The sequence below is a fragment of the Marinomonas transparens genome, from assembly GCF_016463975.1.
GTDB classification, from domain to species: Bacteria; Pseudomonadota; Gammaproteobacteria; order Pseudomonadales; family Marinomonadaceae; genus Marinomonas; species Marinomonas transparens.
Genome location: NZ_JAEMNX010000005.1, coordinates 115,344 through 173,014, shown reverse-complemented (window position 1 = coordinate 173,014; position 57,671 = coordinate 115,344). Strand labels below are relative to the sequence as shown.

Sequence of the window (57,671 nt, the reverse complement as noted above, 5' to 3'; positions counted from 1 at the left end):
AAGACACGATATTGACCTCTGAGGTTTATAAAGGAAGCCGCTTCGAGTGCTTGTTTGATACGGGAGTAGTCGTTAATAGCTTAAAAAAACGGATTCATGACCATCTATTCTAGGGGGTCTATCTAATGAACAAATTTCCAGTATTTTGGATACAGTATTCATTTTTTGATAAATGAGATAAACTTATTGCCTTTATTAAAGGATCAAGCTTTAGCCATCAAATATCACGTACGAGGGAATGGGGGATAGAAAGAGGTTTGTTTTGCTTTCTAATGGCATATTAAGGTGATTCTCCTTAATTAAAGTATGACTCAGGATTACGGTCTAAAAGAGAGAGAACAAACCTTTAGGTTTAGATGCCCTTACCCTTGCGAATTCTTAACAGGTAAGTCTGTGTCGCTTATTACAGCGACCTAGGTTGTTCTGCCTCCTTCATAGTATCGCCTTTGTGTCTGTCATAAATCTGTCATAAGCTTTTTCAAAGTTTATTTGTATAAATTTTATTAATGAGACTAATTCATGATGTTTAGTAGCAAGGTCAAAATTGCCAACCTTGAAACAGAAATACATACTCTTAAAAGTAGCGTTTCTAGTGTTAATGAAATACTAGAGGCTCAAAAAAAGCACCTTGCTTATATCCGCTTCGATACAGGCGGTAAGGTTGTGGATGTTAATGATAATTTCCTAAATGTGATGGGCTACACAAGAGAGCAGGCAATAGGCGCGAGCCATTCTTCTTTTTGTGATAAGTCTTATGCAAACAGCTCTGAATATCGAAAATTCTGGGAAAACTTAAATAAGGGTATTTTTCAAAAAGATACCTTTGCACGTAACAGCAGTTCTGGAAAAAGAGTTTGGTTAGAAGCAAGCTATATTCCTGTTCAGGACGAAACAGGGAAAGTTAAGAGCGTTATAAAACTAGCCAATGATGTCACCAGCGCTTTTGATGGATTACAGGAAAAAGACGCGTTACTTAACTCTCTTGATAAGTATCTAGCGGTGATCAAGTTTGATTCGAAAGGTACTGTATTAGAGGCTAACAATAACTTTCTTCAAGTCATGGGATACCAAGAGAGTGAAGTACTTGGTATGCACCATAAAAGCTTTTGCTTCGACAAGTTTTATCAAGAAACCCCAAGCTTTTGGCAAAAGTTGGCATCTGGAGAAAGCTTTCAAGGACGCTATGTTCGTAAAGCTAAAAACGGCGCTGAAATTTGGCTTGATGCAACCTATAGCCCAGTTTTTGACATTAATGGGAAAGTCGACAAAGTGGTTAAGTTTGCAATGGATGTGACGGATCAGGTTGATGCGTTTAACAAAATCAAATTCTCTGCAGCAGGTACGTCAGAAGAGGCCACACTTATTACGAATCAAACCGTTACGACATTAGCAGCAGTCACGGCGACGTCGAAACAAGCGTCTAATGAGATCGATTTAGCTAGTGAAATTACTAAAGATCTTGGCCAGCAGGCGGGAAAAATTAATTCAATCGTGCAAGCGATTCAAGGTGTAGCAGATCAAACTAATTTACTGGCTTTAAACGCAGCGATAGAAGCGGCTCGGGCTGGTGAAGCTGGTCGTGGTTTTGCTGTGGTTGCGGATGAAGTGAGAACACTTGCTCAGGAAACATCCAATCAATCTCAAGAAATTTCTAATGTAGTGAGTAAAAATTCATCATTGATTGAAATGCTGACTCAAAAAATGGCAACGTCAAGTGAGCTGGCTTTATCAAGCTCGACCAAAATTGAAACGGTTTCCAGTGGCTTGGCAGAAGTCGAAAAAGGCGTTCAAGAGTTAGCGACCTTGATTAATCAGATTTCTTAACCCTGATGTAAGCGGATTTGAATGTTTATTTGGTCTCTTTCTAAATTTAAGAAAGAGGTCAAGGAATGACGCTAAACCACCTTTTTTAAGGTGGTTTTTTTATATTTATAGAAAATTGGTTTTTTATAATTATCTTTTTGATGAATTTTGTCATTAATCTTGGCATGTTTTGCTATTGAGCCAATTTGACTTATGAACGACTCTTCCTAATATAAAGTGAGATCTAGCAAATAGATCTTGAAAAGACAAAACAAGAAGAGGTTATGAGTTATGCCTGAGTATAAAGCGCCACTGCGTGATATTAAATTTGTTACGGAAGAACTTTTAGATATCTACGGGCATTACGCAAAGCTTCCGGGAACAGAAGACGCCACACCGGATATGGTGTCTGCCATAATGGAAGAGGGGTCTAAATTCGCAGAACGCGTGTTGTCGCCTTTAAACCGTACTGGCGATCAACAAGGTTGTCAGTTTAAAGATGGTGTGGTCACCACTCCGGACGGTTTTAAAGAAGCTTATCAACAATATGTTGAGGGTGGTTGGCCGTCCCTCTCTCATCCGGAAGAGATGGGTGGGCAAGGTCTTCCCGAGTCTCTTGGCATGATGGTCACCGAGATGATTGCTACTTCCAATTGGTCGTGGGGCATGTACCCAGGCTTAAGCCATGGGGCGATGAATACCATCGAAATGCATGGCACAGATGAGCAAAAACAAACCTATCTTACTAAGTTGGTATCTGGGGAATGGACTGGCACCATGTGTCTGACCGAACCCCATTGTGGTACAGATCTTGGCATGTTAAAAACCAAAGCCGAACCTCAGGCTGATGGTAGTTATGCTGTGACTGGTACTAAGATCTTTATTTCTGCTGGTGAGCATGACATGGCGGATAATATTGTCCATATAGTGCTTGCACGTCTACCAGATGCCCCAGCGGGCACGAAAGGAATTTCTCTTTTTATCATTCCAAAATTCAACGTTAACGACACTGGCGAAATAGCCGACCGTAACCAAGTTTCTTGTGGTTCTATTGAGCATAAAATGGGGATTCACGGTAATGCCACCTGTGTGATGAATTTTGATGGGGCTAAAGGCTTTTTGATTGGCCCACCGAACCGTGGTTTAAATTGCATGTTTACCTTCATGAATACCGCTCGTATTGGGACTGCAATGCAAGGTTTAGCCCATGCGGAGTGGGCATTACAAAACTCGGTGGCCTATGCGAAAGATCGCCTGCAAATGCGTTCTTTGTCTGGCCCTAAAGCACCAGAGAAGGCCGCAGACCCTATTATTGTTCATCCTGATGTGCGCCGCATGTTACTTACTCAAAAAGCCTTTGCTGAAGGCGGCCGAGCATTGATTCATTATTGTTCTATGTTGGTGGATACCACTAAGAAGGGCACTAAAGAAGAGAAGGAAGAAGCGGACGAATTGATGTCTTTGCTGACGCCTATCGCGAAAGCCTTTTTAACCGAAACAGGCTTTGAAGCGGCCAATCAGGGGTTACAGGTATTTGGTGGTCACGGCTTTATTGCTGAGTGGGGCATGGAGCAAAACGTTCGAGATTGCCGTATTTCCATGTTATACGAAGGCACCACGGGCATTCAGGCGCTAGACTTATTAGGTCGTAAAGTTCTCATGACTCAGGGAGCGACCTTACGCCGCTTTACCAAAATAGTTCATAAGTTTTGTAAAGAGCATAAGGGAGATAAGCGAGTTAAGTCTTACATTTCTGCATTAGACAAATTGAACGGTGAGTGGGGAGATGTGACGATGAAAATCGGCATGAAAGCCATGCGCAACAAAGAGGAAGTGGGGGCCGCATCTGTTGACTACTTGATGTTCTCCGGTTATGTGGTGCTTGCTTACTTCTGGGCTCGTATGGCTATTGTTGCTCAAAATAGACTCGACGAAGGCACAGACGAAGTGGGCTTTTATACTGCTAAACTGCAAACGGCGACGTTTTATTATGAGCGGCTATTACCACGAACTAAAACACATGCCGAAGCCATGCTATCTGGGGCTGATAACCTATTATCAATGGACGAGGATAACTTTCTATTCCTGAACGCTTAAGAGTTGAATGCTTAAGAGCTAAACGCTTAAATAACTCAATACGCGAGTGATAAAGTCAGGCTGACTTATTTATAACAGGCCTGACTACAATGTATAAGAGCCAATCAAAAAAGGGTAAGATTATGAGTGAAGCAAAAGCCGTATTTGAAGCTATGTTAGGGCGCTTCGACGCAGATGAAGCTGATGACATGGAAGCCGTGTTTCAATTTGACTTAGAAGACGATAGTAGCTATCACTTAGTTATCGATGATGGACAATGCAATATGGGGGAAGGCGAACATGATGACCCTACCGTTACTCTTGAGATGGACCTGCAAATACTAAAAGAAGTCTTGAGTGGAGAATTAGACGGTATGGCCGCTTTTATGCAAGGCAAAATTCGTGCTGACGGCGATATCATGCTCGCGACTAAATTGACACAGATCTTCCCTAAATAAAGAGAGGCTGTTTTCAATTAGATAAAGTGTTACCCAATGGCAGATGATGCGATTGGGTTTTTGCTTCTCCTAAATAAAAAAAACAAATGGAGCTTTTATAACGATGCCTAATGCGCTTAATTATTCGTTAGCACCTGGTTGCTATATTCCAGAATCACTCAACCCGCAGGGTTATTGTTCTGTAACTGAAGTGTTGCAGGAAAGCTGTAAAAAATATGCCGATTTACCTGCCTTTACTAGTGTTGGGCGAACCATTACCTACCGCGAACTGGATGAAAAGTCTGATCAGTTTGCCGCTTATCTGCAAAACCATACTGATCTAAAGCCCGGAGATCGTATAGCGATACAGTTACCCAATGTTATTCAATATCCTGTTGTTTTATTTGGTGCTATGAAAGCGGGCATGGTGGTAGTCAATACCAACCCTTTATATACGCCAAAAGAGCTTCAGCATCAGTTCAATGATTCCGGCGCAAAAGCTTTGGTTGTGTTTGCCAATATGGCACATAACGTCGAAAAAATACTGGCTAATACTTCTATCAAACACCTCATCATCACGGAAATTGCAGATTTTCATTCACCCGTTAAACGGTTATTAGTGAATTCTGTGGTGAAATATGTCAAAAAATTAGTGCCTGATTATCATCTTCCAAATGCTTTAACGCTCAATGAAGCGTTGGCAAAAGGGGTAGGTGAAACGGTATCTGAGGTGGATGTTAATCCTGAGAGTGTTGCTGTGTTGCAATACACAGGCGGAACCACTGGTGTTGCCAAAGGGGCTATGCTGACCCATGCAAATTTAATTTCTAATATGAATCAATTAGGTTCCCGTCTTACTTGTATTATTGATGAAGGAGTAGAGGTCTATATCGCTCCTTTACCGCTTTATCATATTTATGCTTTTTTAATACATGGCCTGACCTTATTAGGTCGTGGTAGCCATACTGTATTAATCCCTAACCCTAGAGATCTACCAGGTTTTGTAAAAGAGCTGAAAAAATGGAAATTTAGTGGTTTTGTCGGTTTGAATACCCTGTTTGTTGGTTTATGCAATCGCGAAGATTTTCGTCAATTGGATTTTTCTCATCTAAAACTGACTTGCTCTGGTGGTATGCCTCTTACCCATGCTGCAGCAGAGGAATGGGAGCGGGTCACTGGTTGTAAGGTGGTGGAAGGTTACGGCTTGACCGAAACCTCTCCCGTTGTTTCTTTTAACCCTATTGGCAAAGAGCAAATAGGGACCATAGGGGTTCCTGTTGCTGAAACCGATATTAAAATCCAAGATGATGAAGGGAACGCGCTGCCGCAAGGCGAATCTGGCATGTTGTGTGTTCGTGGCCCTCAGGTGATGAAAGGCTATTGGCAACGGGAAGAAGCAACACGTGAAATCATGACAGAGGATGGCTTTTTGATCACTGGTGACATTGCAGTGCAACATCTAGATGGTTATCTGCAAATTGTTGATCGTGCTAAAGACATGATTATCGTATCAGGCTTTAATGTTTACCCAACAGAAGTCGAAGATTGTCTATCCTCTCATCCCGCTATTTTGGAGTCTGCTGCCATTGGTGTTGCAGACGATAAAACAGGTGAATCAGTAAAAGCCTTTGTGGTATTAAAGGCGGATGTTGAAGCCCTTGATAGAGATGAGTTGCGGCGCTTTTGTAAAGAAAACTTGGCGGCTTATAAAGTGCCTAAGTACATTGAGATACGCAAGGACTTACCAAAAACAAATGTTGGTAAAGTCCTGCGTCGAGCGTTACGAGATTAATTGACTTAACCCTCACTTTCATTGGTCTTTATTGGCTTTTTAAGCCGTAATGGGAGAGCGATAATGGCGCAGGTCAAACGTAAATTGATGCATCGACGTCAAATTGAGTCCTATGGATTTTTGCGTGAAGATGGCTTGTGGGAAATTGAAGCCAGTATGCGAGACCTTAAGGCGTACCATGTAAACCGTGATTTTGATAATAGCTTGGTTCCTGAGGGTAGTCCCTTCCATGATATGCGTATTACATTGGCTCTAGATGACACTTTTTTGGTTAAAGAAGTGTCTGTGTCTATGGATGCATTTCCTTTTCCTAATTGCGGTGGCGTTGCTCCAAGCTTTGAGGAACTAAAAGGCACGCGTATTGGCCCCGGTTGGAATAGCCTAGTGAGGAAAACTTTTGGTGGGAAACTGGGTTGTACCCATGTGTTAGAACTTTTTCCTGTAGTGGCAACGACAGCGTTTCAAACCATGTGGCAACCGTTAGGAGAAAAGTATCCGACACAAGTTCCTAAGGCATTAAAAAATCTCGTTAATAGTTGTCATGGTTGGTCTGATGATAGCCCAATGGTACGTAAATTAGTTGATGAGCAGGTACTTCGTCTACCGCACGAGGAGAGCCAGTAGTGAGTGATTATGTTACTGAATACATTGAATCTGGTGTACTGGTCTTGTGCTTAAAACGCGCAGAGAAAAAAAACGCCATCACTTTAGATATGTATCAGGCCTTAACAGAGGCTTTGCACCGTGCTGCACTGAATAGTGAAGTAAAAGTGACCTTGCTTTATGGTGCTGGAGGCGATTTCTCTTCCGGTAATGATATTAAAGAATTTGTGCAGATTGCCCAAGCGCCAGAAAAAATGGAAGCTATTATGGCTTTTTTGCAAGTCTTGAGTGGGTATAAAAAACCACTGATAGCGGGAGTGGAGGGGCGAGCTGTTGGGGTTGGGGCAACCATGTTGTTGCATTGTGATCTAGTTTTAGCCTCCCGTGAAGCACGTTTACAGTTTCCCTTTGTTCAGCTGGGTTTAGTGCCTGAAGCGGCATCAAGTCACTTGTTACCACAACTAGTGGGTTATCAAAAAGCCTTTGAAATACTTGTTCTTGGGGAGTTTGTTAGCGCCCAAGAAGCGAATGAAATAGGCTTAGTAAATCATTTGTGTGAAGAAGGAGAAGCCTACGAAATGGCTTTTTCTTATGCCAAAAAAGTCGCTTCTTTACCCGTTGAAGCGGTGGCCTTGAGTAAAGATTTACTTAAATATAGAGCCCAAGACGATGTACAGATGGCACTTATGCGTGAAGGTCGTATTTTTAAAGATCGCCTGCGTTCGACTGAGGCTCATCAGGCTTTTGCGTCTTTTTTATCCCGTAAGAAATAAATTTATCTCATGGTTTTTTTCGTACCACCTATTATTAAGAAGGTGTTTTTTTGTGCGTTGAAGAAAATATGTTTTGTATGTAAACAGTTTTATTTATAAACTATATTTTGTGTGTGTTGTTATTCACTTTAGTTTTGCTTCTACTGGATGCATTTTCGGCCGTTGTAAAACACTGGGTGATTGCTTTTGTTAGTTAACTGGCGTTTTTTTGTTATTGATGTAAAACGCTGGAGAACTAGTATTAGTGACATGTAATTTTTCATTCATTAACAGAGATTAGTCGTTATCATTAGATTAATAATGCTAGTCAGTTTAAGAACAATATTGAGGGACTTATGAAAATCCTAGTATCTGTCAAGCGAGTCATTGACTACAACGTCAAAGTTCGTGTTAAAGCCGATAATACAGAGGTTGACCTGAGCAATGTCAAAATGTCGATGAACCCTTTCTGCGAAATTGCAGTAGAAGAAGCCATTCGTTTGAAAGAGAAAGGCGTTGCATCAGAAGTGGTTGTGGTCTCTGTCGGTTCTAAAACATGCCAAGAAACATTACGTACGGCACTGGCGCTAGGGGCTGACCGAGCGATTCAAGTAGAAACAGAAGACGGTTTAGATTCTTTATCCGTTGCTAAGTTGCTTGCTAAGGTCGCGCAAGAAGAAGCCGCCGATATCATTATTATGGGGAAACAGGCGATTGATTCAGATAACAATCAAACAGGCCAAATGGTAGCGGCTTTGTTGGATTATCCTCAGGCCACTTTTGCGTCCGAAATTCTTGTTGAAAACGGTGAAGCACAGGTTATGCGTGAAATTGACGGTGGTTTGCAGACTCTTGCGATTACATTACCTGCTGTTATTACGACAGATTTACGCCTGAATGAGCCACGTTTTGCTTCTTTACCTAATATCATGAAAGCGAAAAGAAAGCCGTTGGAGGTGAAAACGCCTGCAGATCTTGGTGTTGAAGTAGGTTCTAACGTCAGTGTGATTTCAGTCACACCGCCGCCCGAACGTGCTGGTGGAATTAAAGTAGGCTCTGTAGCTGAGTTAGTCGACAAACTTAAAAATGAAGCGAAGGTGGTGTCATGAGCGTTTTAGTCATTGCAGAACATGATAATAAGTCGTTAAAACCTGCGACCTTAAATACGGTTACAGCCGCCACTCAAATTGATGCAGATGTTCATATACTGATTGCTGGGCACGAGTGCCAAGCGGTGGCTGAACAAGCTAGCCAAGTGGCTGGTGTGACTAAGGTGATGGTGGCTGATAATGCCGTTTATGAACATCAGCTTGCAGAAAATGTTTCAAAACTAATTGTAGAAGTAGCAGAAGGCTATGAACATATTTTAGCGCCTGCGACGACAACGGGTAAGAATACTTTACCGCGTGTTGCCGCTTTATTGAATGTGGCACAACTGTCTGATGTTATTAAGGTTGAATCGGCAGATACTTTTGTTCGTCCTATTTACGCGGGTAATGCTATTGCCACAGTGAAGACGACGGACTCAGTAAAAGTATTGACGGTTCGCGCAACGGGATTTGATGCGGCAGCAAGTGAGGGTGGTAGTGCAGAACGCCAAGCGCTTTCTCAAGTAATCGCTTCTGATCGCAGCCGCTTTGTTAAAGAGCAATTGGCAGAATCTGATCGTCCAGAATTGACCGCGGCTAACGTTATTATTTCTGGTGGTCGTGGAATGGGCAACGGCGATAACTTTAAGTTGCTTGAAGGTGTTGCTGACAAGTTAGGGGCAGCGATTGGCGCTTCGCGTGCGGCGGTTGATGCTGGCTTCGTGCCGAACGATTTACAGGTCGGACAAACGGGCAAAACAGTCGCGCCAGATTTGTACATCGCCGTGGGGATTTCAGGGGCGATTCAACATTTGGCCGGCATGAAGGATTCAAAAGTCATTGTGGCTATCAATAAAGACGAAGACGCACCGATTTTTCAAGTGGCCGACTACGGTTTGGTGGCAGATTTGTTTGAGGCTGTTCCTGAATTGGAAAATAGTCTTTAAGACTTTACCTGAAGAAAATAAACAAAATTGAAACCTTTGCACGGTGCTGTCGTGTAGAGATTTCAAATTTAATACTGGTTTGCGGTGGTTTTGATACCACTGCAATCATAAGAACAACAATTGGAGACCAGCATGATATTCGAAGGACAAGCCGTTAAGGTTGCAGTCGATGAGGCAAGGGTGGCAACCGTCATTCTTGATTTGGCCGGTGAATCGGTCAATAAATTCAATAGCCTTACGCTGGCTGAGTTAGGTCAAGCCGTAGATGTACTGAAACACACGGATGATTTGCAAGGGGTTATGTTTACCAGTGCTAAAGATGTCTTTGTTGTCGGCGCAGATATTACGGAATTCATTTCTTGGTTCAAAATGACGGACGAAGAACTCACCGATAAGCTTCGTGATGTTCATCATCTGTTTACGGATATTTCCAATCTGTCTTGTCCAACGGTTGCGGCTATTAACGGCATCGCTTTGGGCGGCGGAATGGAATTAAGCCTGGCCTGCGATTATCGAGTGATGGCAGACACTGCCAAGATTGGTTTGCCAGAAACGCAATTAGGTATTTATCCAGGTTGGGGTGGTACGGTGCGTTTACCTCGTCTGATCGGTGCGGATAATGCCTGTGAATGGATCTGTGGTGGTGCCCAGAAACGCAGCGAAGACGCGATGAAAGACGGTGCCGTCGATGCCGTTGTTTCCGCTGATAAGGTTAACGAGTCCGCTCGTCACCTTATTCAACAGGTAATAGATGGCAAGCTTGACTACCATGCTCGTCGTGATGAATTGCGTGCGCCAATGGTCTTCTCTCCGATTGAGAAAATGATGGTGTTCGAATCCGTTCGTGGTGTGGTGGGTGCGAAAGCAGGCAAGCATTATCCAGCGCCGATGGCAGCGATTAAAACCATGGAAAAAGGCATTAGCCAAACTATGGAAAAAGCCATTGAAACGGAGATCAAGGGTTTCATCAAATTAGCAAAAGGCCCAGTAGCGAAATCTTTGGTAACACTTTTCCTTAGCGATCAAGTTATCAAGAAAACCGCTTCTAAGTACGCGAAAGGTGCTACGCCTGTTAAGCAGGCGGCGGTATTGGGCGCAGGAATTATGGGGGGGGGAGTTGCATATCAATCGGCTTCTAAAGGTACGCCGATTATTATGAAAGACATTCGCCCTGAAGCTTTAGAGCTTGGCTTGAGTGAAGCGAATAAGCTCTTTAATGGTCAAGTGGAGCGCGGGCGCTTAACCACGGCGAAAGCCTTTAAAGCGATGAATGCTATTGTCCCTGCTTTGAGTTATGGCGAATTTGAACATGTTGATCTAGTGGTTGAAGCTGTTGTTGAAAATGTCAAAGTTAAGAAATCGGTTTTGGCGGAAACAGAAACAAAAATAGCCGATGACGCTATTTTAACCTCTAATACCTCGACCATTTCTATTACTGAATTGGCGAAGGATCTAAAACGTCCAGAAAACTTCTGTGGTATGCACTTCTTTAACCCCGTACATCGTATGCCTTTGGTTGAAGTGATTCGTGGCGAAAAAACCAGTGATGCAGCCATTGCGAAAACCGTTGCCTATGCACAAGCCATGGGTAAAACGCCAATTGTTGTGAATGACTGTCCGGGTTTCCTAGTAAACCGAGTCTTGTTCCCTTACTTTGCTGGTTTCTCTTTGATGATGGAAGAAGGCGCAGACTTCCAACAGGTTGATAAAGTCATGGAGCGCTTTGGCTGGCCAATGGGGCCCGCTTACTTGCTTGATGTGGTGGGGGTTGATACAGCTTTTCATGCGGATCAAGTAATGGCACAAGGTTACCCTGACCGAATGAAGCACGAAGGTAAGAACGCGGTAGATCGTTTGTTCGAACTAGAGCGTTTTGGTCAGAAGAATGGTCAAGGTTTTTATACCTATGAGCCGGATCGTAAAGGTAAGCCAAAGAAAATCTTCAACGAAGAAATCAATGCTTTGTTGGCTCCAGTGGTCACATCTAAAACGGCACTGACCGAAGAAGATATTATCGCGCGCATGATGATTCCACTTTGCATCGAAACGGTACGTTGCTTAGAGGAAAACATTGTTGCGTCAGCAGCAGAAGCGGACATGGGATTGATCTATGGTATTGGCTTCCCTCCGTACCTGGGTGGTGCTTTGCATTACCTAGACCAAATGGGACTGCAGGTATTTTGTGACCTTGCAGATAAATACAGTCACCTAGGTAAGTTGTATGAGCCAACCGCGAAAATGCGTGACATGGCAAACAACAACACAACTTATTACGGCGCATAATTTCCCATAGGCTAGAGGAGAATTTCCATGAAACTGAATCCAAATGATGTCGTGATTATCGACGCCGTTCGCTCACCAATGGGTAAAACGAAAAATGGTGTATTTCGCAATGTTCGAGCGGAAAACCTTTCGGCAGGGCTAGTGAAAGCTCTGTTTAAACGTAATCCTAATGTTGATCCCAATGACGTGGAAGACCTAATTTGGGGTTGTGTAAACCAAACCCTAGAGCAAGGTTTTAACATGGCTCGTGCTGTTTCGTTGCTGGGCGGCCTACCAATTACCTGTGCGGCGCAAACTGTGAACCGTTTATGTGGCTCTTCCATGTCGGCACTCCATACCGCTGCTCAAGCCATTATGACGGGTCAAGGTGAGGTGTTTGTTGTCGGTGGCGTTGAGCATATGGGTCATGTCGGTATGATGCATGGCGTTGATGTGAACCCTGGACTATCAAAGCATATGGCGAAAGCGTCTATGATGATGGGGGTAACCGCTGAAATGCTGGGTAAAATGCATGGCGTGAGTCGTGAGGCTCAGGATCAATTTGCTGTGCGTTCCCACCGTCTTGCCCATGAAGCCACTTTGCAAGGTCGCTTTAACAACGAGATTGTTTCCCTTGAAGGCCATGATGCCGAAGGCAATAAGATTCTAGTTGAAGTGGATGAAGTCATTCGCCCAGAAACATCGATGGAATCCCTTGCCGGACTGAAACCTGTCTTCATGCCTAAAGTCGGTACGGTAACAGCAGGCACGTCATCCGCGTTGTCTGATGGTGCATCAGCGATGTTAATGATGTCAGCGAAAAAAGCCGAAGAGCTTGGTTTAACACCAATCGCTAAGGTGCGCAGTATGGGGGTAGCGGGTTGTGATCCTGCGATTATGGGGTATGGCCCAGTACCAGCGACAAAGAAAACCTTGAAGCGTGCCGGTTTAACCATTGACGATATTGATGTCGTTGAGTTGAACGAAGCTTTTGCTGCGCAATCCATTCCTGTACTAAAAGATCTTGGTTTACTGGATCTTGTGGATGATAAGGTGAATTTAAACGGCGGTGCGATAGCACTTGGTCATCCTTTAGGTTGTTCTGGCACTCGTATTTCGACTACCTTGTTGAATGTGATGCGTGAGAAGGACGCAACATTAGGCCTTGCTACCATGTGTATTGGTATGGGGCAAGGTATCGCAACGGTGTTTGAACGCGTCTAGCGAGAATTACTGGTAACCTTAAGCCCCGTCTTTTGAGCGGGGCTTTTTTATGCCATGATCAAGCTTAAATTAGGTGAGGATGTGTATTTTGATCAATGACGTGGAACACGCTCCAATCATTAGGCTTATCACTACGGAACAAGCATTACCGATTCGTCATAGGGTGTTATGGCCAGATAAGTCGATTGATGATTGTCGTGTTGAAGACGATAGCAGCGGTGAGCATTTTGGTGCCTTTATTGGAGATGATCTAGTCTGTGTGGCGTCGATATTCCAAGATGAAGAAGGCGTTAGGCTGAGAAAGTTTGCTACTTTGCCAGAATACCAAGGAAAAGGCATAGGTAGTCTTATGTTGGCGCATATCATTGATAAGCTGAACCGAAGTGCAGTGATTTATTTTTGGTGTGACGCTAGAGAAAGTGCACAAGCTTTCTATGGAAAGTTTGGCATGGCAATACAAGGTGAACGATTTTATAAAGCTGATATAGCGTATCGAAAAATGTCGCTCGCTTTAAAAAAGACGGTTTAATTCGACTATAAAATAAATGTTAGGAGGCACTAGGTGATCCAAGCAATCTTTGTCGCGAAAAAATCTAAATTGTCTCAGGTGGGAATTGACGCTGTCAAAGTCGATGCGGGCAAGGGCATAGTGGGCGATAGATATTATGGGAAAAAAGGCGATGATGGCCCAAATATTACTTTTGTAGAGAGTGAAGAGATTGTCGCTTTTAATGCTAACTTTGGCCAAAGCATCGCGCTGGCTGATACTCGTAGAAACATAGTCACACAAGGTGTGCGACTTAACCAATTGGTTGGCAAAGAATTTACCATTGGCGATGTGCGCTTTTACGGCGTTGATTTGTGTGAACCTTGTGCTTCACTTGGTCGGTCATTGGCGAATGGCTCGTTAACGCCACCACAGGTTGTTAAAGCTTGGCTTCACCGTGGTGGCTTAAGAGCCAATGTCCTGAGTACGGGTATAGTGCGAGAAGGTATGCCATTTAAGGTCTTATAGCATTCCTGCGACCCTCGGCAACCAAAGAACCAAATTTGGTGAAAAAGTAAACACCACTAATAAGCCAATGAGGATGGCGAGGAAGATCCATACCTCTTTAATCATTTCTCCCACAGGAATACCGTTAAGCGCCTTAATAATATAAAGCAAAATGCCGTATGGCGGTGTGATAAGCCCTATCATCATATTAAAGACTAAGACGATACCTAGATGGTTTAGGTCGATACCGAGTAGCATGGCACTAGGAATAAACAGGGGTGTGACGACCAACATAATGGTAGACACATCCAAGAAGCAGCCCATGATCAAATACAGTATGTTGAGTACAATTAAGAATTCAGCTGGGCTGAGGTTCCATGAACTGAATATTTCAAATACGCCTTGGGGAAGCTGCTCAACGGTAATCACATAGTTAAAAATAAAGGCACCACAGAGTACCAGTGTCACCACTGCGGTGGTTTTGACCGTCTCAACGACCACATTCCAAAAATCTCTAAGGCCCAAAACGCGATAGGCAAAGGTTGCTAATAATAAGGCGTAAAAAGCTGAGACAGCTGCCGCTTCTGTTGGCGTAAAGACTCCGGAATAAATCCCACCAAGTAAAATAACCGGCATTAACAGTGCGGGAAGTGCTCGCAAAAATGCCATGGGTAAAGCGCGCCAAGGAATCGCGTTTTCAATGGGAAAGCCTCTGACTTTTGCCATAATAAAGACAGCGATACCAAGAGAAATACAAACCATTAATGCCGGTATTACACCCGCTAAAAATAATGCGCCCACCGATGTGGAGGAAATAAGCGCGTAAAATACCATAGGGATTGATGGCGGGAAGATAGGACCGACTACCGCAGACGTTGCCGTTAAAGCACCAGCAAAGCCTCTTGGATAGCGTCCATCTTTGGTCATCATGTCGGTTATGATTTTGCCGACACCTGCGGCATCTGAAATCGCTGAGCCAGACATGCCAGAGAAAATGAGCGAGGTTAAAATGTTGACTTGCGCAAGGCCGCCGGGCACTCGACCGACCAAAGCCAGTGAAAAGGTTAATAGGCGGTCTGAGACCTTGCCCGCATTCATAATGTTGGCAGCGAAGATGAACAGGGGCACAGCCAGCGCAACAAAATTTCCGAAAGTGCCATTTAATACGTTTTCTGCGGCAAGGCCAATATCATTGCCAGACATCATTAAGTAAAAAACGCTGGATACGATCATGGCGATGCCAAGTGGTACACCGGTAATAGTGATAGCAATGAGCAGGATGAACATGATGAGCAGTGCGTAGTCCGCAAAAAATTCCATGGTATCTTGTTCCTATTAGGTATTACTGAACTTAGGAGTGCTTGTGTCTAGGCACTATATTAAATATTGCTGCGCCAGTCAGAGCCAAATAATTTCCATAGTCGAATACTGGATTTAATCGTAAAGCCAACTAAAAACAGTAAATAACAGCTATAAATCCAATGCATGGGAAGCCTAAGAACAGGGCTTTTTTTACGGGTAAGGAAATCTAGATACTCAATGGTGGCTGGTATCAAAATGATGAAGGCAAGGATGATGGTAAACATGGAAATGATAGCAAAAATACGTTTGGTCTTTTTGGGGACGACGCTATAAACCACTTCTAGGGTAACGTGATTTTTAATGGGTACCATGAAGGCTGCGGCCCAGAAAACGGCCCAAATGAAGACAATCATGATGACTTCTTCTGTCCAGCGAATAGGGTCGTTAAGCGCATAGCGATAGAAAATTTGTACTAAAAAACCGACGAAGGCGATTAAGAAGAAGAGTGCCCCGATTGAATCGGCAACCTTAGATAACAGGTTGCCGATTTTAGTCAGGTCTCTCCTACGAATAGGAGTCGTCATTAATGATTACTCCTGAGCCAATTTATTTACTTCTTCTAATAAACCTTCAGCCCAGTCTTCGGAGCGGTCAGAATTCAAGTAATAAGCTTGAACGTGTTGGCGGAAAGCATCAACGTCTGGTGTGGAGACGGTTAACCCAGCATCTTGAAATACGGAAATCAAACGCGCTTCTTCCGATTTTCGATTAGTATTATTCCAATTACATGCAGTAATCGCGGCTTTTCGCATGGCGCTTTTTTCGTCTTGGTTAAGTTTGTCCCAAGTTTCATTATTGACGACAATGTTGATGGCGTCGACTAGGTGGTTGGTCATAACAATTTGCTTGGTTACTTCATAGAACTTAGCGGCTTCAATAGTCGGAAGTGGGTTATCTTGAGCATCGATAGCACCCGTTTGTAGGCCTAAGTATACTTCACCAAATGGCATTGGCGTTGCTGATGCACCTAGAGCGTCACCTAAGAATAACCATGAGTCTGATCCCGGCATACGTAGCTTAATGCCTTTCAAATCGGCTGGCGTTTTAACATCACGGACTTTTCTTAAGTTTAACTCTCTAGTGCCTAGATAACAGGCATCTAAAATTTGCACATCCATTTCTGCAGCGACATCTGCTCTAAACTTCTGACCCACTTTTGAGGCAAGGAAAGCACGGTAATGGGCTGGGTTTTTAAATAAGTAACCTGAGGTCAGTACGCCGTATTTGGGAATGGCGTCGGCAATGAGTTGATAGGATAAATAAGACATTTCAACGTTGCCGCGTTGCAAAGCATCTAAGTCTGCCCCTGACTTGAAGAGAGAGCCTGAATCATAAAGTTGGATATCGAAACGGCCTGGGACCGAGGTATTTAAAGCCTCTTTAAATACCTTCATTGCCTTGGTATGAAGGTCTGAAGGGACAGAAGCTGTGGTAAATTTCAGTTCGATTTGATCGGCAGCAAATGCTGGAACGGCAAGTGTAGCGCAGCAAGCCATGGCGGCAACGATTCTTTTGATTTTCATGCTTTTCTCCATTGTCATTGATTTTTATTTTTTTAGAGATGGCGACTTAGATTGCGATATTTTCACTCTCTTAGCTAGTTAAAACTTTACAGGGGAATATTTCAAATGTATAGACTTGTTGTATCACTTGTATGACTATAGATTGTATTAGATGGAAGGTCATATATTGGAGGTTTAAAAAATGCGTAAAAATACAGATCTAAAAGGGATCGTTGGCGCTTCAGTAACACCGATTAATTCGAGTTATGAAATTGATCTTGAGCGGCTTAAAAATCATTGCGAAAAGTTGTTATCTCAAGGCTGTGACTTTATATCGGTATTTGGGACAACGGGTGAGGGCGCTTCTTTTTCTGCACAACAAAAAATCCATGCCTTAAGAGAAATGTCGGCTCAGGGTATGGATATGTCTCGGCAAATCCCCGGTATTATCGCGTCTTCAATAGACGATGCGGCCGCACTCTATAAGGTAGCAGATGAATTGGGTTGCCGCGCAGCCCTGATTATTCCGCCTTATTATTACCCGCCTTCAGGTGATAAGGGCGTCGGGGATTTCTATGAAGCGGTTGTGGCTGCTGCGGGTTCTCCAGATCTTGATGTGATTTTATATAACTTCCCTGTTTTTAGTGGCGTGGCGTTTACTCCGGCTTTGGTTAAAGAAGTGGTCTCTCGTCTTGGTCATCGTGTGGTAGGCATTAAAGATTCGACAGGCGATCTTGCTGGCGGTTTGGAATTGGTTTCCAGCTTCCCAGACTTATCGATATTTACTGGCGATGACCGTGTTCTTACTCGTCTGGTCAGTGCGGGGGGGGCTGGTATGATTGGTGGTTTGCCGAACCTTTTTCCCGCTGACAGTGTTACTTTATATAGAGGTGATGTTGATCCTGCATTTGAGTCCCGTGCCGCCAAACGAATTGAATTGGTCGATGGTCTTGGTGGTTTGATTGCCTTAAAAGCTATGCTGGCTGAAACATACAATTTACCGAGCTTTTCTCAGACAATGCCACCCTTGTTAGGGCTTTCGAATGATGTCAGAGCACAGTTAAAAGTAGAGTTAGAACTCTAAAATGATGATTTAAATTTTAATGGTTGAGATAACAATGAATCAAAAAGAGCTAGATTTTCCGGCTAAATCTAATGATGGTCGAGTACGTTTACTTGCCTATGAGCAATTCCAAGAGGCATTGTTGGATGGTCGACTTAGACCTGGACAAATGGTCAGTCAGCGAGAATTAGTGAAAATGCTTAGCTTGTCTATTGGCGCATTAAGAGAGTTGTTGCCGCGCTTACAATCTGAAAACCTGATTACTGTATTGCCTCAAAAAGGCATCATGATTCCAGCAATTGATTTGCAAATGATCCGAGATGCTTTTCAAATGCGCGCGGCGTTAGAAAGAGAAGCCGTGCTATATGCGCTAAAAAATATGCCCGATGAAACATTACTTGAACAAAAAGCACTGCATATTGAAATGATCGAAGCTGTGAAAGTGGGGGCTACTGAAGAGTTACTGCATCGTGGGCAAGAAATTGATAGCGGTTTTCATTCCTTGCTAATGCAGGCAACGCGCAATGAACTCTTAATGAGTGCTTACGACATTAATAATATTCGCATACGGCTTATTAAATTGGATCGTATTCGATTGAATTCTCTGACCTTGCCAGCGGCGTTTGGTGATCATCTTAAGGTAATTGATGCGCTATTAGCCCGTGACCGAAATGCCGCCATGGAAGCCATGGACAGTCATATTGGTAATGCTAGGGAGCGAGCGTTGGAATTGTAATATGTTTATCGACCGTCCCTCTTCTCAATCTTCTTCTGTTCAAGGCGGCAGTCTTCAAGCCTGCCGTTTACGTTGTGAGCATTTAAGGTTACCGCGCGGACTTAACCAGCTGTTACCCGAACTGTCGTGGAGTCTAAAGGGTCAGGGAGAGATGAGTGCTTGGCGTATCATTGCCGGTGAGTCCAAACAGGAAATAGAGCAGGGCGTTGGTCGTCTTTGGGACAGTGGCATGGTTGATGGTGCTTTATGCTCTATCCCATGGAATGGCAAAGTGCTGGTTCGCGATTCCCTCATCTGGTGGGCAGTTCAAGTGTGGGATGATAAGGGGAAAACATCTGGACATTCTGAGCCTGCGCAGTTCTTTACAGGCTTAGGGACAAGTGATTGGCAAGCCCAATGGATTGCCCGTTATTTTGTACTTCCTGCGGGTCGCGAAATACCACAAGACAATCATTACGATAACCGGTTTCAAGCACGCCCCGCTGATTATCTGCGTCGAAATTTCGATTTGGATGAGACGCCTGTTAGGGCTTTTATTTATGTTACTGCGCTTGGTCTTTATGAACTGTACATTAACGGTTCACGGGTCAGTGATGAAGTGATGGCGCCTGGCTGGACGGATTATCACCTTAGGGTTGAATATCAGAGTTATGATGTTAACCCGTTGTTAAATACCTCGCAAAATACCATTGGAGTTGTGCTCGGAGAAGGTTGGTACTCTGGTCGAATTGGTCACAATCAACGTCGAGCGGGCAACCATTATGGTGGTCGTCCGGGGTTTATGTGCCAATTGCATCTTGAGTTTTCTGATGGCCGCATTGAGTTACTTATTAGTGATGATCAATGGCAAACCAAACAGGGGCCAATCTGTTATTCCGATTTTTTAGTGGGAGAAATGTACGACGCCCGTTTGGAAATGTTCGGTTGGTCTGAGCCACAATTTGAGCCACATAATTGGCAACCGGTAGAAGTTTATCAACCGGAGCCAAAGGCGCCATTACTAGAAGCAAGCCGAGTTGATCCGGCAAGAGAAGTGGCTTGTCTTGAACATCATTCGGTGAAAGTTACGGCCTCTGGCGAGTGTGTTTATGATTTCGGTCAAAACCTAGCAGGCTATGTGGAATTGCAAGTGGCAGCTCCCGCAGGAACAAGAATTCTACTTCGCCATGCCGAACGTCTAAATGAGCAAGGCGAACTGTATACAGAAAATCTACGTTATGCGGTGTCGGAAGATATCTATATTTGCAAGGGGGAGGGTTTAGAAACCTTTAAGCCTCATTTTACTTTTCATGGTTTTCAATACCTTGGTGTTAGTGTATCAGCACCTGTAACGGACCTTAAATTGACAGCCATTGCGATTCAAACCGATTTGCCTATCACTGGAAAAATAAAAACGGGCAATGCCATGGTAAACCAGTTGCTGTCCAATATATTTTGGAGCCAGCGGGGTAACTTTTTATCCGTGCCAACGGATTGCCCACAGCGTGATGAGCGCTATGGTTGGTCTGCTGATGCGCAGGTTTTTTGGCGTACGGCGGGCTATTTTATGGACGTTTCCGCCTTTCTTAGGAAATGGATGGAAGACCTAATCGATGGGCAATCTGAAGAAGGTGTTTTCCCTGACGTTGCGCCGACTAAACCGTTAAACCCTTATCGCTTAACGGCGCAGCCTGGAGCGCCTGCATGGGGGGATGCACCAATAATTTTAGCTTGGCATAACTACTTACGTTATGAGGATAAAGCCTTGTTAAGTCGCTGTTGGCTGCCTTTTGTTAAGTGGATGGGGGTTGTTGAGTCGGCCAATCCAGATGGTATTCGGGTTAACGAGGTGCATAACAATTATGGTGATTGGTTAGCGGTTGGAGAGGAAACGGATCGCGCCTTGATCAATACGGCTTATTGGATTCATCTTGCCGATATTATGGCTGATATTGCTAGGGTTCTAAAGAAAGACGCTTTGCCATGGTTGTTGTTGGCGAAGAGGATAAGAATCGCCTTCTTAAAGCGCTTTTTACTGGAAGATGGCTCCTTATCTGGCAATACTCAAACGGCCTATTTATTAGCACTCGATTTTAAACTATTGCCTAACAAAATGACGGTGATGTTGGCAGATAAACTATCCCGTTTGCTCAGGGAGTCGGAAGGGCATTTGCAGACAGGCTTTCTTGGCGTTCGTCATCTAGCGCCTGTGATTAGTGAGTATATATCTCCAGAAAAGGCTGTCGATTTATTACTAAAGGATACCTATCCGTCTTGGGGGTTCTCTATTAAACAGGGGGCAACCACGATCTGGGAGCGCTGGGATGGTTGGACACCTGAAAAAGGCTTTCAAAGCAAAGCGATGAACTCTTTTAACCATTATGCCTATGGTGCTATTGGAGAATGGATATGGTCTCGACTGGCTGGCATCGATTGGGACGAGGCCGCTCCGGGTTACCGAAAAATACAGATGAGGCCCATTTTTGATCCGCGAATTGGCTTGGTGGATGCCGAATATGAGGCGACCACTGGTTTAATTAAAAGCCATTGGCAGATGGGGGAGCCTGATGAGGTAGTCTGGGACGTCACACTACCTTCTGGGGTAAGTGCGTCTGTGGTCTTATCTGGTCAATGGCGCTTTCAAGGAGACAATGAATTTGTACTCGCCTCTGGTTCTCATTCGATGACGATAAAACGCCATAAGCAAACATAATTGGCTGATGTGTTTCACTCTATTTTGGGAGTCGCTGGTGGCGCTTTCGTTGTCTTAAGTTGTTTGAATGCCACATACCGTATTACGCCCATTATGTTTTGCGTCATACAATGCTTGGTCTGCAATAGAAATAAGTTGCTCTGGATTATTATTGGAGTTTGGTATTTGAGTGGCGATTCCTATGCTTAAAGTTACTAGACCCAGTGACGATTTTTCATGAGGAATTGCTTTTTCTAGTATAGATGCTTTTAGGCTATTCGCGAGTTTGTAGGTTTCTTGTTGATTAAATTCTGGTAGTAGTACGATAAACTCTTCGCCACCATAACGAGCAATCATACCGGCTGTCGTATCTATGTGTGACTTAAGAATTTGACTGACTTGATATAAGCATTTATCTCCTTCTTGATGTCCATAAAAGTCGTTGTAGGCTTTAAAGTAGTCCAAGTCGATCATGATAATACTGAGATGGTGTTGCGATGTTTTAGCGGCTTCCCAGTCATCTCTTAATCGGTTAAAAAAGTGACGGCGGTTAGCTATCTTAGTTAGGTCGTCGGTTTGACTGATCAGTTGTAATGATTCATTCAATTCGAGCAATTTCTCATTGGCTTCTTCTGCCTCTTTTTGAGCTTTTAATGACTCTGATTTTGCTTTTGTTGTTGAATCAACAAAAATAGAAAAGGCTTTAGCAATGACTGAGATTTCATCTTTTCCTGATTGGGGAATCTTAACTGGATTACCGTTGATGTGTTGGATCATAACTTTACTGAGAACATTTAGTCTGCGAATTAAATAATGTTGTATGAACCAGAAGGAAAGAATGGTTAGAGCTAAAAAAGCTAAACTAAATATAAAAATTTTAACGACGACAGAATTAATCAGTTTACTGTGTTTGTTAGAAGCTTCATTTGTGGCATTTTTTACAGATAAGTAAAACTCAAAGCAAGCACTACTTAAGCGCTGTGCAGAAAGACGTGTTTGACGTGCTGCCCCAAGAATAGAGAGGCGTTGTTTGATCTTTTTGTTTTTTGTAACAAGAGTCAGCTCTGAGAGGCTTTTTATTTTTTCAAAGAGTAAGTCTTGATTCTTGTTCTTGTTGTTTACAGCCGACATCTCATTAATGTTGGATTGTGTAGACGTCATTAGTCTGTTTAGTTGACCTGGACTTTCTGAATATAAAGCTAAAACGGTTGTGTTAGCGGTATCTATTAATAACTTGTAAAGAATGATGTTTGATTCTGATATATTTTCTTTGAAGGTATTGTTTTCTTGAAAATCAATGAGCTCTTTCTTGATTTCATTGATCTCTCTATTCAGTTTTTTTGCTTCGAAAATTTGATCATCTAGAAATTCCAGTGAATGGAAATATTGAGTGCTAAGCCTATCTATATCTTGTAGGCGCTGCTTTTCTTGTTCCGAATTAGCTAAGAGCTTATTGCGAATTGTATTGAAGAATTGCTTGAAGCTTTCACTTAAGTGCTGAGGGTCTACATTACTGTACTGTTGGCTAATTATTTTTTCTAATGTTTTTGCTGTCAGGAGCTCAGTATTTCTTGATAGCTCGGCAGCATACATGGCGCGTTCAAACTGGACATGTGAAAGTACCTTAAACTCTTTTGCCTGCTGCCATAAAGTATAAATACTGTAACTACTGGTTAGTAAATAGAATCCCAATACAGCAAACAGTACCAAGTTTAGGCGAAACCCTATTCGATCAAGTGGTTTTAGCCAGGTACGACTCTTAGAATGCACTTATTTACTCCTAGATATAGGTCCGGATGATAATTACTTAAATGGAGGCGCGAATAGTATGCCGCCATCACTCCATAGCGCATTCAGACCTCGTTTTGTATCAACTGGAGTTCCGGGACCAAAATAGCGATTAAAGATTTCTTCGTAATTCCCTACTGCTTTTATAACTCGATAGGCCCAATCTGGATCTAGGCCTAGCTGTACTCCTATACTCCCACTGTTTCCTAATAAATTATTGATTTCTATGTTTTTACTCGTTTTTCTAATCAAATCTACATTGCTCGAGGTGATGCCTTTTTCTTCGGCCAAGATAGTTGCCTGTACCACGGAGCGAATGATTTTTTCCCATTGCGGGTCATCATCTCTCACTGTTGGCCCAATGGGTTCACGTGAAAACGTCATTGGTAATACCGAGTAATCTTCTTGTCTATCTGTACGGTTTGCTAAGTTGATTAATAGGTTCATGCGATCTGCGGTATAAGCATCACACACGTTACTACGGAAAAATTGATCACCATTGACAAATATAATGGTGCTATTGAAATTTTGGGTCGTTATGTACTCTTCAATGTTTTTCTGCGTTGTTGTGTTTTCTGTTACACAAATGTTTTTTCCATTGAGATCGGCTAAAGACTTTATGTTTGAACTCTTACGAACGACAAAGCCTTGTCCATCAAATAGGTAGATGGCTGGGAAGCGAATGTGGTATTTGTTTTCTCGCCCTAATGTCCAAGTAGAACTATACATAACAACATCGACGACCTTATCTTCTAAAGATGTAAATCGTGTCTTAGCTTTCACTTCAACATAATTTATGTAATTTGGGTTTTTTAATACGGCAGCAGCAACTGCCTTGCAAAAATCGACATAAAAGCCTCTCCAATGGCCTTTTACGGAAATCGCACTGCGCCCTGGGTCGTCAGGGTAGACACCACAATTAAGGTCTCCTCTGTCGATAACAGTGGATAATGTCGATGCGCTGCTTATTGAGCTAAAAAATGAAAGCAAGAGAAGGAGGTTGATAATAGGTCGAAATTTAGGACGCGAGGTGTTGTGAACAGGCATAAAAAATTCCAGCTAAAATGTATTTTAGTTTAGTGCTATGTCGTTGATTAATAGGTAAGTAGATACTGATTTATAGCAAAAAAATGCCTTTATACCCAGATAGAATAAGTGTTGAAATGTTACCGGAGTGTGGCGAACTATCGTTAGGTGATGGTGTTATTTGTTAAATCATAACGTTTTAATGGAATTTATGGCTGCGTTTTTAATGACGTAATTTATGTGTTTTGTTAGAAGGGGGCTTATTATTCCTGTGATAAAACAAAGCATTTTATATCGTTAAAGCTGTGATCGAAGGGCTGAGGTTGTTTCTTGTAATGTCCTGAATGACAGCCTTGCACTATGTCATGTGCTATTAATAAGTAAGTGTTTCTAGCCTCAGCTATTGATTGGACTGATTCAGCTATAGGTTGAAATTTAAATGCATCACTCAATAACATAGGCGTTGTGGATTTGCCCTGAAAGCGCCATAGGTCGGCCGTTTGATCGTAGGCGTAGTAGGGTAGAATAGTCAGTCCGTGTTCTGCAACAAAATCGATCGCTTCTAAGATGAACTGGGCTTCTGAATCTTCTAAAAAATAGTTGAGATTGAACCTCACCCAACCTGGTTTGACGAGCTTTTCACCTTTTAGTAACGCTTCCTGAATACGCTTCGACTGCTGTGTGTTTATACCTAGTAACTGGTGTCCATAAGGGCCTGCGCAAGAACAGCCGCCGCGTACTTGAATGCCAAATAAATCATTTAACAACGCGGTGACAAAGCCATGATGTAAATAGCCCTCATCGGTTTTGATTCTAAAAGAGGTAATCGATAAACGAGCAGCCTGATGATTGCCCAGTTGCTCGATTTTTGGGTGTTGGTGCCAGTGTTTGTCTATCAATTTTACCAGTTCATGTTCTCGTGACTCGATGACTTTTGTACCCACTTCTTGTTTTAGCTGAAGAACCAAACCTGCACGAATCGATTCTATAATGCTAGGGGTGCCGCCTTCTTCGCGGCGCTCGCCTATTGGTAAAAAGGTGTGGTTGTTTGGTGTGACAAAAGACACGGTGCCACCGCCAATGAGGCTAGGTTTATCATTTTTAATGATGGCTTTTTTGACCACTAAAATACCTGGTGTGCTTGGGCCACCAATAAATTTATGGGTAGAAAAGAAAAGAGCGTCTTTAGCAAGTGTCTTATCACCTTGTGGGTTCATGTCTAAATCGACATAGGGTGCTGCTGCGGCAAAGTCCCAAAGGGCGAGGGCGTTGTAGCTATGTAATAATGAGGTAATAGCGTCTTGATCGCAGAGAATACCTGTTACGTTTGAAGCTGCGCTAAAGCTACCAATCAGGTATTTGCCTTGCTGTCGTTTTAGCTGTTCTTCGAGTGAAATGAGACAAGCTCCTCCTGTCTCTGCTTCAGCAATTCGAATGACTTCTACTCCTAATTCTCGCCAAGGCAATTCATTAGAGTGATGTTCGTAAGGGCCTATGAAAATGCAGAGTTCAGCTTTTTTCGAAGCACTTAATTGGCGCAAATTTAACTGGCTAATGAGTGTGTTGATCGCACTGGTGGCACCGCTACCACAAAATAATATTAGGTCGTCGTCACTGGCATTAACGGCAGAGCGAATTTGCTGGCGGGCTTGCTCTCGAAATGCCGTGGTTTGTTGTCCGGTGGCGTTTGCTTCTGTATGGGTGTTGGCGTAGAAGGGGAGAACGTATTGGCGAATGGCATCTTCGATGAAGTCCAGACTGCGGGCCGATGCCGTATAATCGGCATAGGTTAAGACTCTTTGTCCAAAAGGTGTGGTAATAGGGGTGTCCTTGCCTATTATACCGTTACGAATGTGAGAGAGTAGGTCTTCTTGTTCAGAGACTTGCTTATTATTTTCAACCGCTGTCAGCATTGGTTACACCTAAGTTTGAGTGCGCTTAATCGCTTAACAGTCTGTTCATTCTTCACTCTTGGTTATTAGGCAAAGGTAACTCCGTGGTCCATTTAATTTGTTCCATGGCGAAGTTAGAAGTGACATCGGTTAAAGCGGTTGCGCTAATTAATCGTTTATAAAAATTGTCATAAGCTGGAATGTCTTTTACTAAGACGCGCAGTAAATAGTCGTATTCTCCTGCCATGCGATAAAATTCAACCACTTCAGGAAACCCGGCCACAATGCGAGCAAATTCAGTTGCCCAGTTTGCATCGTGCTGATTGGTTTTTACTTGTACAAAAACGGATACCCCCAGTTCTAGTTTGTCGGCGTCCAAGAGGGCAACTCGACGTTTAATAAAGCCTGCGTTTTCTAGTTTTTGTACGCGTCTCCAGCAGGGCGTTTTTGATAACCCAACTTGCTGCGCCATGGCTTCTGTCGAGATACTATCATTAGTTTGAATTAAAGCAAGTAGTTGCAAATCTGTACTATCTAAGTGCATTTTGTTCTATTTTCCTTTTATTATTTAGAACGATGTTTTTTATTCTGTGTCTTTTTTGAATGCGTTGCAACTCTGTTCTCAATGATTAGGGATAAGGGGAATTTGAATCCTGAAAAAGAGACTAAAATATTTAGAAATGGCTTAATTTAAGCCCCTACATGGGTATTGTTTCAAAATCATTACTTTTTATAGAAAACATGCTTTTTTCATAAAGTTCACACTTTTACGGCATAACTTCCTTGGTTTTCTCTCTTAGAAATAGGTCTCTCCCTCCTATACTGGAGCAGTGCTTTTCATCATGGATTGAATAAAAAGTTGGTTTTCCTATGATCTAAATCGAACTAAGGTGTTAATGATGAGAATGAATAAAGTGGTTGGGGTGGTTGGTTTTACGCTTCTTTCTGGTGCTGTGTTGGCTGGCGAACACAAGGTAGTTTCTGATGAAACCATCAGTGAACAGCGACATGAGTTAGCTGAAAATACGGAAGGAAAAGGTTTTGGTCCTCAAGCCCCACGAGATATTGATCTTAAGTTTGGCCGTAATATTCGAAGCTTTGGCGCCGCGCCAGTGTCGACCAAAATGAACCTCTGTAATATCCATTTCCATAAAAATGCCGAGCATAAAGGGGGAGAGTTCACTCAATATGCGGGTAACGGCAATGGTGAAGGTTATCAAACTGGTTATGTTTATGCGGGCAAACTGACTGCTGAAGAGCTTAAGCCTATTAAGGGTGGCTCTGTCTGTAAGAGTAAGCATAGCCAAGTATTCCCTGGTGACACCATTGAAGTACATTATGTTTACTCGTCTGCTCAGGTAAAGCCGGGCCCAACACTCGGGTCTTGCATTAGCGATGAAATAAAGAATCCTCAGTTACGTGTGGAAGCGCAAGTCTATGTGGCGGTCAATGATAATCAAGCGCTTGATTTCAATAAATTGACTGCCCATGGTGTACGTGATGGCCTTTATCAAGCCACCGATATTCCGAATAATACAGGCACTCCAGTAACTTATGCGGGTTCAACAACGGGGCCTGGCTATAATGAAAAAGCCTCTCCTTATCAGGTAACATGGAATGTTCGTCCTAAAGTAGAGAAAGTGAATATTGAGACGATTGGCGATTGGTGTGATAGCGATAACGTCTTTAAAGAAGACCATGCCCATGGGGTAAGAAACCTAGTGGTTAACCCAGATTTACTTTCACCTATAGAATAAGTGAATTTCTATGTTCTGAGCTAAGATAGCTGGATCGTGATACGAAGCCCTCTTTGATAGAGGGCTTTTTAACCTAGGTAGAAGAAAGTCATGGAAGTAGATTTTAAAAGAATCAATGTGGAAGACGATTTTCAAACCTGTGTTGATTTTCGCAGGGATTCGTATTTTTGTAGCTTCGATACCTATGAAGGGTTTGAAGCTTCCATAGTAGGTTATCAAGACAACCTTTTCCTTAAAGTTGGCAATCCGGACTACTTTTATTTTCATTTATGGGCGCAAGGTAAAATTATTGGTCAGCTAGAGTTCAGAGCTTTTTCTGAGCTTGCTGATACCGGCTATGTGAATTTGATCTACTTGATTTCTGAATACCGTGGCTCTGGTTTGGCCGCTCAACTGCAACAATTTATTGCGGAGCAACTTATGGAGAAAGGCTGTAAGGGGGCTTTATTATCCGTGAGCCGAACTAACCGGAGAGCGTTAAATCACTATCAAGGTTGGGGCTGGCAATATTTTTCAGCTAATCCAAAACATGCCATGACCGATTTTTATCGGCGGCACTTTTCACCGCAAGATACTGAATAAGTATATTTTCGCTTTTCTTACCGTGTCGCTGATGTTGGATATCTACTCATCAACAATGAAATGTTATATTATAACATTTCATTGTTGTAGGAGAAAATCATGGGAAACCATCAAGGTAAATTGCCTGTTACTGTGTTGTCTGGCTTTTTGGGGGCGGGTAAAACCACCGTATTGAGTCACATATTAAATAACCGTGAGGGATTAAAAGTCGCGGTTATTGTTAATGATATGAGTGAGATAAACATCGATGCGGCGACGATTTCGCAAGATGTGTCGTTGAATCGTAGCGAAGAAAAATTAGTCGAAATGAGCAATGGTTGTATCTGTTGTACCTTGCGAGAAGATCTCTTGATTGAAGTCAGTAAACTGGCACAGGACAAGCGCTTTGATTATTTACTGATCGAGTCAACGGGGATTTCTGAGCCGCTTCCCGTGGCGGAAACCTTCACGTTCGCTGATGAAAATGGGGTGAGTTTATCGGATGTTGCTCAGCTTGATACCATGGTGACAGTGGTGGATGCGGTCAATTTTATGAAGGATTATGAAGAGGCTAGTGCCTTGAAGGAAACAGGGGAGTCATTAGGAGAAGAGGATGAGCGTAGTGTCGCGGACTTATTGATTGAGCAAGTGGAATTTGCAGATGTGATTCTAATTAGTAAAACGGATTTAGTCAGTGAAAAAGCATTGCACCAGTTAGAGTCAATACTCTGCTCCTTGAATACAGAGGCCGAAATTATTGCCATTCGACAGGGCAACATAGAGCCAAAACGCCTTTTAGGAACGGGAAAGTTTAGCTTCGAGCGGGCGCAACAAGCGGCTGGTTGGCTGAAAGAAATGCGTGGCGAGCATGTGCCTGAAACGCAAGAGTATGGTATCGGAAGTTTTGCTTATTTGGCGCGTCGTCCTTTTCATCCACAGCGTTTTTTTGACTTCCTTCATAATACTGAAGCATTTGGAAAGCTGCTGCGCTCTAAAGGTTACTTTTGGCTAGCAAGTCGGCCAGAATTTGCAGGGCAATGGAGTCAAGCGGGGGGGATTGCCCATTATGGTTTTGCTGGCATGTTTTGGAAAGCGGTGCCTAAAAATCGCTGGCCGGAAGACCCTGATTACCTTGCTTCCATTGAAGCTCAGTGGGTGGAACCTTTTGGTGATATGCGTCAGGAATTGGTGTTTATTGGACAAAACTTAGACAAAGAGGCTATAGCGGCCACCTTAGATGGGTGCTTATTAACCGAGCAAGAGCTATTGGCAGGCAAAGCGGCATGGATGGCATTGGCGGATCCATTTCCTGCTTGGGAAGAGGTCGCTTAGATTTAGAAAACACAGTATCCAATATTGTCATGAATAAATCTAAAGTAAGAGGGCGAGGCAATGGAATTGCTCGTCCTTTGCTGTGGTTTGATAGTCAAGTGATTGATAAAACCTCAGTGCACCTTGATTGGCTGAAAAACTGGATAGGGTTATTTTACGCTTAGACTCTTGTTTTGCTCGTTGATGAATCTGTTGCATGACCTTTTTACCAAAGCCCTGTTTTTGATAGTCAGGCAGTAGTATCAGTAAGTGAATATGAAAGGCATCATCATAGGGTTTAAAGCACACCAGCCCTATTTGTTTTCTATCCATCATAAGCCAATGAAACCAATGTGGTTGATAGTCGTTAATCAGGCGATCACGTTGAACGTCATCGTTCCAGCTAAAGCATTCTTCCACATAAGGGTAGATCCCTTGTTTAACCACAGTAAATAGCGCTGCAAACTCGTCTGGTTTTATTGCGGTAAATTCCATTTTCATTGGTGGTCTCATGTTTTATATTCGCTGTACTGTGTGCATTTAATTAGATAGGAAGAAACTATCTAGGTTAGGAGTAGTATGGATATCGATTTAAAGGCGTTATTGGCTCATTACCTTAATCAACTTGATAAAATGCTACAACAGGTTCCAGAAGAACACTTCTCGGCCTCTTTGTCCGCTGATATGTTTTGTTTAGCAACCAATGCCCGTATAGCGGCTAATTTTGCCTTGCGTGGCTATTGTCCTCTGGTGGGTGTTGAAGTCGTTTCTTTTGATAAGGGAAGTGATGACAAAAGTGCAGTTCGAGAGCAAATATCGGCTACCCTAGGTTACCTTAATAAATTGCCTAAGTTAGAGGCCTTGAACAAAGATGTGTTGCTTGGAGAAAAGGCGGGTTTTGTCGAACTTAGCCTACCACAACCCGAATTTTTACATCATTACATATTGCCCAATTTTTTCTTCCATATCAGCATGGTTTATAGCATCGCAAAGTCAGTAGGTATCCATTTAGGTAAGGCGGATTTTGATGGTTATCATAGCTATCCCGCAGGTTTTAGTTGGCTGAAAAGCTCTAAGTAGATGTCTTTTTTTTAGTGCTTATATTTAATCGTATGCTTCACGGTTTTCGCTGTATTGTTCATAGGATTGACTGAAAGAGTCCAAACAGTCATCCCGTTGTTGGCCTCGATATTCGTTACAAGTGTGCTTCTGATTTGCTTGTATTACGTCGTAGGCGCCCTGTGTTGTACAAGCTGTTATGGCAATAAAAATAAGTAAGACACTGATTTTTTTCATGAGTAGACTTCTTTAAATCGATTCGTCTTGTGGTTCCAATACTTTCGTGGCTTTGTGGCTGATTCGAGCAATTAGCTTACGTATATCTTCTTGAATCATCAAGAGTACTGGAATTAATACCAATGTAATGACGGTGGCAAACATGATGCCATAACCTAAGGATACCGCCGCAGGAATCAAGGCCTGTGCCTGCCTTGAGGTTTCCCACAGTATCGGCATCAAGCCGGCAAAGGTAGTGAAAGAGGTGAGTAATACTGCCCGTAATCGACTCTGGCAGGCTAGGCGAATGGCGTGCTTTACATGCACGGTGTCTTTGCGAATATCGTTAAATCTAGACACCAATAATAGGCTGTCGTTGACCACCACACCGCTGAGCGCCAAGATGCCGTTGAGGGAGAAAATGCTCAGTGATAAGTCATTCATCCAGTGTCCCAATAAAGCCCCGATAATACCAAAAGGTATTGCCATCATGATGATAATAGGTTGGCTATAGGATTTAAGTGGAATAGCCAATAAAGCATAGATGATGAGTAACGCTAGCATAAACATCTTGGCGAGGGAGGATTCGGTTTCGGCCTGTTCTTCGGCTTCTCCAGAGAAATCAAAATGGACACTGGCAAATTGCTTTTGCAAATTTGGCATCACTGCACTTTTTAGGTAATCCACAATCTCAGTAGAAGACATGAGGTCTTTATCCACTTCCGCAGAGAGATAATAAGAGCGCTTGCCATCAATACGTATGATGTCTGTTTGCACTTCGGTTTTTGTTAAACTGGCTACGGATGAGAGGGGAATGCGTGCGCCATTATCTAGGATAACCTTGGTGTTCATGATGGCGGTGGGTGACTCTTGCTGGTCTTTTGGGTAGCCGAGTCGCACTTCGATTTCATCATTGTCTCGTTGATATTTTTGCACCACAGTGCCATCAAAGTTCTGTGTTACTTGGCCTGCTAGATCTGTTGTGTCTAGCCCTAATAGGCGTCCTTGTTCGGTTAAGTTTAAAGTCAGACGCGCTTCAGGTGGGGTATCGTATTTTTCAATGCCGGTTACTGCGGGTAGGCCATTTAGCTTGCTAATGAGTGTTTCTATCGCCCCATCGAGGGCATTTGAATCACTGCTGGTGAGTTCCACATACAAGGCATCGACGGTATCTCGACCACTACGAATGCGGAAGCTTTTTACCCCTTCTGGTAATCCTGTGAGCTGTTGCCATTTGCTAGAGAACTGGCGGGCGGTATAAGGCCCATCGCTTTTTAGCTCAACACGAAAACTGCCTCCTTGGTCACCACTAGAGGCGGTTTGAATATTCTTAATGCCGCTTTCTGTTACTGGTTTCTGCTTTGGTCTTTTATCGTTAGAGAGGGGCTCTGCTGGCTTTTGATCTTGACCTTGACCTTTCCTGCTAGGTTTTTGACGCAGTTCAAGGTCTGCTTGATAGGCTGTTTGTTCTATCGCTAATAATGCTCGTTGAGTCTGTCCATAGCTGGTATCACTTTGCATGACAAGTGTAGCGCGTACTGTATCGCCCGGAATACGAGGGAAGAAGCTGGTGCGAATGTCGCCAGTGAAGGGCATCGACATGACGAGGGCAAAGAGCGTGATAAAGAGGATGCACATGGCATATCTTTGATTCAAAGCAAAATCGATGGCCGGTCGATAAAGTCGGTCACTAAAGTACTGCAATCCAGAATCGGCTCCTTGTTGAATCATGGCCCAAAACTTGGAAAGAATATTTTTTGGGACTGCTTTGTGAGTATTAAGGTGAGACAGGTGAGCTGGCAAAATGATTTTTGATTCGACCACTGATAGCACCAAGCAAATGGCGACGACGACAGCGAATTGGGAGTAGATTCTCCCAAGTCGCCCATCGATATTGGACAAGGCCCAAAAAGCCGCCACCGTGGTGAAGACGCCAAATAACGTGGGGACGGCCACTTGCATGGTGCCTTTTATGGTATTGCCTAGGGTATCGCCGTCTCTTTTTCTTGTCGCGTAAATGCTTTCTCCCACGACGACGGCATCGTCCACTACTATGCCTAGGGCGAGAATAAAGCCAAAGGTAGTGATCAGATTTAACGTTAGACCAATACTACTGGTTCCCATAATAAAAATGGTGCCGAAGAAGATGAAGGGCAAGCCCATGGCGACCCAAAACGCGACAGTAATATTGAGAAAAATAGCCAGCAAAACAAACACGAGAAAAACGCCTGTCATGGCATTTTTGATCATTAGATTGAGTCGTTGGTTAATCGATTCGCTGCGATTATTCCAGGTAGTAAGCTGCACTTTATTCGGTAAACGGCCGTTTTCTTGCCATGTTTTGACGACTTTTTGAGTGGCATTCACCGTGGTAATAATGTCGTCATTGCCCGTTGTGTTGACTCTAATGGCGAGACTGTTTTTTTGGTTGAAACGAGATAAGACAAAGTCTGTGTCATCAAAGGTATCGCGAATATTCGCAATCTCCCCCAACATGACTTGTCCTCCCGTGGCGATTTGTTTTACGGGAATATTGGCAAATTGCTGTTTGAAGTAGGCTTGCTCAGAAGCGCTAATGGTTAAATAGACGTCTTTATTGCTTAGCGTTGCGACTTGAGCAGAGCTTGATTCTGTTTTAATCGCCGTACTAATGTCTGATAGGGTAAGGCCATAAGCCTCCAGCTTATTTTTATCAATATCAATGAGCATTGTAGGGTCTAACATACCGGAAATGGACGCCGAGTTAATTTCCTCGTCAGCCAATAAGTCGGTTTTTAGATCGTCAGCCAGTTTTTGTAGAGTACGTCTGTCTGCATCGCCATAGAGTTGAATAATGATTGCGAGCTCGGAGCGTGTGTCTTTCGTAATAACGGCAGGATCGGCTTCGCTAGGGAAGCTATTAATCTCGCCGACCTTATCTTTTATGTCAGAGAAAACCTTATCTAGATCATAGTCGTCTTTTACTTCTATGCTGACCTGTGCCCCACCCGCAGACGAGCTCGACATAACGCTTTTGATACCTTCCACACCTTGTAATTTTTGTTCAATAGGAATGGCGATGCCTTCTTCACTTTCTTTTGCGGAGCCACTGTCGTAGCTGACATTGATGTCAATGCCATTGGGAGGCAAGGTGGGGAAGCTCTTTTTGTTGAGGGAGCCCATATTGATCACCCCTAGGGCAATCACTAAGAGCATCAACAAATTAGCGGCAACGGGATTGCCTGCAAACCACGGGATAATGCCTTTTGGTTGGTCAAGAGGGGTCATTATTGTGCTTGCTCCACAGGATTGACTAGGGTGTCTTTAAGGTAGCTACTGTAGGGTTTGACGAGCACATGGTAAGCCCTGTTTTGTAACTTCTCAGGCACTTGTATGTAGATGAATTGAGAGTCAACAAAGAGCGGTGTGGTCTCAAAAGCATCGAGTCGGTTGTCGTCATTCAGATACCAAATTTCACTTTTTTGGCTAAGGGCAGAGCTAGGAAGTTGCCATAAATTGGCCATTGGCTTGCCTTGTAATTGGATGGTGACGAAGGCCCCGGGGAGCAGCGGCGGTGTTTGATCCAAAGGGGAAGCAAGGCTGACGATTAAACTGCGCATTCTGGTGTTGGTATCAATGTGTTGATCGACACTCAGTATCTTGCCTTGCCAGCTATCGTTCGAGTCAATGCTACGAATAGCAACTGGCCAATCATGGCTAAGCAGGCTCGACATGGCGGGCAATTTTTGCCAATCACTACTGGCTAAGTTGATGGTGATTTCCGCCCGATCGGTACTGTATAACGTAGCAATTTCGCCTCCTGCACTTAGATAGGAGCCGGGTGAAATGTTGCGGTTAATAACCAAAGCATCAAAGGGCGCGACTATTTTGGTATGGTGCAGGTCGTCTTGGGCTTGCGCAAGGGCGGCCTTGGCAGCATTGACATCGGCTTTGGCATTGGCCAGTTGCGGAACGCGCAATACTAAATCGGATTCAGGGTCGCCTTTAAAGCCAGCAGCTTTCCATTCAGCACGGGCTTGATCACCTTGGCGTTGTTCTTCTTTAAGGGCAAGCTCGGCACTGGCCAGCGCTTTTTTAGCGCTCGCAACGGCACTGTTTAATTGGCGGTTGCTTAGGGTTGCTAACACATCGCCTTCTTTGACCCTTTGGCCTGCTTCAAGTTGATTGGAGATATTCACCACTTCACCGCTTACTTGGCTGGTTAAGCTAAGTTGGTATCTTGGTTTCGCAATACCGGAAGCCTGTATTGTTGCTGTGTGGCTGCTGGCCTGTCGCTTTATTGTACTGACGTCGATAGCTTGTTCTTTTTGCTCAGGGCGTGGTCTGCCGCGATCGAACTCTTGTTCTTGTAACGCATTATTAATGTAGAAGTAGGCAGCGATGGCGGCAAGCAAAGACAAGATAAGAAGCATCCATTGTGAAGAGGTCTTCATGGTTGTTTAACTCCAAGGCCTAGTGCCAATCCTAATGTAATACGGTTTGATAAATGATCGAAAATGAGCCTATCAAGTTGGGCTTCTAGATCAAAGGTGGTGGTTTGTGCAGAAATTAAGTCACTGAGGGCGACCAAACCGCTGCGGTACTTCTTTTCATATTGAGTTAAATTACTGCGTGAACTGGCGAGGGCATCACGAATATGACTGACCCTTTGTTGTAGCACTTTTTCTTGTCCAATGGCGTTTTCTACCTCGTTAACGGCGGTTAATAGTGTGTTGCGATAGGACTGGTAAGCCTGTGCTGTTTTTAGTTTGGCGATTTCTTTGGCGGCTTTTAATTGTCCGCCTTTATAGAGTGGTTGGGTTAACTGTGCGACCAATGACCAAACGGGGGCGGTAAATAATGCCATACGTGGCGATTCTGCTGCATCGCTCAATGCCGCGCTTAAACTGATGGATGGCAACATGTTTTTATAGGCCACTGAGGTATTCAGATCAGCCGCTTCGATGGCTAAATAGGCGGATTTTAAATCGGGACGGCGTTGTAGACTTTGCTCAGGTAGTTTATCTAGGGTCAGGCTGACATTTGGGTAATCTACATTTGGAGTCATGTTGAGTGTTTTCGTTGTTCCCAGTAGCAATTGCAGTTCGCGCTTTTTGGTTTCGAGGTTTTCTTTGTATTCGGCTAAGTTGGCTCGTGATTGTGAGGTTGAAGTACGGGCTTCGTCCATTTTTTCTAGGTTGTCTAGGCCATTTTTAAAACGTTTGATAATCAACTTTTCATTGGCTTCGAGCAAGGCCAATCTTTGTTGCTCTATTTTGACCGCATGTTGTCGAGCGGTGAGAGACAGCCAAGTTTTCATCACATTGGCCACGAGGGCATCGCGACTTGCTTGATAAAGTGCTTCGTCTCCCGCTAAGGTTTTTGCCGCCGCTTGTTCAGAATTAGCGAGTTTTTGCCAGAGGTCTAGTTCCCAGCTAACGGTTAGGTCAGCATTGTAGCTGGTGTCTGCGTCTTTGGACTCTCTCGCGCCAATACTGGCATTGACGCTGGGTAAACTGTCTCCATGGGTACTTTTCAATTCCCACACACTGGTTTGCAAGGTCAGCAAGGTGCTTTGCAAGTTTGGGTTTGCTATAAGTGCTTGCTTGATGAGCTTGTCGAGCTGTGGATCTTGCAGCAAATCTGTTAAATAGCTAGCAGGGGCGACCTGATCCAGCTGCTTCCATTGTGTCGCCTTTTCACTGCTTACTCTATTGAGTTCCTGTTGTGCTAAGTTGGCAAATTTCTCACGGTTTTCTGTGCTGGCGCATGCCGTTAGAACAAGGCTAAAGCAGAGCAGCCCGATATTCCATAAAGGCTTGTAGTGCATTCGATATACCTACGATAAATGACCGTTATATTCTTACCAGATTATTAGGTTATTCGTTAGCGCTTGGGACACTCTTTGCATATCTTTACAATTGTGTCGCTGGAATGAGTAACCTTAGATATTAACGCCTTAGACTGTCTTTAGGGGCCGTGGTTATATTCTCCTGTGTAAATTCTTTTAATACCTTGGCTAAGGTCTTAATGGCCCACTCTCGTTTTTCCATACTGAGTTCACTGTAGTTAAGTCGTAAGCAATTACGGAACTTGCCAGTGGAAGAAAATAATGGTCCAGGTGCGAAACCAACACCTTTTTCACGGCAGGCTTCGAGCATTTTTGTGGCATCGATGTTTTCATTGAGTTCTACCCACAATATGAAGCTGCCATCAGGGAAGCTCACTCGAGTATCGCTTGGAAGGTGGGTTTTGATGCTGTTAAGAAGGTGGTCTCGCTGTCGTTCATAGCGCTGCCGAACAAGACGTAAATGCTTAGCGTAGCCACCTAGGCGAATAAACTTGGCAATGGCCAGTTGTGGAAAAACCGGGCACATTGAGCTGTTCACATATTTGATGTGGGTGACCTTGTCACGATATCGGCCGGGGGCAATCCAACCCACACGCATACCTGGGGCGATGGTTTTTGAAAACGAAGAACACAATAGAACACGGCCATCGGTATCGAAAGACTTAATGCTTTTAGGGCGTGGAAATTGATAGGAAATATCGCCATAAATATCGTCTTCTACTATGGCAATGTTGTAGTTTTGCGCAAGGCGATAAAGCTTTTCTTTTTTGTCGTCTGGCATGGTGTAGCCCATGGGGTTATTACAAGTAGGGGTGACAAAAATGGCTTTAATTGGCCACTGATCAAGCGCCAGCTCTAATGCCTCTAGGCTCATGCCGGTTTCTGGGTGAGTAGGGATTTCCATGACTTTTAAGTTTGCCGCCTTGATGGCTTGCATGGAACCATAAAAGCTGGGTGATTCAATGGCAATAATGTCGCCGGGTTCGGAAACCGCTCTTAGGCAAACAGACAAGGCTTCTTGACAGCCGGATGTGATGACCAGATCGTCTGGATGGAGTTGACAGCCAGAAGCGACCGCCAAGCGAGAAAGCTCTATACGCAACTCTTCGGCACCTCGAACGTCGCCGTAACCTAATCCTAGTTCAGGGTGTTGCTTAGACAGGTCCGACAGGGTTTTAAGTAAAGGCTTTAATGTGGAGGCCTTCATATCTGGCATGGCATGTTGTAAATGAACATCGGTATCTTTTCTGGTGCGGATCATCAGCATATTCAGTACCGCCTCCCATTGGGATACTTCTAAAGGGCGCTGTGGTGGTCGTGAAACACTGGGCAAGTTGTCACTCTGTTGACGATGGCAAACGAAATAACCGGATTTTGGTCGAGCTTCAACTAGAATTTCTTGTTCCAATTGACGGTAAGCCTCTTGAACCGTGGAAATGCTGACGCTGTGTTCTTGAGCAAGTTGTCGTACCGAAGGTAATTTGTCGCCTACTTTGTAAAAGCCATGCTGTATGTGTTCCCGTAGACGGTTTGCTAGGTTTTGATAAAGCGTCATGGTTTGTCCCCGATAAGTGCCTTTATTTATATCTTTCGAATGTCTGTAATTATTGTAGGTTTTTTTGCTCGGTATAGTGACCATACAGATTGTGCATTATTACACCATACAGAATAAAAAACCTCATTCTGTATGGTGGATAATGAAATCATCTGGATCTGTATTGTTGATGGGCTTTTTTCTAAAGTAGTAATACACACACAAGGTCGCTGTGACATAGGTTAGCAGCCATCATTGGAAGGAGAAAAGCCATGTTAGTTATTAGTCTACTTGCTCATATTCAGTTCTGTATGGAGCGCTATCAAACACGTAAAGCCTTGGCAAAACTTACTGCAACACAGTTAAAGGATGTGGGTATTAATGAAGAGCTGCGTACCGCAGAAATAGCAAAAGCGTCATTGGGTGGTGTTTATCAGGATTTATACCGGACAAGGGAGCGTGAGTGATGTTGAGTACTCCGACTTTTTATTTGGCGATTGCCATGTTCGCCTGGGTAACCTCGATTACTCCAGGGCCAAATAACATTATGTTATTGGCGTCAGGGGCACAGTTTGGTTTTCGACGGACCTTGCCCCATATGATCGGCATCACATTAGGGATGGCGAGCATGCTGACTTCTGTTTTATTAGGGCTTGGTGCTTTGTTTGCTTTGTATCCGCCTATATATGAAGTCTTGAAGTGGGCTGGTTGTGCGTATTTGCTCTGGTTGGCTTGGAAAATAGCCAGTTCGCCGGTAGGGAGACTGCAAGATAAAGCGAATAAAGCTTCGCCTATGCGTTGGTGGCAAGCTTTGCTTTTTCAATATGTGAATCCAAAAGCGTGGATTATGTCGATCAGTGCTGTGGCGAGCTTTTCATTAAGCGGGGATCTGTATGTACTGTCTGGTATTTGGATTGTTGTGCTCTTTTCTTGTGTAAACTTTCCTTCCATTACCGTTTGGGCGTGGGCGGGAACCAGTATTCGTCGTTGGTTAACTGAGCCAAAACGTCAGCGAGCGTTTAATTTTTTCATGGGGGCTGCCACGGCATCTACTTTACTATTAATGGTGAGCCATTAGGTTCTCCAACATTGACATCGAAAGGACGTTCTAAATGAAAGGTGCTGCAATGCAAGTGACGGCGATTCCTAAATACATTTATTTGTACTTTTTGTGTCAGTCAATTAACTTAACCGCCGCGGTTATTTCGGTGGCCGTTGCTGCTGTCGTGGGAAATCTGATAGCGCCTAATGAGAGTTGGGCTACCTTGCCCTATGGTATGCAGTTTTTGTTTATATTATTGGCGACTTATCCAGTTTCTATCTTGATGGAAAAAAAAGGCCGCAAGTTTGGCTTTGTGGTGGGGGCGATAGGGTTAGCCGGCGCAGGTATTAGCGGCTATCTTGCTGTTCTGCAAAACTCTTTTTGGCTGCTGTTATTGGCACATTCTTTACTGGGATGCTTTGTTGCTTGTGCTAATTATTATCGCTTTGCTGCGGTGGATAATTTAACGGGGAAGGTGAAGTCTAAAGCTGTTTCTTTTGTGATTGCTGGTGGTCTTGTGGCGGGTATTATCGGCCCTTTTATTTCCAGTTCCCTACGGGATATCGAGGGGTTTCCTTTATTTTCGTTATGCTATGGCGTGCTCATCCTCTTGGCTTTGCTGAATTTGCTACTGATTCAGTTTTTGCCAAAAGAAACGCTTATAAAAGCGCATAAAAAGCAGGGTGTCGACGTTGTTAATGCTCGCCGTCGGTTATCAGAAAGTGCTTCTCCCATGCTGCTTTTTACCATTGTATCCGTTGCTTTGAGCTTCGGGATTATGAACTTGGTGATGGTCCAGTCGTCCTTGAAAATGCACCATATGCACGTGATGTTTGATCATTCGGCGATGGCGATTCAATGGCATGTGATAGCTATGTTTGCACCATCTTTTGTGTCTGGTTATTTGATCACCAAGTTTGGTCACCAAAAAGTGATTGGCACAGGATTGTTGCTGTTTTTGGTCACCTTTTTGGTGAATGTTCTTGATGATAGCTACTCGTCGATTGTGGTTTCTTTGATATTTTTGGGATTGGCTTGGAACTTGGCCTATGTCGGTGGCAGTGCCTATATTGCAGTGCTGTTAGAAGGCAATGAAGATGCAAAGCGTTTGCAAGGAGCGGGTGATACAGGCATTGCCATTTTAGCTATGTTGGGTGCCATGTTACCTGCTGTTTTGATGTCTCTTATTGGCTGGCAAGGAACGAATTTATTTGCGATAGGTTTGGTTGTATCGTGCCTTGTAGCGCAGCTGTTTTTATTAGGTCGTAATCAAAGGAAGTCACAGGGGGAGTATTGAAGGTGATCAACAGCGTCCAGAATGTTGAAGTGTCTGTGTGGAGTATTTATATGATTAAGACTCGTCTCAATACTCTTTACACTGGTATTACTACGGATGTGGAGCGTCGTTTTAAAGAGCATTCTGGTTTGAATAAGCGGGGCGCTCGCTATTTGAAAGGTAAGGGGCCGTTAGAACTCATGTGGCATGAGGAGGTGGGTTCTAAGAGTGATGCTTTGGTGCTGGAGTATCGTGTGAAGAAACTCAATAAACGTCAAAAGTTAAGCTTGATTGACGGTGGTCTTACTTTACATTCTTTACGCTAAACGCTTATTTATTAACTTGTTTTTCCTCGCAATGATTCGTAGCATGATGGCTGACTTGTATGAGGGAGACAGGCAAAAATGATTAGCCATTTGGACCACATTGTATTGACGGTGGCAGATATAGAAAAGGCGGTATCTTTTTACGAAACTACCTTGAAAATGGAAGCGATTAGCTTTGGCGAAGGCCGGCGGGCAGTGCGTTTTGGTAATCAGAAAATCAACTTTCAGTTATTGGGAGATGAAGTTCGTAACCATGCGATGGAAGGTTCAGGTGACCTGTGTTTGATTGCTGAATGGCCTATGGAAAAGGTGATGGCTTCTCTGCAAGAATCTGGAATAAATCTATTAGAAGGCCCGGTGACCAAGTCTGGTGCCCAAGGTCCAATTGAGTCCGTTTATTTTAATGACCTTGATAATAATCTCATTGAAGTGAGTGTTTATCAGGAGGGTGAGTTGAGTCATACAGATACCCATCATACGGATGAACAGAGTGATAATGCTACTGTTGAAGAGTCGAGTTCCTCAACAGGCGCTAAATCCTCATCTCAACCTAGTTCCTCGACAAAATATGAGTAACAACCTCAAGCACGGATTGGTACGCCTGCTCTTCACAGTGGGCAAAACCTCGTAACTGCCGTGCTTTGATCTTGGTGAATATAGGTTGTGTTAAGCCAGTTAAAAAGCGTGTAATCAATACCGCTGTGATGGCCGTGTTAGGGCTTTTGGTTTTGACATGGTGGGCGAACTCTTTGATGTAGTCTGCTAAGTTTTCTTGCCAATCATGATGACGGCTCCCGCTTATTTCTGGTTTAGCAAAAACGAGCACATTGTTACGGCAAACGGAGCAGTGGCCACAGGCTTCGGGTGCATTTTGATCACCGAAGTAGCGGGCTAGGTTGTGATTTAGGCAGCGCTCTAATTGAAAAAAGCGAATCATGGTGGCAATGCGCTCTATTTCGGCACTTTGTTTTTCATCGACATATTGCTGTAATTGGTTGGCTAACGTTTGATGATGAAATGCATGGGAATTGACCTGATAGACTTCGGTCAAGCCTTTACTTTCTAGTGTGAGGACATTCTGCTCCGCTGCGAACTCTAACACCTGCAGCACATCACCTCGAGATAACCCTGCCTCATTAAAGAGTTTATTGAAATCTGGCGCGCCCCAGATTTTTTTATATTGAATGCCAGTGAGAATGGCTTGGTAGGCATTCTGCCATTCAACCGGTATCTGATTTGCAAAGGAAATTCGATCCCCTTCCCATTTAATGCGTACATCAGCGTAATAACTGTATTTTGGTGTGATGGCACCGAGTAATTCGAGCTGAACCAGTAGGGTTTTGACTGGCAAAGAACGAATATTGGTTTGATTGGATAGTCCGTAAAGCTGTGTTTCCCACTCTTGTTCGACGGTTTGCTCTGCAATAGTGTGCAGCAGGGTGTCTATGTCTTGTGGCTCAGGTGTGTCACCGTAGACGAAATTTTCTAGAGTATGCAAGCCTTCTAAGCTAGCGAGCAATACGCAGCGGCTGGCTAGGTTGTCTCGTCCTGCACGCCCAATTTCTTGACTGTAGTTTTCAATCGACTTAGGCAAGTCATAATGTACCACAAGACGAATGTCGGCTTTATCAATGCCCATACCAAAGGCAATGGTCGCAACTATAATACGTGTTTTGCTGGACATGAAGTCCGCTTGAATGCGACTGCGTATCTCGCTGTCTAATCCCGCATGATAAGCAACTGCGGAATAGCCATCAGCTCTTAAAGCCTGAGCGATGTCTTCGGTGGTTTTTTGCTGAGTAACATAAACAATGCTCGGCCCTTGGGTGTCGTTCAATACGTTTTTTAACTTATTAAGCTTGTCATTAGCTTGGGCAGGTAGTAGATCAATGTCTAGATTATGTCGATAGAATCCTGTTTGTACTATATGCGCCGGGTGAATAGCGAATTTCTGCGCCATGTCTCTCTGCACTCGCCGTGTGGCGGTGGCGGTGAGCAATAGTACGAGGGGAATCGCGAGTTCTTGTTGATAGTGGGGGAGTTTTAAATAGTCAGGGCGAAAGTTATGGCCCCATTCTGAAATACAGTGCGCTTCATCTACTACTAGCATGGAAATAGGTATGCGCTTGATGAAGCGGCGAAAGCGCTCATTTTTAAAGCGTTCGACTGAAATCATTAGGATTTTGATCGAACCATTTTGTACCCCAGACATGACGGCTTGGCTTTCCTCTTTATTCTGGCTGGAGTCTAAACAGGCGGCAGCAATGCCTTTGGTTTTTAAAAAGGCCAATTGGTCATGCATCAAGGCGATAAGGGGGGAAATGACCAAAGTTAAGTCAGCTAGCTGAGTCGCTGTGAACTGATAGCACAAGGATTTTCCCGATCCGGTTGGAAACACTGCAAGCGAAGAGTGCCCAGATAAAAGCTGCTCGATGGTTTGGTGTTGGCCCTCGCGAAATTGGTCAAAACCAAACAGGGTTTGGAGAGACGACTCTAATGGCATCATCGCGAAATATTTCCCCATTCCTGCTCGCAGCCTTGTAGCTCACTTAGGTGATTTAACCAATAGTCTTCGCTACCAAACCAAGGGAAAGCTTTAACGAAAGCAGGATCATGCCAACGGTTTTGTAGCCAAGCAGCGTAGCAAATAATACGTACACTTTTGAAGACATCGATCAAATCTAACTCACGGGTTTCAAAGGGTAAGTAGGTTTCGTAACCCTCGATGATTTCACTGAGTTGTTGTCTGGGGTTTTCTGTCTGGGTTAAATGCAGCCATAAATCCTGAACCGCTACGCCATTCTGGCAATCATCAAAATCCAGTAAATGGAATTGGCCTTCATGCAGCATTAGGTTGCTGCGATGGCTATCACCATGAACAGGGCGAAGCTGAGTCGGCCAATAAGCATGAATACGAGCTTCGCTCATTTCTCTAAGCTTAGAAACCTGTTTTTTATAAATCGGCTTGAGCTTTTCAGGAAGGTATTTGCTACCCAAAATTTGACGGACGGCCTCATCCATTTGAGCTAAGGGAGAAACACTGATGCGCTCAATAAAGGGAGTGCTTTGCATTGCCAGATGTACTTGACCAATGAGCTCGCCTAACTGATACAGTTCCTCTAGATTATCGGCCTCTGGGTGTTGTCCAACCAGCCTTGGCGATAAACAGAAATAGATGTCGTTATGACGAAATAGGCTTTTACCATCAAACTCCATCGGAGCAACGACAGCCACACCGGCCGCCTTTAGCTGTAAGAGCGTGGCGTGTTCTTCAAGAATTTGTGCTTCGCTCCAGCGTTCTGGTCGATAAAACTTGGCAATAAGCGGTGATGCGTCTTCTATCCCGACTTGGTAAACACGGTTTTCATAGCTGTTTAGTGGATAGATGCGTGAATCGCTCCATAAGCCGGTGGACTCTACGGCATCTAAAATGACATCCGGTATGAGAGTAGAAAAAGCGTGGCTCGCAGAAGGCGTTGTGTGAGCGGCTTTATTCCCGGAAGTGCTATCGTCTGAAGACATGGTGTGGGCCCCTAAATAACCAGTGCCCTAGCGCTAGAGTTTGTCACAATGCTACGGGCAAGAAATCAAACGCTGACGATAGCGGGGAAGGAGTCTTATAGCAAGCCGAGGCGATGTTTAATCACTTTTACCTGAGTGTCTTTGATAGGGGCGGCAATGCCTTTTTCTATCATCTGGTTCCATTGTTGCCAAGACTTGATTGCTTCTCCTTGATGGTCTCGGCTTAAGTATTGCTGAACCTCAGCACGAAATGAGTTAGAGACGACAATAGGGTTGCCTTTTCCTAGAGAACGGAGACGAGTTAATGCTCGTCTAAATTTCTCTACCAACTTCGATGAGGTATCGCCATTTTCTATGAGATTGGTAATGGCGTGTAGATAGTTATAGTAATGCTCTACTTTTTCTTCGCTGGTATCACGGGCTAGGCGGAGAATTCGAGCGTAGGCGTGTTCAGTATTTTTCCAGTCTTGTAGCCGATTACTGAGTTTGCCGAGCCTTTCCGACCTTTCTATGGAATAGGGGGATACTTGTAGGACAGTAAGCATGGCGGCTTGTGCTGCTTCATAGTTGCCTAGCTTTTCTTGAGCGTCTGCTAATAGGTCGTAGGCCGATAAAAAATGACGGCTTAGTTTTATTGTCGTGTTTAAATTATCTATGGCCGCAAGAGTATTGCCTAGTTTCATTTCACATAGGGCGACGCCATGATGTGCCCAAGCAAAGTTTACATGCTCTCGGGTGACCTGCATGTAGTGACGTTTTGCTTCCTTGTAGCGCTTTCGAGCAAATAAGGATTCACCAATGATCTTTAAGCATAGACTGCCGAAGTGAGGCTGTTGCAGCATAATTTCCTTGGCTTTGACTTCCATATTGACAAAGTCTTGCTTCTTACGGAATTGATTGATTTCGTCAAACACTGATTTTTGTTTCTGTACCCGCTCAAACCTGCGCTGGAAAGCAGCAGGCGTAAAGGGTTTAACAAGGTAACTATCGGGTTGATATTCTAATACGCTGACGACATTTTCATAGGCTATGTCGGCGGTGATCATGATGAAAATGGTGGAATGATCTAGAGCATAGAGTTTCCGGGTAATTTCTAAAATTTGCTGGCCGTTGATAACACCACCTAAATTGTAGTCAGACAATACAATGGAGTAGTGATTGCTTAACAGGCGTTTTATCGCTGCTTGTCCGGAAGGTTCAACATCTATGTTGCTATAACCTAATGACGTCATGAGAGCTTTGAGCATAGAGCGCATCTCACCCATGTCTTCGATAATTAAAACACGTTGATTCGTATTGTTGGCATTGGGTGCTAAAACTACATTTGGCTTTTGTGCTTTTCGCAAAGGCGTTGCTAATTCTGCCACTATTTTTCCTTGTGATTTTGTTTGTTACAAAAAATTACAATTCGGCATTGTAGGCCATTTTTAGGGAAAATCATATCTTGTATACCTATTAGGTATATGGCATTCATATTTATTCCCTAATACTCAGTTTCAGGGCGTTTATTATTTGATGACGTAATATGTTGGAGCTTATTTATAGGAACGAATGGGCGAGGGGGTTTGGATGCAGGAATGAAAATTATTTTTTATCTTGTTTAAAGGTGAGCAACACACAAAGTAAAAAATTGTTTTTAAAACAACTATATAGACTTATATCGGGCTTAGAAAGTAGCTAATACGAGGTTAAATTTTGCCTCTACTCTTAGTTGGTGTGGAATAGTTGAGGGCTAAACTACACCAAGGCGTTTTTTAAGTGTTGCTTCTTGTGCTTCGGTTATTGGTGAAGCTTGACCTATGTCTATTAAGTGACGCCAATGCTTCCAGGATTTAATGGCTTCACCGATAAGTTCTCGACTCAGGTATTGCTGAACTTCTACCCGAAAAGAATTGCTTATTACCACAGGGTTTTCTTTCCCTAGGTTGCGTAGCCGGATTAAAGAACGCTTGAACTTTTCAGCAATTTTTGAGCTTTGCTCACCATGTTCCATCATGCCTGCAAGGCATTTTAGGTGGTCATAGTAGTAGTCTACTTTTTCTTGGTAGGTCCCTTTGGTTAAACGGATAATTTTTGCATAAGCTTGTTCTGCAACGTTCCATTCTTTGATTTTAAGACTGATTTGTCCAAGACGTTGAGTTCTATCGATAGAGCGAGGAGAAACGCCTAGTGCTGCCATGATCGCTTCTTGAGCCGCTTTAGGGTTTTTTAGTTTTTCTTGAGCGTCGGCAAGGACATCGTAAGCGGATAAAAAGTGACGGCTGAGCTCGATGGTTTTTTCTAAGTTAACGATAGCGAGTTCTGGATTTCTGAGTTTCAATTCACATTCAGCAATGCCGAAATAGGCCCAAGCTAGGTTCTCATTTTTCTGTATTGCTAGCTCGTAGTGTTCTTTGGCCTCCTCATACTGGTGGCGCGAAAATAACGATTCGCCAATAATTTTTAAGCATAAGCTCGCGTAATGGGGGAATTTCGTCATGATGTCTGTCGCTTGTTTTTCCATGGCGACAAAATTTTGTTTTTTCCGCGATATATTAACCTCATTAAAGACTTTTTTTTGTTTCTCCACTCGGTCAAGGCGTCGGAAAAAAGCCGCAGGGGTAAAGGGCTTAACAAGGTAACTATCAGGCTGGTACTCCAACACGCTAACGACACTTTGATAATCCGTATCGGCAGTAATCATGATGAAAATAGTGGAGTGATCGAGGGCGTAAGTTTTACAGGTGGTTTCTAATATTTGTTGGCCATCAATGCTTCCGCCGAGGTTATAGTCGGATAATACTATATCGTAGTGTTTAGCTAGGATGAGTTTTATTGCGTTTTGACCTGAGGATTCCACATCAATATTAGTATAGCCTTTTGACATCATTAATGACTTTAGCATTAAGCGCATTTCGCCAAGGTCATCGATGATTAAGACACGTTTTTCAGAACTATTCGTTGTGTGTTGTGCGTCAGATTTTTCATCCATTACTGTCGTAAATATATCTGTCACAACAAGTTATCCTAATTCTATTTTGTCTACTTTACTCTATTCTTAACATTATGAATGAGACCCTTGTATTAATTCTATTCTAGATGAGAGTTAATGTGTGCGGGGTTGGCATTAATTTATGTATCAATTGGTTACAAGTAATTTTAATTTTTTATTGAAAGTGAGTACTTCGGATTCTTTGTTGTAGTGTAAGCAGCCAATACGGACAACTCCGCCTTTATCGGAAAGGTCCAGTTGTTTATAAAGTCCTTGAGCGTAGAAATTGCCATCCCATAGACAAATACCTTGTTTTGCAAAAAATTCTGAAATCCTTCTCGGTTCTATGTCTTTAATACAAAAAGCGATGGTAGGAGTGCGTTCAGATAAGCGATCTACATCCTGGATTCCATAGAGAGTTAAATTAGGGATTTCACTTAGTTCACTAATCAAGGCTTTACTAAGCTCCGTCTCATGTTGCTGGATTTGTTGGAAGGAAACCCTAAGTTGTTCTCGTCTTGGTCCCTGATGTTTACCTAATGAAGCTAAATAGTTGATGCAAGCGATATAGCCTGCAAGGGCTTCGTAGTTTTGAGTGCCTGTTTCCCAACGGTTAGGGTCGAGATCCTTTGCGGGGGCTACTTTATAAGGGGTTAATAGGGCGAGTGTATCTGGCTTGGCATAAAGTACGCCTAAATGAGGTCCAAAATATTTATAAGCCGAGGTGATTAAAAAGTCACAATTGAGATCTTGCACATCGATTAAGTGATGCGGTGCGTAATGGACAGCATCTAAATAACTAATGGCATGACTACGAGTTTTGATCAGTGTCATTACCTCTTTTAAGGGCACGATAGAGCCGGTGACATTAGAGGCACAAGTGATTGCCACAAGACGCGTTTTTTTATTCAGTAGTTTCGACAAATGTGCCATATCTAGCGTGCAGTCGGCTTCATTGACCTGCACATAATTCACTTGCACTCCTTTCTCTTCGGCGAGCAATACCCATGGCGATACATTGGAATAATGATCTAAGTTAGTCACTATTATTTCGTCTCCAGGCTGCCAATCACGAGCAATAGCACGACTCATATGGAAGGTGATACTGGTGGCATTCGCACCAAAAATAATGCTGTTTTCTGATGGTGCATGGTAAAAATCTTTGGCTGCTAGGCGAGCAGACGACATCATTTTTTCGGTTTCTTTACTGGAAAAATAAGCGCCACCTAAATTGGCATTAAAGCGGCCTAAATACTGTGTCATGGCATCAAGCACAGATTGACTGACCTGAGAGCCTCCAGGCCCATCCAGAAAGATAGGAGTGATCCCTTGATAGCGTTGGTTAAGAGCAGGGAATTGTTTACGGCATTCTTCTAGATTGTACATACGGTTTTCTTCTTAATGCATTAGGTTCGCTGTGAGCACAAAAACATCCATAAAACCTTTGTCGCCATTGATAGGCTGGATTGGCTGTGCACTATGGAAAAATTTACGGTCATTTAGGACAACAAACTCACCTTTATCAAAATCATGGCTGATGAGTGCTGGGCTGTTTGCGGTAAGGTGAATATTGATATTGCCACCTTGGATATTATGGCGTTTCATCACATAGATCCCAATGCGATCAAAACCATCTTGGTGAATCCCCTCAGGCGCAGCCTCCACGCTCTGGTGATCCGCAAGAATGCGTAACTGATGGACTTCAATCGGTGCCTTGTCAGCAACATGAGCCATAGTTTGGAAATGTTCAAATAATTCAATGAAGGCGGGGTCTAGGGTGGTGTGATCATCAATATCTTCATAGCACCTTACCACATTTCCTTGGAAGTGATTGATGCTTTCATCTTGAACAAAGGCTTGTGAAGGAAGACGAGTCAATTGACCTTGTGCAAAGGTAAAACGTGAATAACGACGTAAACGAAAAGCACCATCGGCGTAAGGGTTAGGAGGTAAGTTATCAAAGGAAGACATAAGGTGGTCAAGTTTATTAGACGTTAGCTGTCCCAATTCTAAGTAAAAAGTATCTTTGGATGGCTTGGTAAGCATGGGGAATCCTCTTTTTTTTGTTATTGGCAGATTGTGCGCAAAAGCATACTTCTCGTGGAAGCCTGTTTATCCAGTTTAGTGGGACTGAAATGAAAAAGTGTTGCTTTTAATGCACTTTTTGGGCTTGTTTTTGAATTTTATATGTCTAAATTTCTACATATTTGGTTTTTTTATTCTTTTTTGGTGGGCGTGTTTAAAAGTAATGGCTTTTAAGCAGCCTTTGGCCGAAGTCAAAGAGAGCGTGATGAAATGGGGATTTCGTTTATTTAGCTAGCAAATTAGGGTGGTTTTTTAGTAAGACTTTAGTCGTATGCTTTCTGTTTTGCATTGACCTTCTCATGGCATAGTTAAACACTAGAAAAAAATAAGAAGGAAAGGTTATGCTTTATTTCCCACTAGTCTGTGTTGTCGCTCTATTCTCGCTATTTATAGTTGGTTACCTACAAGGCTCTATCGCCTTACCTTTTGTTATTATTGGTGCTGTGCTTTGTTGTTTGCTTGTGTTGCCAAAAACCTTGCGCTCACCTGCTGGACAGTTCGCAAAAAACGAAAAAAACACCGCATTTTTAGGGAGTGATACGGATTACACTGAGGTGAGTCAAGCGGTTACCAGTGCGACATCTAAAATGGCAATGGGGGCGGCTGAAGTTTCACATTTTGTTGATACATTAGCTAAAGACATTCATCTTACTAGTGATGACAGTGAGCAAATCACACAGGCAGTAGAAAGGCTTTCCGAAACTGGATTGACGCTTTCGAATCACCTTGGCCAGTTAGCCAATACAATGAGTGATACTGCTGAGTCGAGTAGTACAGCCCAAAGAGCGCTGACGCACAGCACAGATCAGGTGAATGAACTAACACAAAAAGTACTGGCGGCGAGTGAACAACTGGCGTTATTAACCAAGAGTGCCGATGATATCGATAGTATTACAGCGGTCATCAAAGGGGTTTCTGAGCAAACTAATTTATTAGCATTAAATGCCGCTATCGAAGCAGCCCGTGCAGGTGAACAAGGGCGTGGCTTTGCGGTTGTGGCGGATGAAGTGCGTTCATTGGCCGCCAAAAGTGCAGATGCTTCGGAACAAATTTCGGGGTTATTGACTGATGTACGTCGTAATAGTGAATTAACCAATCAAGAAATGTCCTCTCTTAAAACACTAACAGACTCGTTATCAAAAACATTATTGGGAGAAACACAGCGTTTTATTTCGTTAACGGAAGAAGTGAAAAGCGCTTCTATTGTATTGAATGAAGTGGAAGCGACAGGAGAGGAATTGGGCTCGACTAGTACGCAAATTAGTGGCTCTATTTCTCGTATTAGCACCTCATTACAGGATATTTCTAAACGTAGTGATCGTCTCTCGGAAGAAGCGTCCAGTTTGAGTAATGGTGCTGAGGTAGTCTTTAGGGAGTTAGATAAAGTGGATCAATCCTTATTTTTCTCTGAGTTAGTCAAGACGGCAAAAGCTTCGGCTCAAGCGATTGCCGATTTGTTTGAAGCCGCCATAGAGAAAGGGGAACTGACTCAACAGGCGGTTTTTTCGACCGATTATCAATCGATTCAAGGAACCAACCCTCCAAAGTTTAGTACGGGGTATGATAGCTTTAGTGATCAACACTTCCCTGAGATTCAAGAAGCTGTATTAGAACAGAATGAAGAAGTTATGTTTGCCGGTGCGGTGGATGTGAATGGCTACTTCCCAACCCATAATAAAAAGTTCAGCCAGCCGTTGAGTGGCGATTATGACAAAGATTTGGTGAATAACCGGACTAAGCGGATTTTTGATGATCCGACAGGGCGCCGTTGCGGCTCACATACAGATACTTTTTTATTGCAAACCTATAAGCGTGATACGGGAGAGATTTTGCATGATCTATCTGTGCCTATTTATGTGAAAGGTCAACATTGGGGCGGTTTCCGAATGGGCTTCAAGTCAATTGGTTAAGCTGGTGTCTTAATAGCACACTTTTTACCCATTAATAGTACTAAGATCCGTTATAGTAAGTGCCTGTTAGATTAACTTAATGGGGCTTACTTTTGAATAAACCTGACGTGTCTAAAGAGTTTTTTACTTCCTCAGAGACAAAACCTTCAGCAACAGACGCTTTGGCTTTAGGTACAGGCATTAACACTTTCTTGCCTTTTTTAAAGCCCTATCGCCGTCAGGTGGTGTTGGCGCTTATTGCTTTAGTCATTACCGCTGGTGCTATGTTGAGCCTTGGTAAAGGGGTGCAGTTTTTAATTGATAAAGGCTTGGCTTCTGGTTCAGAAGCGGGTTTGACTCAGACGTTATTGGTTTTTTTGAGTTTGGTGTTTTTGCTAGGTGTTGGTAGTTTTTGCCGCTTTTACTTGGTTTCTTGGGTAGGTGAAAGAGTGGTAGCGGACATACGAAAAGCCGTTTTTAGCCATTTACTAACGCTTTCTCCTTCCTTTTTTGAAGACAATTCTCCTAGTGAAATTCAATCTCGTATTACCTCAGATACCACCTTATTACAGAGCGTGATTGGCTCTTCTTTATCGATTGCCTTACGCAGTAGTTTGATGCTGCTTGGGGGGATTTTATTTCTTCTAGTGATGCATTTTAAATTAACGCTCATTTTGCTTACCTGCGTGCCCTTTGTTGTTGTCCCCGTGCTGTATTTTGGTCGGCGAGTACGTAGCTTGTCTCGAGATAGCCAAGATGAAGTGGCAAACGTAGGGCGCTATTTATCACAAGCGTTACGACATATTAAGGTGGTGCAGGCTTTTACTCATGAGCGTCACGATGAAGAACGTTTTTCAAGTGCGGTAGAGCAAGCTTTTCGTGTCAGTGTGAAGCGTATTACACAGCGCTCCTTGTTAACTCTGATGGCCATTTTGCTTTCTATGGGCGGTATTGGCGTGATGCTTTGGTTCGGCGGCAAAGATGTGATTTCTGGGGCTATTAGTGCTGGTGACTTAGCGAGTTTTTTATTTTATTCGATCATTGTAGCGGGGGCAGTGACCGCCTTATCGGAAGTGATTGGCGAGTTACAACGCGCTGCTGGTGCTGCTGAACGAATCATGGAATTGTTGAATGTATCGAGTGATATAACTGGTGGCCAAGAGGGGAGTGTTGATTCGGAAAACTCGAATATGCTTCAGGGTGAGACTTTTATTGAATTGAATCAGGTGACTTTTTGTTATCCAACACGACCTAATACACCAGTTCTTAAAAACCTTAGCCTTACAATAAAGCAGGGTGAAACCGTGGCACTTGTAGGACCCTCTGGCGCAGGGAAATCGACCCTCTTTGAGTTGTTGCTGAGATTCTATGATCCACAACAAGGTGAAATACGTTTCGGCCATCATGACATTAAAGACTATGACTTAACGCAGTGGCGTCATCAATTGGCTTTGGTGCCTCAGGAAACGGCCTTGTTTGATCAAAGTGTGTTAGATAATTTAGGTTACGCGAACCGTGAAACGGACAAAAACGCGATCATTGACGCGGCGAAAAGAGCCAATGCTGATGAGTTTATTCAGTTGTTAGACAAAGGCTATGACACGCGATTAGGTGAAGATGGTGTGCGTCTATCGGGCGGGCAAAGACAGCGTATTGCTATCGCCCGTGCGATTCTAAAAGATGCGCCGATTTTATTACTGGATGAAGCGACCAGCGCGCTTGATGCGCAAAGTGAACACAAGGTACAGGCTGCGCTTAAGCTATTGATGGCCGATCGAACCACCTTAGTGATTGCCCATCGTTTGGCGACAGTGCTGAATGCAGATCGTATTATTGTATTGGATCAAGGGCAGATTATTGCTCAAGGGACTCACGTTCAGTTGCTCGAAGAATGTGCTTTGTACAAACGCTTGGCGGATTTGCAATTTGGGAATATGAATTAGCGAATAAATGACGGTTATTGTAGTGAATAAAAGAGGCGTATTCATGCAGGGTTATAAGATAAGTACAGACCACAATGATCTTGATTTCGAGGTGATTTATTCTTTTATATCCAATAGCTATTGGGCCAAAGACATTCCTAGAGTAACCCTGCAAAAGGCGCTTGAGAATTCCTTGTGCTTTGGTGTGTATAAGGATAGTGGTGAGCAAGTTGGCTTTGCTCGATTAATTACGGATAGGGCGACGTTTGCCTATTTAGCGGATGTCTTTATTCTCGACTCCTATCGAGGAGTAGGCCTGAGTAAATGGTTAATGTCTCACCTTGTCGATCATCCCGATCTACAAGGTTTAAGACGCATGATGTTAGCCACCAATGATGCCCATGGCTTGTACGCGCAATACGGCTTTGAAGCTATTAAAAACCCAGAAATTTTGATGCAAATTTGGCAACCGGATGTTTATAACAATTTCCTATAAAATAAAAATTCAATCTCGTTAAGGGAGCAAAACGGGATAGGGTCAATGGAAAGGTCGTACCGTTAAAGCTTAGCGACTAATACACCGCGATAAGCACAATTCAACCTGTTGTTTTCAATCCTGATACCGGGTGTATTGTAAAGTACTTCTAATTTCTCGGTGTTTATCGGAACAGGTACTTCCAGTGCGATATCTTCGCGATAAAATACCAGCCAAAGTTTGGTGGAAAGGTCAGCTGTGGTGAGGGTGAGTGCAATATAGTCTCGTTCGCCTTGTAGCCAGTCAGCTTCTGTCATTTTTTGGCTATGTTCGTTTAACCACTCAATGCCATCGTGAGGGTCATGTAAGTAAAGAGCATCATCCTCTAGACGTATTTCAGCCAAAATAGGGTAGGCTTTCCGTAATCTTGTGAGGGTCGATATGGTATCTTGTAGCGCTGTTCTCGCTTGGCTTTCTTGCCAGTTTAACCAAGTAATTTCATTATCTTGGCAGTAGGCGTTGTTATTGCCTTGTTGGCTATGGGATAGCTCATCCCCACCGAGAATATGGGGCGTGCCTTGGCTTAGTAACAAGGTAGCCATGTAGCAAAGTTGTTGGTTTAGTCGGTTGTGACGAATGTCTGAGTTATCGGTTTTTCCTTCAACGCCAAAGTTTTGGCTGATGTTGTCGCCGTGGCCGTCACGGTTGCCTTCCATGTTCGCTAGGTTGTGGCGTCTGTGATAAGACACCAAATCATTTAGGGTATAACCATCGTGATAGGTGATGTAATTCACTGAGTGTAAGGCGCTGCGGTAACCTTTATGGAAAAAATCTCGAGAGCCCATTAAACGTGTAGCAAACTGCTGCACAAGTCCTTCATCACCACGCCAGAAACGGCGTATGGTGTCTCGGTATTGATCGTTACACTCTAAAAAGCCCCTTGGAAACTGGCCAACTTGATAGCCGTTTGGCCCTATGTCCCAAGGCTCCATAACTAGGCAGGTTTCGCTTAACACAGGGTCTTGCAGGATAGCCTGTAGCAATGGCGCTTTGGCAGAAAACTGGTGATCGGTTCGACCGAGATCGACGCCTAAATCAAAGCGGAAGCCATCGACGCCCATGATTTCTACCCAATAACGCATACTGTCACAAATAAGACGGATGCTTGCTGGGTTGTAGGTATCAAAACAGTTACCACAGCCTGTGTAATTTAAGTATTGGCCACTTTCATGACGGTAGTAACGGGCATTGTCTAGGCCTCGGTAGCAGACGCTTGATTGGTCTAACTCACTCTCTGCAGTATGGTTATAAACCACGTCCAAAATGACTTCAAAGCCCGCTTCCCGTAGGCCATCTACCATGAGCTGAAATTCTATGACAGGGTCTTGTTTGGCGTAGGAAGGCTCGGGGGCGAAAAAGCTAATCGGGTTATAGCCCCAATAATTGTTTAGGTTTAATGCTTCTAAATGACGTTCGTTGGCAAAGCTAAAGCAGGGCATGAGTTGAATGGTGGTAATGCCAAGGGATGTTAAATGTTCAATACCAGAGTGAGAAACGACACCAAGGTAGGTGCCTTTGAGTTCGTCTGCTATAGGTAATAGTTCACTGAAACCTTTTACATGCAATTCATACAGAGTACGACTAGAAGCTGGCACCTTAACTCTTGCTGGACGCTGATGATTTGTTTGCACAGTACGAACAATTGATTTGGGTACGCAATAAGCAGAATCTATTGGATGTAGATGGCCTTCTTGAGTGATGGTCGCTTGGTCTTTATGCCAGACGAGTTTGCTGGTTAGGTCTTTTGCATAAGGATCGATAAGCAGTTTATTTTCGTTAAATAGCTTTTGTTGAGTTGCTTCGAAAGCGCCTTGAGCTCGTAAACCATAATGTTGGCCTTCGGTGAGCCCGAGTACTTCCATATGCCAAATCCCCCTTTGTTTAGCCACAAAGGGTAGGCGCTCTTGCTCATTGCCCTTGTTATCAAATAAGCATAAGTAGAGTTGGCTAGCGTCTTCAGAGACCACTGCAAAGTTAACGCCATGTTCAGTGACAGAAGCACCAAGTGGGAAAGGGTGTCCGGTGTTAACTTGGTATTGCATTATTACCTCTTCATTATTTCAGAGCTTGACACGAAACTGTGTTTGCGGGACCGTACAAAGCCTCTTTTTATTTACCTAACCACTTTAATAACATGCCTGCCAGCGGTGGTACTTGTAGTTCAATACTTTGCTCACGCCCATGGCTAGCAATATTACTAGTATGAAACTCTTGTGTTTCCATATAGCCGCTGCCAGTGTATTTTGCATCGTCTGTATTCAATACCAGTTGGTAACGTCCAGCACGGGGAACGCCAATTCGATAATGGCCCTGCGGTACCGGTGTGAAGTTGATGATTGCGATAACGTGTTCTTCATTGTTCTTAGCTTTGCGAACGAAGGCTAAAATACTGTTAGCGTGGTCGTCGTAGCTGATCCATTCAAAACCTTGATGGGAATGGTCGAGATGTAAAGAGGCTTCATTTTTATAAAGATGGTTTAGGTCTTTGGATAGGGTGTGTTGACCCTTATGTAGATCTATTTCCAGTAGATGCCAATCTAAAGAGCGTTCATGGCTCCATTCTTGACCTTGAGCGAATTCATTGCCCATGAAGTTGAGTTTCTTACCTGGATGGAAATACATGTAGGCGGAGAAGGCTCGTAAGTTAGCGAATTTCTGCCAAGCATCTCCGGGCATTTTAGTCAGCATAGAACCTTTGCCGTGTACCACTTCGTCATGGGAGATTGGCAGAACAAATTGTTCGTCAAAGGCATAAACAAGACTAAAAGTCAGTTCACCTTGGTGGTGTTTTCTGTAGACAGGGTCTTTCTTAATATACTCAAGCGAGTCATTCATCCAGCCCATATTCCATTTGAAACCAAAGCCTAAACCGTCCATGTAGGTGGGTTTAGATACCCCTGGAAAAGCCGTGGACTCTTCTGCAACGGTGAAGCAACGAGGGTGATTTAGGTAGACGGTTTCATTCAAGCGGCGTAGGAAATCAATGGCTTCGTAGTTGTGGTTACCGCCGTCTTTGTTTGGAATCCATTCGCCATCTTCCCGTGAATAATCCAAGTAAAGCATAGAGGCGACAGCATCGACCCTGAGGCCATCAATGTGAAATTCTTCCAGCCAGAAAACCGCATTACTGATGAGGTAGTTTACGACGTGCTCTTTACCAAAATCGTAAATCAGCGAGTTCCATTCCGGGTGCCAGCCTTTTTTCGGATCCGGATATTCATATTGTTTTGAACCATCAAAGTTTGCCAAGCCGTGACTGTCAGCAGGAAAGTGAGCGGGCACCCAATCCATGATGACACTGATGTCAGCTTGATGTAGAGCGTCGATGAGAGCTTTAAATTCTTCTGCTGTGCCAAAGCGTGAAGTGGCTGCAAATAAGCCAACTGGCTGATAACCCCATGAGCCATCATAAGGGTATTCAGTGACAGGCAGTAGCTCAACATGGGTGTAGCCCATTTCTTTAATATAAGGCACCAGCTGATCTTTTATTTCAAGATAAGTAAGCGGTAAATTGTGTTCGTTACGGCGCCAAGAACCAAGCTGTAGCTCATAAATACTCATGGGCTTTTCGTATAAGTCTTCGAGTGGGCGGTTCATCCAAGCTTCGTCTTGCCATTGGTGCTTGTTATCGAAGCAGGTCACACTAGCAAAGGAGGGAAATTGCTCAATTCGTTGAGCATAAGGGTCACTACGGTGAGGAAGCAGATCGCCATTATTAGCACGAATTTCAAACTTATAGCGCGCGCCATGATTCACATCTGGAATGAATAAGCGCCAAATGCCGTCGCCATTACTCGACATTGGATGAGCACCGCCA

49 protein-coding genes and 1 pseudogene (2 of these 50 cut by a window edge) are annotated in these 57,671 nt (G+C 43.6%); 29 read left to right on the top strand and 21 right to left on the bottom strand.

Annotation, left to right across the window (positions count from 1 at the left end; all coding sequences use genetic code 11):
• From I8J31_RS07085 to I8J31_RS07025, 14 genes and pseudogenes are all read left to right on the top strand, one after another.
• Positions 1 to 113, top strand: the 3' portion of a protein-coding gene (locus I8J31_RS07085; protein ID WP_199467579.1) for a CobW family GTP-binding protein. 934 nt of this gene lie to the left of the window's left edge; 113 of the gene's 1,047 nt are visible here — the last part of the coding sequence; its start codon lies beyond the left edge, outside the window; its stop codon occupies positions 111 to 113.
• Positions 114 to 519: 406 nt separating this feature from the next.
• Positions 520 to 1,299: pseudogene (locus tag I8J31_RS21270) on the top strand (PAS domain-containing protein); the annotation flags it as partial.
• Positions 1,285 to 1,824, top strand: a complete 540-nt coding sequence (locus I8J31_RS21265; protein ID WP_233402644.1) for a methyl-accepting chemotaxis protein — start codon at positions 1,285 to 1,287, stop codon at positions 1,822 to 1,824. The pseudogene I8J31_RS21270 and the gene I8J31_RS21265, both read left to right, overlap by 15 nt.
• 270 nt (positions 1,825 to 2,094) lie before the next feature.
• On the top strand, positions 2,095 to 3,900 hold the full coding sequence (locus I8J31_RS07075; RefSeq protein ID WP_199467577.1) for an acyl-CoA dehydrogenase C-terminal domain-containing protein: 1,806 nt from the start codon (positions 2,095 to 2,097) through the stop codon (positions 3,898 to 3,900).
• A 122-nt stretch (positions 3,901 to 4,022) separates the two neighbouring features.
• Positions 4,023 to 4,337, top strand: a complete 315-nt coding sequence (locus tag I8J31_RS07070; protein WP_199467576.1) for an SCP2 sterol-binding domain-containing protein — start codon at positions 4,023 to 4,025, stop codon at positions 4,335 to 4,337.
• A 103-nt stretch (positions 4,338 to 4,440) separates the two neighbouring features.
• A complete protein-coding gene (locus I8J31_RS07065; RefSeq protein WP_199467575.1) occupies positions 4,441 to 6,108 on the top strand; it encodes an AMP-binding protein in 1,668 nt (555 codons plus the stop codon).
• Positions 6,109 to 6,171: 63 nt separating this feature from the next.
• Positions 6,172 to 6,732: a DUF2889 domain-containing protein gene (locus I8J31_RS07060; RefSeq protein WP_199467574.1), complete on the top strand. Its 561-nt coding sequence runs from the start codon at positions 6,172 to 6,174 to the stop codon at positions 6,730 to 6,732.
• The gene (locus I8J31_RS07055) at positions 6,732 to 7,484 is read left to right on the top strand and encodes an enoyl-CoA hydratase-related protein (RefSeq protein WP_199467573.1); all 753 of its coding nucleotides are present in this window, start codon (positions 6,732 to 6,734) and stop codon (positions 7,482 to 7,484) included. The genes I8J31_RS07060 and I8J31_RS07055 overlap by 1 nt, the downstream gene beginning before the upstream one ends.
• Positions 7,485 to 7,819: 335 nt before the next feature.
• On the top strand, positions 7,820 to 8,572 hold the full coding sequence (locus I8J31_RS07050) for an electron transfer flavoprotein subunit beta/FixA family protein (protein WP_199467572.1): 753 nt from the start codon (positions 7,820 to 7,822) through the stop codon (positions 8,570 to 8,572).
• Positions 8,569 to 9,498: an electron transfer flavoprotein subunit alpha/FixB family protein gene (locus tag I8J31_RS07045; protein WP_199467571.1), complete on the top strand. Its 930-nt coding sequence runs from the start codon at positions 8,569 to 8,571 to the stop codon at positions 9,496 to 9,498. Before I8J31_RS07050 ends, I8J31_RS07045 begins: the two co-directional genes overlap by 4 nt.
• A gap of 132 nt (positions 9,499 to 9,630) precedes the next feature.
• Positions 9,631 to 11,781, top strand: a complete 2,151-nt coding sequence (gene fadB / locus I8J31_RS07040) for a fatty acid oxidation complex subunit alpha FadB (protein WP_199467570.1) — start codon at positions 9,631 to 9,633, stop codon at positions 11,779 to 11,781.
• Between the two features lie 27 nt (positions 11,782 to 11,808).
• On the top strand, positions 11,809 to 12,984 hold the full coding sequence (fadA, locus tag I8J31_RS07035) for an acetyl-CoA C-acyltransferase FadA (RefSeq protein WP_199467569.1): 1,176 nt from the start codon (positions 11,809 to 11,811) through the stop codon (positions 12,982 to 12,984).
• Positions 12,985 to 13,072: 88 nt separating this feature from the next.
• Positions 13,073 to 13,513: a GNAT family N-acetyltransferase gene (locus I8J31_RS07030; RefSeq protein WP_233402638.1), complete on the top strand. Its 441-nt coding sequence runs from the start codon at positions 13,073 to 13,075 to the stop codon at positions 13,511 to 13,513.
• Positions 13,514 to 13,546: 33 nt separating this feature from the next.
• The gene (locus I8J31_RS07025) at positions 13,547 to 13,999 is read left to right on the top strand and encodes an MOSC domain-containing protein (RefSeq protein ID WP_199467567.1); all 453 of its coding nucleotides are present in this window, start codon (positions 13,547 to 13,549) and stop codon (positions 13,997 to 13,999) included.
• Here I8J31_RS07025 and I8J31_RS07020 read toward each other — a convergent pair.
• The 3 genes from I8J31_RS07020 to I8J31_RS07010 are packed head-to-tail and all read right to left on the bottom strand — an operon-like array spanning position 13,994 to position 16,863.
• Positions 13,994 to 15,298: a TRAP transporter large permease gene (locus I8J31_RS07020; protein ID WP_233402637.1), complete on the bottom strand. Its 1,305-nt coding sequence runs from the start codon at positions 15,296 to 15,298 to the stop codon at positions 13,994 to 13,996. The two genes, I8J31_RS07025 and I8J31_RS07020, sit on opposite strands and share 6 nt — an antisense overlap.
• A gap of 59 nt (positions 15,299 to 15,357) precedes the next feature.
• Complete coding sequence (locus tag I8J31_RS07015) at positions 15,358 to 15,864, bottom strand: TRAP transporter small permease (protein WP_199467566.1); 507 nt, start codon at positions 15,862 to 15,864, stop codon at positions 15,358 to 15,360.
• A gap of 6 nt (positions 15,865 to 15,870) precedes the next feature.
• On the bottom strand, positions 15,871 to 16,863 hold the full coding sequence (locus I8J31_RS07010; protein ID WP_199467565.1) for a sialic acid TRAP transporter substrate-binding protein SiaP: 993 nt from the start codon (positions 16,861 to 16,863) through the stop codon (positions 15,871 to 15,873).
• A 181-nt stretch (positions 16,864 to 17,044) separates the two neighbouring features.
• Here I8J31_RS07010 and I8J31_RS07005 point away from each other — a divergent pair, with 181 nt between their 5' ends.
• Genes I8J31_RS07005 through I8J31_RS06995 form a run of 3 tightly spaced genes read left to right on the top strand, consistent with a single transcriptional unit; the run spans position 17,045 to position 21,333 of the window.
• On the top strand, positions 17,045 to 17,926 hold the full coding sequence (locus I8J31_RS07005; protein WP_199467564.1) for a dihydrodipicolinate synthase family protein: 882 nt from the start codon (positions 17,045 to 17,047) through the stop codon (positions 17,924 to 17,926).
• A gap of 34 nt (positions 17,927 to 17,960) precedes the next feature.
• Positions 17,961 to 18,641, top strand: a complete 681-nt coding sequence (locus I8J31_RS07000; protein WP_199467563.1) for a GntR family transcriptional regulator — start codon at positions 17,961 to 17,963, stop codon at positions 18,639 to 18,641.
• A 1-nt stretch (position 18,642) separates the two neighbouring features.
• Entirely contained in the window at positions 18,643 to 21,333 is a 2,691-nt protein-coding gene (locus tag I8J31_RS06995) for an alpha-L-rhamnosidase (protein ID WP_199467562.1), read from the top strand.
• Between the two features lie 54 nt (positions 21,334 to 21,387).
• Here the strand turns inward: I8J31_RS06995 and I8J31_RS21090 are convergent, their stop codons facing one another.
• The 4 genes from I8J31_RS21090 to I8J31_RS06975 all read right to left on the bottom strand — a co-directional run bounded on the left by I8J31_RS21090 (position 21,388) and on the right by I8J31_RS06975 (position 26,562).
• Entirely contained in the window at positions 21,388 to 23,082 is a 1,695-nt protein-coding gene (locus I8J31_RS21090) for a diguanylate cyclase (RefSeq protein WP_199467561.1), read from the bottom strand.
• A 33-nt stretch (positions 23,083 to 23,115) separates the two neighbouring features.
• Entirely contained in the window at positions 23,116 to 24,147 is a 1,032-nt protein-coding gene (locus I8J31_RS06985) for an amino acid ABC transporter substrate-binding protein (protein WP_199467560.1), read from the bottom strand.
• Positions 24,148 to 24,389: 242 nt separating this feature from the next.
• A complete protein-coding gene (locus tag I8J31_RS06980) occupies positions 24,390 to 26,039 on the bottom strand; it encodes an aminotransferase class V-fold PLP-dependent enzyme (RefSeq protein ID WP_199467559.1) in 1,650 nt (549 codons plus the stop codon).
• A 52-nt stretch (positions 26,040 to 26,091) separates the two neighbouring features.
• Positions 26,092 to 26,562, bottom strand: a complete 471-nt coding sequence (locus I8J31_RS06975; protein WP_199467558.1) for an Lrp/AsnC family transcriptional regulator — start codon at positions 26,560 to 26,562, stop codon at positions 26,092 to 26,094.
• 361 nt (positions 26,563 to 26,923) lie between these two features.
• On the opposite strand from I8J31_RS06975, the gene I8J31_RS06970 reads away from it, so the two are divergent.
• From I8J31_RS06970 to zigA, 3 genes are all read left to right on the top strand, one after another.
• Positions 26,924 to 27,775, top strand: a complete 852-nt coding sequence (locus tag I8J31_RS06970; RefSeq protein ID WP_199467614.1) for a delta-class carbonic anhydrase — start codon at positions 26,924 to 26,926, stop codon at positions 27,773 to 27,775.
• Between the two features lie 90 nt (positions 27,776 to 27,865).
• Entirely contained in the window at positions 27,866 to 28,357 is a 492-nt protein-coding gene (locus I8J31_RS06965; protein ID WP_199467557.1) for a GNAT family N-acetyltransferase, read from the top strand.
• A 99-nt stretch (positions 28,358 to 28,456) separates the two neighbouring features.
• Entirely contained in the window at positions 28,457 to 29,668 is a 1,212-nt protein-coding gene (zigA, locus tag I8J31_RS06960) for a zinc metallochaperone GTPase ZigA (RefSeq protein ID WP_199467556.1), read from the top strand.
• A 39-nt stretch (positions 29,669 to 29,707) separates the two neighbouring features.
• Here zigA and I8J31_RS06955 read toward each other — a convergent pair whose 3' ends face one another.
• Entirely contained in the window at positions 29,708 to 30,148 is a 441-nt protein-coding gene (locus tag I8J31_RS06955; protein ID WP_199467555.1) for a GNAT family N-acetyltransferase, read from the bottom strand.
• Positions 30,149 to 30,226: 78 nt separating this feature from the next.
• On the opposite strand from I8J31_RS06955, the gene I8J31_RS06950 reads away from it, so the two are divergent.
• Positions 30,227 to 30,727, top strand: coding sequence for a DUF1993 family protein (locus I8J31_RS06950; protein ID WP_199467554.1), 501 nt, complete (start codon positions 30,227 to 30,229; stop codon positions 30,725 to 30,727).
• A gap of 24 nt (positions 30,728 to 30,751) precedes the next feature.
• Here I8J31_RS06950 and I8J31_RS06945 read toward each other — a convergent pair whose 3' ends face one another.
• The 5 genes from I8J31_RS06945 to I8J31_RS06925 all read right to left on the bottom strand — a co-directional run bounded on the left by I8J31_RS06945 (position 30,752) and on the right by I8J31_RS06925 (position 38,307).
• Positions 30,752 to 30,943 carry a hypothetical protein gene (locus I8J31_RS06945; RefSeq protein ID WP_199467553.1) on the bottom strand — a complete coding sequence of 64 codons (192 nt, stop codon included), beginning with the start codon at positions 30,941 to 30,943 and terminating at the stop codon, positions 30,752 to 30,754.
• 12 nt (positions 30,944 to 30,955) lie between these two features.
• Entirely contained in the window at positions 30,956 to 34,189 is a 3,234-nt protein-coding gene (locus I8J31_RS06940; RefSeq protein ID WP_199467552.1) for an efflux RND transporter permease subunit, read from the bottom strand.
• Positions 34,189 to 35,355 (bottom strand): efflux RND transporter periplasmic adaptor subunit, encoded by a 1,167-nt coding sequence (locus I8J31_RS06935; RefSeq protein ID WP_199467551.1) that lies wholly within the window; start codon positions 35,353 to 35,355, stop codon positions 34,189 to 34,191. Before I8J31_RS06935 ends, I8J31_RS06940 begins: the two co-directional genes overlap by 1 nt.
• Entirely contained in the window at positions 35,352 to 36,731 is a 1,380-nt protein-coding gene (locus tag I8J31_RS06930) for an efflux transporter outer membrane subunit (RefSeq protein ID WP_199467550.1), read from the bottom strand. The genes I8J31_RS06935 and I8J31_RS06930 overlap by 4 nt, the downstream gene beginning before the upstream one ends.
• 121 nt (positions 36,732 to 36,852) lie before the next feature.
• Positions 36,853 to 38,307: an aminotransferase-like domain-containing protein gene (locus I8J31_RS06925; RefSeq protein ID WP_199467549.1), complete on the bottom strand. Its 1,455-nt coding sequence runs from the start codon at positions 38,305 to 38,307 to the stop codon at positions 36,853 to 36,855.
• Positions 38,308 to 38,558: 251 nt separating this feature from the next.
• Here I8J31_RS06925 and I8J31_RS06920 point away from each other — a divergent pair, with 251 nt between their 5' ends.
• From I8J31_RS06920 to I8J31_RS06900, 5 genes are all read left to right on the top strand, one after another.
• Entirely contained in the window at positions 38,559 to 38,753 is a 195-nt protein-coding gene (locus tag I8J31_RS06920) for a YjiS-like domain-containing protein (protein ID WP_199467548.1), read from the top strand.
• Positions 38,753 to 39,364, top strand: coding sequence for a LysE family translocator (locus tag I8J31_RS06915; RefSeq protein ID WP_199467613.1), 612 nt, complete (start codon positions 38,753 to 38,755; stop codon positions 39,362 to 39,364). The genes I8J31_RS06920 and I8J31_RS06915 overlap by 1 nt, the downstream gene beginning before the upstream one ends.
• Before the next feature lie 34 nt (positions 39,365 to 39,398).
• Positions 39,399 to 40,625, top strand: a complete 1,227-nt coding sequence (locus I8J31_RS06910; RefSeq protein WP_199467547.1) for an MFS transporter — start codon at positions 39,399 to 39,401, stop codon at positions 40,623 to 40,625.
• A gap of 50 nt (positions 40,626 to 40,675) precedes the next feature.
• Complete coding sequence (locus tag I8J31_RS06905) at positions 40,676 to 40,930, top strand: GIY-YIG nuclease family protein (RefSeq protein ID WP_199467546.1); 255 nt, start codon at positions 40,676 to 40,678, stop codon at positions 40,928 to 40,930.
• A 78-nt stretch (positions 40,931 to 41,008) separates the two neighbouring features.
• Positions 41,009 to 41,506 (top strand): VOC family protein, encoded by a 498-nt coding sequence (locus I8J31_RS06900; protein WP_199467545.1) that lies wholly within the window; start codon positions 41,009 to 41,011, stop codon positions 41,504 to 41,506.
• Here I8J31_RS06900 and I8J31_RS06895 read toward each other — a convergent pair.
• From I8J31_RS06895 to I8J31_RS06870, 6 genes are all read right to left on the bottom strand, one after another.
• Entirely contained in the window at positions 41,481 to 43,454 is a 1,974-nt protein-coding gene (locus I8J31_RS06895) for a RecQ family ATP-dependent DNA helicase (RefSeq protein ID WP_233402636.1), read from the bottom strand. The two genes, I8J31_RS06900 and I8J31_RS06895, sit on opposite strands and share 26 nt — an antisense overlap.
• Complete coding sequence (locus I8J31_RS06890; protein WP_199467544.1) at positions 43,433 to 44,452, bottom strand: serine/threonine protein kinase; 1,020 nt, start codon at positions 44,450 to 44,452, stop codon at positions 43,433 to 43,435. Before I8J31_RS06890 ends, I8J31_RS06895 begins: the two co-directional genes overlap by 22 nt.
• A gap of 95 nt (positions 44,453 to 44,547) precedes the next feature.
• On the bottom strand, positions 44,548 to 45,819 hold the full coding sequence (locus tag I8J31_RS06885; RefSeq protein WP_325101177.1) for a response regulator: 1,272 nt from the start codon (positions 45,817 to 45,819) through the stop codon (positions 44,548 to 44,550).
• A gap of 365 nt (positions 45,820 to 46,184) precedes the next feature.
• Positions 46,185 to 47,447, bottom strand: coding sequence for a response regulator (locus I8J31_RS06880; RefSeq protein WP_325101176.1), 1,263 nt, complete (start codon positions 47,445 to 47,447; stop codon positions 46,185 to 46,187).
• Between the two features lie 123 nt (positions 47,448 to 47,570).
• Positions 47,571 to 48,809 carry a cysteine desulfurase-like protein gene (locus I8J31_RS06875; RefSeq protein ID WP_199467543.1) on the bottom strand — a complete coding sequence of 413 codons (1,239 nt, stop codon included), beginning with the start codon at positions 48,807 to 48,809 and terminating at the stop codon, positions 47,571 to 47,573.
• 12 nt (positions 48,810 to 48,821) lie between these two features.
• Positions 48,822 to 49,469, bottom strand: coding sequence for a 2OG-Fe dioxygenase family protein (locus tag I8J31_RS06870; RefSeq protein WP_199467542.1), 648 nt, complete (start codon positions 49,467 to 49,469; stop codon positions 48,822 to 48,824).
• A gap of 380 nt (positions 49,470 to 49,849) precedes the next feature.
• Here I8J31_RS06870 and I8J31_RS06865 point away from each other — a divergent pair, with 380 nt between their 5' ends.
• From I8J31_RS06865 to I8J31_RS06855, 3 genes are all read left to right on the top strand, one after another.
• Complete coding sequence (locus I8J31_RS06865) at positions 49,850 to 51,418, top strand: methyl-accepting chemotaxis protein (protein WP_199467541.1); 1,569 nt, start codon at positions 49,850 to 49,852, stop codon at positions 51,416 to 51,418.
• Between the two features lie 161 nt (positions 51,419 to 51,579).
• Complete coding sequence (locus I8J31_RS06860) at positions 51,580 to 53,340, top strand: ABC transporter transmembrane domain-containing protein (protein ID WP_199467609.1); 1,761 nt, start codon at positions 51,580 to 51,582, stop codon at positions 53,338 to 53,340.
• Positions 53,341 to 53,347: 7 nt separating this feature from the next.
• On the top strand, positions 53,348 to 53,815 hold the full coding sequence (locus I8J31_RS06855) for a GNAT family N-acetyltransferase (RefSeq protein ID WP_233402635.1): 468 nt from the start codon (positions 53,348 to 53,350) through the stop codon (positions 53,813 to 53,815).
• A gap of 62 nt (positions 53,816 to 53,877) precedes the next feature.
• Here the strand turns inward: I8J31_RS06855 and glgX are convergent, their stop codons facing one another.
• Positions 53,878 to 55,896, bottom strand: coding sequence for a glycogen debranching protein GlgX (gene glgX / locus I8J31_RS06850; RefSeq protein ID WP_199467540.1), 2,019 nt, complete (start codon positions 55,894 to 55,896; stop codon positions 53,878 to 53,880).
• 67 nt (positions 55,897 to 55,963) lie between these two features.
• Positions 55,964 to 57,671, bottom strand: partial view of a 1,4-alpha-glucan branching protein GlgB gene (gene glgB / locus I8J31_RS06845; RefSeq protein ID WP_199467539.1) — the 3' portion only. 482 nt of this gene lie beyond the right edge of the window; the window shows 1,708 of its 2,190 coding nt (coding positions 483–2,190); the start codon falls outside the window, past its right edge — the gene reads right to left on this strand; its stop codon occupies positions 55,964 to 55,966.

Bases quoted from the DNA above. Each gene is read 5' to 3' on its own strand.
- I8J31_RS07060 (WP_199467574.1), top strand. From the start codon at position 6,172: ATGGCGCAGGTCAAACGTAAATTGATGCATCGACGTCAAATTGAGTCC.
- I8J31_RS06955 (WP_199467555.1), bottom strand. From the start codon at position 30,148: ATGAAAATGGAATTTACCGCAATAAAACCAGACGAGTTTGCAGCGCTA.
- I8J31_RS06920 (WP_199467548.1), top strand. From the start codon at position 38,559: ATGTTAGTTATTAGTCTACTTGCTCATATTCAGTTCTGTATGGAGCGC.
- I8J31_RS06930 (WP_199467550.1), bottom strand. From the start codon at position 36,731: ATGCACTACAAGCCTTTATGGAATATCGGGCTGCTCTGCTTTAGCCTT.
- I8J31_RS07020 (WP_233402637.1), bottom strand. From the start codon at position 15,298: ATGGAATTTTTTGCGGACTACGCACTGCTCATCATGTTCATCCTGCTC.
- I8J31_RS06975 (WP_199467558.1), bottom strand. From the start codon at position 26,562: ATGCACTTAGATAGTACAGATTTGCAACTACTTGCTTTAATTCAAACT.
- I8J31_RS06915 (WP_199467613.1), top strand. From the start codon at position 38,753: ATGTTGAGTACTCCGACTTTTTATTTGGCGATTGCCATGTTCGCCTGG.
- I8J31_RS06945 (WP_199467553.1), bottom strand. From the start codon at position 30,943: ATGAAAAAAATCAGTGTCTTACTTATTTTTATTGCCATAACAGCTTGT.
- I8J31_RS06910 (WP_199467547.1), top strand. From the start codon at position 39,399: ATGAAAGGTGCTGCAATGCAAGTGACGGCGATTCCTAAATACATTTAT.
- I8J31_RS06905 (WP_199467546.1), top strand. From the start codon at position 40,676: ATGATTAAGACTCGTCTCAATACTCTTTACACTGGTATTACTACGGAT.
- I8J31_RS06865 (WP_199467541.1), top strand. From the start codon at position 49,850: ATGCTTTATTTCCCACTAGTCTGTGTTGTCGCTCTATTCTCGCTATTT.
- I8J31_RS07050 (WP_199467572.1), top strand. From the start codon at position 7,820: ATGAAAATCCTAGTATCTGTCAAGCGAGTCATTGACTACAACGTCAAA.
- I8J31_RS06870 (WP_199467542.1), bottom strand. From the start codon at position 49,469: ATGCTTACCAAGCCATCCAAAGATACTTTTTACTTAGAATTGGGACAG.
- I8J31_RS06925 (WP_199467549.1), bottom strand. From the start codon at position 38,307: ATGACGCTTTATCAAAACCTAGCAAACCGTCTACGGGAACACATACAG.
- I8J31_RS06940 (WP_199467552.1), bottom strand. From the start codon at position 34,189: ATGACCCCTCTTGACCAACCAAAAGGCATTATCCCGTGGTTTGCAGGC.
- glgX (WP_199467540.1), bottom strand. From the start codon at position 55,896: ATGCAATACCAAGTTAACACCGGACACCCTTTCCCACTTGGTGCTTCT.
- I8J31_RS06965 (WP_199467557.1), top strand. From the start codon at position 27,866: ATGGAAGTAGATTTTAAAAGAATCAATGTGGAAGACGATTTTCAAACC.
- fadB (WP_199467570.1), top strand. From the start codon at position 9,631: ATGATATTCGAAGGACAAGCCGTTAAGGTTGCAGTCGATGAGGCAAGG.
- I8J31_RS06995 (WP_199467562.1), top strand. From the start codon at position 18,643: ATGTTTATCGACCGTCCCTCTTCTCAATCTTCTTCTGTTCAAGGCGGC.
- I8J31_RS06875 (WP_199467543.1), bottom strand. From the start codon at position 48,809: ATGTACAATCTAGAAGAATGCCGTAAACAATTCCCTGCTCTTAACCAA.
- I8J31_RS06855 (WP_233402635.1), top strand. From the start codon at position 53,348: ATGACGGTTATTGTAGTGAATAAAAGAGGCGTATTCATGCAGGGTTAT.
- I8J31_RS07005 (WP_199467564.1), top strand. From the start codon at position 17,045: ATGCGTAAAAATACAGATCTAAAAGGGATCGTTGGCGCTTCAGTAACA.
- zigA (WP_199467556.1), top strand. From the start codon at position 28,457: ATGGGAAACCATCAAGGTAAATTGCCTGTTACTGTGTTGTCTGGCTTT.
- I8J31_RS07070 (WP_199467576.1), top strand. From the start codon at position 4,023: ATGAGTGAAGCAAAAGCCGTATTTGAAGCTATGTTAGGGCGCTTCGAC.
- I8J31_RS21265 (WP_233402644.1), top strand. From the start codon at position 1,285: ATGGATGTGACGGATCAGGTTGATGCGTTTAACAAAATCAAATTCTCT.
- I8J31_RS06935 (WP_199467551.1), bottom strand. From the start codon at position 35,355: ATGAAGACCTCTTCACAATGGATGCTTCTTATCTTGTCTTTGCTTGCC.
- I8J31_RS06980 (WP_199467559.1), bottom strand. From the start codon at position 26,039: ATGCTGACAGCGGTTGAAAATAATAAGCAAGTCTCTGAACAAGAAGAC.
- fadA (WP_199467569.1), top strand. From the start codon at position 11,809: ATGAAACTGAATCCAAATGATGTCGTGATTATCGACGCCGTTCGCTCA.
- I8J31_RS06890 (WP_199467544.1), bottom strand. From the start codon at position 44,452: ATGTCTTCAGACGATAGCACTTCCGGGAATAAAGCCGCTCACACAACG.
- I8J31_RS07000 (WP_199467563.1), top strand. From the start codon at position 17,961: ATGAATCAAAAAGAGCTAGATTTTCCGGCTAAATCTAATGATGGTCGA.
- I8J31_RS07045 (WP_199467571.1), top strand. From the start codon at position 8,569: ATGAGCGTTTTAGTCATTGCAGAACATGATAATAAGTCGTTAAAACCT.
- I8J31_RS06900 (WP_199467545.1), top strand. From the start codon at position 41,009: ATGATTAGCCATTTGGACCACATTGTATTGACGGTGGCAGATATAGAA.
- I8J31_RS07075 (WP_199467577.1), top strand. From the start codon at position 2,095: ATGCCTGAGTATAAAGCGCCACTGCGTGATATTAAATTTGTTACGGAA.
- I8J31_RS06895 (WP_233402636.1), bottom strand. From the start codon at position 43,454: ATGGGGAAATATTTCGCGATGATGCCATTAGAGTCGTCTCTCCAAACC.
- I8J31_RS07065 (WP_199467575.1), top strand. From the start codon at position 4,441: ATGCCTAATGCGCTTAATTATTCGTTAGCACCTGGTTGCTATATTCCA.
- I8J31_RS06985 (WP_199467560.1), bottom strand. From the start codon at position 24,147: ATGCCTGTTCACAACACCTCGCGTCCTAAATTTCGACCTATTATCAAC.
- I8J31_RS06950 (WP_199467554.1), top strand. From the start codon at position 30,227: ATGGATATCGATTTAAAGGCGTTATTGGCTCATTACCTTAATCAACTT.
- I8J31_RS06970 (WP_199467614.1), top strand. From the start codon at position 26,924: ATGAATAAAGTGGTTGGGGTGGTTGGTTTTACGCTTCTTTCTGGTGCT.
- I8J31_RS07010 (WP_199467565.1), bottom strand. From the start codon at position 16,863: ATGAAAATCAAAAGAATCGTTGCCGCCATGGCTTGCTGCGCTACACTT.
- I8J31_RS07015 (WP_199467566.1), bottom strand. From the start codon at position 15,864: ATGACGACTCCTATTCGTAGGAGAGACCTGACTAAAATCGGCAACCTG.